Source organism: Acidobacteriota bacterium, assembly GCA_033549365.1.
Lineage (GTDB): Bacteria > Acidobacteriota > Aminicenantia > Aminicenantales > Saccharicenantaceae > JAWSUF01.
In genome coordinates this window covers 400,744-458,414 of the sequence record JAWSUF010000002.1, presented here as the reverse complement: position 1 = coordinate 458,414, position 57,671 = coordinate 400,744, and the positions used below count along the sequence as shown (strand labels likewise).

The window sequence follows — 57,671 nt, the reverse complement described above, 5'->3', positions numbered from 1 at the left end:
CCGGCCGATCAGTACTCCAAGGAACTTTTCGTCAGGACCGGCATCCCGCAATCCGTCGACAACACCTGGTTTATCTACATCTATCCCGGGAAAACCTATACCTACCGCCTGACCCGCGAGGGCCGGGAATTCCGGGTCGATTTCGATCTGACCAAACCGGTTCCCCCGCCGCCTCTGCCCTGGGGATGGCAGGAAGACTGAAAAGCCTTCAGAAATCGAGCAGACTCATTTCCCGAAGAGCCAGGTAAGCGGCGCCGATCACCCCGGCCGAGTCGCCGAGAACGGCCTTGAGGAGCGGGGGCCGGCGGCCCGGAATCCCGAAGATCCGGGCTTCCATGAGCTCCGGAACACGGTCATACCAGAGGGAAATGTTGGAGACCCCCCCTCCGAGGACGATGGCCTCGAGATCCAGGACATTGACACAGTCGGCGAAAACCTCCGCCATGATCCGGCAGCTTTCCTCGAAAAGCGCCTCGGCTTTCTCATCCCCTTCTTCCCATCGCCGGACGATGTCCCGGGGATCCAAAGCATCTCCGGAGAGTTCACGGAACCGGCGGCTGTGACTCGGGCCCGAAAGATAGGCTTCGGCGCAGCCGGTCCGGCCGCAGCCGCAGGCCCGGCCGCGATAATCGACGGACATATGGCCGATCTCCCCGGCATTACCGCAAGGGCCGCGGTACAATCTGCCGTCGAGAATGAGACCCGACCCCATGCCCGTTCCCAGGATGACGGCCATGATCGATCGATACCGGTCCCGGCATTGGGCATAATATTCGGCCAGGGCCAGGCAGTTGGCGTCGTTCTCGACGACAAGCGGAACACCCATCCGGCTTTTCAACAGGCTGATCAGGCCGGGATTTTCATAAAGCGGCGTATGGGGCGCTCCATACATGATGTCGTCGCCGGGATGATAGGTGCCCGGGGTTCCGATCCCCACCGCTTCATAGGCTTTGCCCTCGGCGACGGCATCGACCATCTTCAGAATATTTGTCACCACCCGGTCTTTTCCGAAATGGGGCTCCGAGGGGATTCTGCGCCGGTCCAAGACCTTCCGGGTCTCATCGACGAGGCAGGCTTCGACCTTGGTTCCTCCGAGGTCGATTCCGACGGCATATCGTGTCATGGATCCCTCCGGGCTATTTGATTCGCTGATCGCACTTGATCGTTTCCACTCTTCGGGTTCGGGGGGATGTTATTTTAGAACAATCTTCAACCCGTCGCAATCCGTTCGGCGGGGCCTTCGTTCGCTGTTGATTCTTTCGCCGATTGCGTAGACAATAGCCCTGCGACATTTACTCAGGGAAAGGATGTCCCATGTCCGGAAATTTTCGCTTCGCAACCTGCGTCCTTCTCGCCCTCCTGGCGGCCAATACCGCCGCGACGGCCGGCCAAACGGGAGAAATCCAGGGCCGCGTCGTCGAAGACGCCGGGCACCCGCTGCCCGGCGTCGAGGTCACCGCTTCAAGTCCGAACCTCCAGGGATCCCGTTCGGTCGTATCCGGCCGGTCCGGCGATTTCCGGCTGCCTCTTCTTCCCGTCGGCGCCTACACGCTGACGTACCGGCTCGAAGGATTCGACACGCTCATCCAAAAGGACGTCATCGTCCGGCTGGGCGCCGTGACCAGCCTGAAAGCCGTTCTGGCTTACTCCGAAACCCGCAAGGACATCGTCGTCACGGCGGCCCCGCCCCTGATCGATAAAACGTCCTCGGACACCAGCTATTCCATCACCCGGCGGGATATCGAACGGCTCCCGGCGCAAAACAGAACGGTCATCGACGCCATCAAGCATGCCCCCGGGGCCATGGGCATCCGCTACAACACGCGGCGCGGCCGGGCGATCGAAGGGCAGCCGAGTTTCCGGGGCGAAGGCGAGGAAGGCAACACCTGGATCATCGACGGGCTGGCCATAAGCGGCGTCCGGCTCCGCAATTCGGGCGTTCCCCTCAACATGGACGCCGTCGAGGAAATCCAGGTCATCTCCGATCCCTTCAGCCCGGAATACGCCTCGGCCTTCGGCGGCATCATCAACATGGTCACCAAAAGCGGCGGCAACGACTGGCGGGGCGACCTGGCCCTCGTCTTCACGGACAAATCCCTCCAGGCCGGACGGCGGGAGCAGTTGTCCGTTTTCAGCGAGCCGGACCGCTTCTCGAACGCCAACATGTACGCCAATGCAGGCGGACCGATCGTTCGGGACAAGCTGTGGCTTTTTCTCTCGAACAACTCCTACACCAACATCGAGGAAACGCGCGACGGAATCTACGACTATCTCTTCATTCCCGAGGGGCGTCTTTCGACAACAACGAACAACCTGTTCTCCAAGCTGACCTTTTCCCCGGCGAGCGGCCACACCGTTTCCCTGACCTCGGCTTTCAACACCACCCTCAGGCATAAAGGCGGAACAGGCGTTCCGGAACTTTTCGACGTCAAAACTTTTTCCGATCTCGTCCTCCGCCTGAACACCAAGAGCATTCTGTCTCCGACGACGTTCGTCGAGGCCGGCCTGGGCCGTGTCCGCCGCAACACCAAGACCGAACCCGAAGACAGAGATCTCGGGCCGGCCCAATACTTTGTCGAAGACCTGGCCCGGAATCTCAACAACTCCTACGGCCGCGTCATCGACAACGAGCGCCGCACCGACGCGAACGTCCGCCTGACACACCATGCGGAGACTGAGACATTCGGCCGCCATGAGCTGAGCCTGGGCCTGGAATATTACGATTTTTCCTCGCGCTTCGCCGTGGATTTCACGGGGCAGGCCCAGGATCTCTTTCCGGGAAACGGCTTCGACGCCGGTACGAAATACTATTTTCTCTCCCGGCGGGAAGGGTTCGTCGTTCCCAGTTTTTTCTATGAGTACGGCCCGGTCGATCTCGTGAACTCAGCCCGCGGATTGGGATTTTTCTTCAAGGACAAGGTTACGGCGGGACGCTTCACGGTGATGGCCGGCGTCCGTTCCCAGACCCAGCTCTGCCGGGATCATAACGGCGAAAAACTCTGGTCATGGGGTTTCAGCGATTTCCTTTCGCCGCGGTTCACCCTGGCCGCCGATCTGACGGGAGACGGCGTCAATGTTCTGAAAATCGGTTGGGGCCGTTTTTCCGACCTTATCACCACGATGCCGCTGGGCATTCTGAATTCGGGCGCCGGGCTGAGTTTCCGCACCTACCGCTGGAAAGGCGGAATGAACCCGACCGACGCCGAACTTCATCATCCGGACAACTGGGTTTTCGAACATGAACAGAGAAGCCAGCCCTTCGAAATCGCCTCCGGCATCCGCCCCAACGTTCTGTCCCGAATTCTCGTGGAGTTCGCCCGCCGTCTCGGCCGGGATTGGGCGGTCAAAGCCCGCTATGTCCGGGCCAAGGCGGACAATCTTCTCGAGGTTCTGGCCGTCTTCGACATTTCCACCGGCTACAAATTCCTCTTCGACAACTTCGAACACAAGAGGCGCGATTACCGGGGCCTTGAACTTGAAGTCACGGGCCGCATCCGCGACCGGTTCTTTCTGAGCGCCTCCTACACGCATGCTCTGGCCCGGGGGACAAATCCCGGACAGATGGAGACGGGCGCCTGGGACCAGGAGGAAGGCAACACCAATTACCTCGGCTTTTTCGGCAACCATCTCTTCGTTCCGCCTCTGCCGGGACTCGAGGAGTTCAGGGACTATGTCGCACGCAACCTCGGCGGACTCGGCGGCCGGGGCATCGGAGACGAGGGCTGGTACGGACGGCTTCCCTATTCCGTCGACCACAACGTCAAGGTCCATGCGGCCTGGGCCGCACCGTTCGGGATCCGGACCTCGGCCGCCTTTGAATTTCTGTCGGGCTATCCCTGGGAAAAACTCGGCTATGTGCCCTTTTTCGGGATCTATATGTCCTTTCCCGAGGGACGGGGAACCCGGACCACACCCGCCCACGCCTATCTGGACCTCGGACTCGAAAAAGCCTTCCGGATCGCCCGGTCGCGGGACGAGGCCGGCCCGGATTTTCACGTCCGGCTCGATCTCCTCAACGTTCTTGACAGCCAGAGACCCCTTTCATTTATCAAACAGGACATCCCGATTTTCGGACAGATCTGGAGCCGCCAGCAACCCCGCCAGGCCCGGTTGACTCTCCGTATGAACTGGTGATTATACCGGGTTCCTGCAGATAGATCCGTCTGGGCCGATGATGTATAATGTTTCACGAGGTGGAGATTATGAGATATTTCGGATATGCGCTTTTGGCCCTGGCCGTTGTTTTTCCGTCCGCCGTGGGCATGTCGGGTCAAAGCCACTCGGCTGTGGAAACCGACCCGGTCTTCATCCGGGTCACGGTCTATCCCACCGCAAGCCTTTCCCGATATGACTACAACAATGACATCGATCTTTATGAAATCCGTCCCTACATCGAGGTCCGGGCGGGATCCGCAAACGGAATCGTGATCAGCGACGCCCAAGTGACCTTCTCCGGAACGGAGCTGGAATTCAAGGACGGCCAATATCTCGCCCGCATTCCCGTGAAACGGGAAGCGCTTCCGAAAAACTTTTCCATCCGGATCGCAGCGCCCGAGCGCCGAATCATAGAAAAAACACTTCCCCTCCCCGGCTGGCTGATTCTCGAATCCCCGCGGCCGGACATCATCGAATCCGGATGGGATCTCGAGGTGCGTTGGATGTCGACCGGGACATGCGGACCGGTCAATCTCCGCGCCTACGATTTCAAAAGCGATCGGTTTCAGTTCAACCTCGACGATGTCGAGGCCGAAATCGTGGTCATTCCCGTGGACACCATCCCGCCATCGACAATCGTCCGCCTCTTTGTCATCACATCATGGATCTCCAAGCGTTTCGTTGACGATCCGGGCGCGGCCCGGGGTTCCGAGATCAACGTCATCCCCTGGTCTCAAGTGTTTTTCCGGACAAAATGACCATAAAACGCGTCTCCTCACGAACGGCGGCGATTGTTGTCCTCTCGGTGTTCTCCGCACTCGCCTCGGCCCATCCCACAGCCGCCGCTCAAACGGCTCTCGAAGGCCCCGACACCCTGCGAAGCATCGCTCCCAATGTCTATCTCGATTGTCCTCCCCGCGTCTGTGACCGCGATTACATCCGGACCGAAATCATGTTCGTCAACTATGTCCGGGACCGCGAGAACGCCGACGTCCATATTCTCATCACGACCCAACAGACGGGAAGCGGCGGCACGGAGTACACGCTGGCCTTCATCGGTCTCAAAAAATACAGGGGGCGGGACGCCACCCTGAAAAGCTTCTCCGGACCGGACGATTCTCCGGATCAAGTGAGGAAAGGGCTCGTCAACACCCTCAAAAAAGGTCTGGTCCCCTATCTCTACGACACGCCGCTCTCGGAGTTCATCTCCGTGTCCTATGCCCGGACGGAAACCGCAAAAACCGACCAGGTCATCGACCCCTGGAATTACTGGACCTTCAGCACCGGGTTGCGCGGCAACTACGATAAAGAGGACCTCTATCGCCGATACTCCTACAACATCTCACTTTCGGCCAACCGGACGACCGAAGCCTCCAAATTCAGTCTGTGGGCCAACGGCAACTTCAACGACCGCCGCTACATCGTGGAGGACGACGAAGAAATCATCAGCCGGACCGCCCGCAAGACCCTGTTTTCACGATATGTCAAAAGCCTCGGGCCGCATTGGTCGGCGGGCCTGTCTTCTCATTTCTATTCATCGACGTTCGACAACGCCGATCTCTACAGCAGCCTGGGCCCGGCGATCGAGTTCAATGTTTTTCCCTACGACCAATCCACCCGGCGGGAACTCCGCATTCAATACCGGATCAGTCTGGCCCATCGAAAGTACATCGAAGAAACCGTTTTCGAAAAGTTGCAGGAAACCCTTCTCAGCCAGAGCTTGAGCGTGATCTTCGAGCTCAAGGAACCGTGGGGCGGTATCGGCCTCCAGCTGGAGGGCTCGAACTTCTTTCACGACTTCGGTAAGAACAACCTTAAGATTGAAACCGGGATTTCGGCCCGCGTCTTCAAAGGCTTTTCCTTTTCGGTCGATGCCGAGTATTCGCGGGTCCGCGACCAGCTGTCCCTGCCGAGAGCGGGAGCCTCGCGCGAAGATATTCTCCTGGAATTGAAGCGTCTGGCGACAAACTACCAGCTGCAGTTGCGGATGGGGCTGAATTTCCGTTTCGGGTCCATCTTCAGCAACGTCGTCAATCCCCGCTTCGGCAACATGTAGGATTCCGGCCGGGGCCGGCGTCCGGCTCACGGCCCGTTCTTTTCCTCCCGAACCCGGGTCACGGTTTCTTTGACGGTGGCGATCAAGGCTTCGGGCTCGATCGGTTTCGACACATAGGCGTCCATGCCCGATCCGAGAAAACGCTCCTTATCGCCTTTCATGGCATGTGCGGTGAGCGCGATGATGGGAATATGGCGCCCGGTCTGCTGTTCCTTGAGCCTGATGGTTTCGGCGGCCGTGAGCCCGTCCATGTGGGGCATCTGAATATCCATCAGGACGACGTCAAAGAGTCCTTTTTCCAGGGCGTCTAAAACCTGCTCGCCGTTCTCGACTTCGCGGATCTCGTGCCCTTCCCGTTCCAGGATATATCGAGCGACTTTGCGATTGATGAGGTTGTCTTCAGCAATCAGGACGCGGTAGGAATCCCGGAGATCCGACGCCAAGGGGGATGCGGCGGCCTGAGCGGCTTCATCGCGCAATTTTCTCAACGATTGGAAGAGATGATCCGGACGGACGGGCTTGATGACGAAGGACGGAACCCCAAGCCGTTTCCAGGGCACGGCATCCCCCAGGCTGTCTTCGGAGCCGAGCATCATGATGGACCTCGCGGCGGCGTCCGGGTTCTGCTTCAGCCAGTTCTGGAGATAAACCGCGCTCATATCGGGCAGATAGGCGTCGATCAGGACGACATGGGGAGGCGTCCCGCTCCGGGAGGCTTCGTCCAAGAGGGACACGGCCGCATCCCCGCCGGATGCCTCGATGGGAAGCCCTCCCCAGGTCCGGACAAGGCTGCTCAAAACGGCCCGTGATTTTGCGTTGTCGTCGACGATGAGAACCCGCGCCGCCGACAGTGAGGGAATCACCGGTTTTTCCACGGCGGCCGGATCGGAGGACCGTCCCGCCCGGATCGTGAAGCGGAACGTGCTGCCGCGGCCTTCCTCGCTTTCCGCGCGGATGTCCCCGCCCATGGCCCGGACGAGGCGCGAGGAAATCGAAAGGCCGAGACCGGTTCCCCCGTAAAGCCGCGTCATGGAGCCGTCGCTCTGGATGAAGGCATCGAAAATCGTTTCCAGTTTGTCCTTGGGAATCCCGATCCCCGTATCCCGAACGGCGAACTCCAGAAGGGTTTCGGATTCGGTTTCTTCGACGTTTCGAACGGAAACGGCGATTTCACCGCGGCTTGTGAATTTGATGGCGTTGCCGATCAGATTGACGAGAACCTGCCGCAGCCGGACGGGATCCCCAATGACCTCAACAGCCGATTCAGGGGGGATCTCGCAAATGAGCTCGATTTTCTTGCGATGGGCCTGAGAGGCGAGGATGGCCGCGGCGTCGAACACGACGTCCGAAAGAGAGAAGGGGATGCGCTCGATCTCCAGCTTGTTGGCCTCGATTTTGGAAATGTCGAGAAGGTCGTTGATGAGGCTCATCAGGGATTGTGCGGAATTCCGGATGGCCTTGAGGTATTCCTTCTGGTCGGGCGTCAAGGACGTCCCGAGGATGAGTTCGGTCATGCCCAGGATTCCGTTCATGGGCGTCCGGATTTCATGGCTGATATTGGCCAGAAATTCGCTTTTCACCTTGTCGGCTTCCTGGGCCTTTGTTTTGGCCTCGACAAGCTCCGTCACATCGATAAAGTTCAGAATCATCCCGGCATACCGGTCCTGATAATAGATGGGCTGCAGCCTCAGAATCAAAACGGCGCCCCGGAGGGTGATCTGCATTTCGACAGCCGCTGATCCGGGCTCGGCTTTGAATCGAGCCAAGTGGGCATCGAGAGAGGGCGCTTCGACGGAGTCGAGAAATTTCCGGACGGGCGAGTCGAGAACGGCGTCCTTGTCCAATCGGAATAAGTCAAGCAGATAGGCGTTGGCCTCGAGGATGCGGTCGTCCTCCCCGGCATAGGCGATCCCTTCGCGCATGCCGGAGATCATGGTCGAAAACTTGGTCATTTCCCGCTTGAGACCCTCAAGGGCGGCCCGGTTCAATGTGATATCCCGATCAACGCCACGGTAACCCAGAAGCCGTCCCTGGGCATCCATGACCGGAACACCGTTCATTTGCATCAGCACCAGGCTGCCGTCCGTCGCGATTTTCCAGCCTTCCAGATTCCGGAGAGGCTGCCGAAGAGCGAACAACTCTTTGAAAACAGACCGCATGCGGGCGGCGTCTTCGCCGTGCATCAGATCAAAGGGGGTTTTTCCCAGGACCTCCTCGGGGCTGAATCCCAGGATCTGTTCAACGCGGCCGGAGGAGAAGGTGTAGGCCGCATCGGCGTCTATTTCCCAGATCCAATCGGCCGAACTCAAGGCGATGTCTCTGAAGCGCTCCCGGGAAGCCGTCAAATCGGCGACAATCTTCTTATGATGCGAGATGTCGTGGTAGATGCAGAGAGAGGCGATGTATTTCGAATCGATCATGACCGGAGAGGCCAGAAGGGAGACCTCGATAAGGGATCCGTCTTTTCTTCGCCGGACGGTCTCGATGGTCGCTTTCTTTCCCCCGCTCGTTTCCCGGGTGATGTTCCGGGCACCCTCCTCATACCCCGTAGGAACGATCAACTCGTCGACTTCCCGGCCGATGATTTCTTTCTCGTTATAGCCGAAAAGATTGATAAATTCCCTGTTGACGCGGAGAACGCGGCCGGAGGCGTCCGCAACCAGGATCGCTTCCATGGCGTTTTCAAAAAGGCGGTCGAAAAACAGGTTCGCCTGCAGATTCGCAGGTTGTTCCATTTCGTCTCTCATCTATCTTCCGCAGTGCCGGGTCGAACGAAACATCCCTTCTCCGTCAGCTCTTCAGGTCATTATAAGCGCAATCCGCCGATGGATTCAATCGGACAGCGTGCGGGTGGCGATGACATCGGCACCCGTGCCCGAGACATCCCGGAGAAGAATGTCGCCGCGGCGGACCGGCGGCCTGGGACGGAGGCGGCCGATTTCCTCCAGGATGGGATGGATCATGGCTCTCGGCACGGGAGCGCTCAGGCGCACCGAAACCATCCGATCGACCGTTCCCGCCAGGGGAACCGATGTCGCCAGGTTGCGCTTCGGATGAAGAATTTCCTCCCGGGCGAAATCGATGCCCTTGTCGCATTGGTGTCCCTGAATGTCCAGATCCCGGCCGTCTCTCCGCACCTCAAGTTCACAGCCTACCGGACAGAGAACACACGTCAGTCTGTCAATCACCACACCAAACCTCTACGTCCTCTTCAACGGACCCGGGAAGGCCGATTTTGGCCATTTCCGACGGGAGAAGTCTCGGATAAGTTTTCCGCCGGTAGATCCGTCCCGTCGTCCGGCCGCGAAGGCCGACTCGCTCATTCCTCCGCGGCCGATCGGGCCGAAAATTCAACTCAACATCCGCGGCACCGAATCTCAGGATCTGGGGAACGACATACCGAATGCCGGGACCCGGATGCACCCGGAACTCTCCGTCGCCGGCCGAGCGGGAATCGGCTTGCCGGTTCGCGGCGAAGCCGGCCGCCGCGGCGCCCGCCTTCAGGCCTTCGAAAGAGGCCCAGTCGGCGACATCATGAATATGAAGAACGTTCCCGCAGGAGAAAATGCCGGGAATCGAAGTCATGAACCGTTCATCGACTTCGGCGCCGCCGGTCAACGGAGAGAGGGCGACGCCGGCCCGTTTGGCCAGTTCGTTTTCCGGAATGAGCCCGACGGAAAGAAGAAGCGTGTCGCAGGCGACCGTTCGCTCGGATCCGGCGATGGGGCGAAGATCGGGATCGACACGGGCGACGACGACGGATTCCAGACGGTTTTTTCCCCGGATTTCAACGATTGTGGACGAAAGCTCAAGCGGAATTCCGAAATCGCCGAGGCATTGGCGGACATTTCGTTCAAGGCCGTTCGGCCAGGGCAGGATTTCGAAAACGCCCTTGACCGCCATACCCTCGAAGGTCAGACGCCGGGCCATGATGAGCCCGATATCGCCCGAACCGAGAATCACGGCTTCCCGTCCGATTCGGATGTTTTGAAGATTGACGAGGTTCTGGGCGCATCCGGCGGTGAAGATTCCGGCCGGACGCATTCCCGGAATTTCGATCATCTCCCTCGTTCGTTCCCGGCAGCCCATGGCCAGGACGACCGCTCCGGCCCGGAGAATTCGGTATCCGGAGCGGGCGTTGACCTTTAAGATCCGGTCTCCCGTAAGATCCAGAACCATAGCCCCCGTCTCAAACCGGACACCGGCTTGGACGGCCTCTTCGGCCAGGCGTTCGGCATATTCGGGGCCCGAAATCGTCTCCTCGTAGAGAAAAAGGCCGAAGCCGTCGTGAATGCACTGGTTGAGGATTCCGCCCGGGTTTCTGTCCCTTTCGATGACGCAGACGTCGTCCGCACCGGCCCGGCGGGCTCCGATGGCCGCCGCCAATCCGGCCGGGCCCGCTCCAATGACGACGACGCCGCGCTCCTCGACGGGAACGCTCCGGCCGTCCGTTCCGGTCATGGCTTGATCCTCCCCGGAAAAAGTTCGGAACCCGGACCGCGTTTGGAAATTATTTCCAGCGGAACATTCCGTCGTTGAAGGATCTCCACCAGGCGAGGCGTGCAGAACCCTCCCTGGCAGCGTCCCATTCCGCAACGGGTCCTTCTCTTGATGCCGTCCAGGGTTCGAACGCCGAAAGGATTGTCGAGAGCGGCCTCGACTTCGGCCCGGGTGACATGCTCGCAGCGGCAGACCATCTCGCCCCAATCGCCGTCGGCGGCGACAAGATCCCGGCGCTCCGGGTCGGCCCGTTCGGCGAACCGGAGCGGCGCGGGGACGACCGGGTCGAAATCCTCCCTTCGGGGCCGCGCTTCACGCCCGCTGATGATCTCGCCCACCCAGGCCGCAATGGCCGGAGCCGCCGTCAGACCGGGGGATTCGATGCCGATGAGATTGATCCAGCCCGGCCGCACCTCGCTTTCTTCAAAAACGAAATCGGCGAATTTCGGCCGACCGTCGGGCGTGGCGATCCGCGGCCGAAGCCCCGAATAACTGCGGATGAAAGAATGCTCCGCGAGCGCCGGAACAAGCTTGAAGGCTTCGGCCTTGAGCCGGTCCATGACGGCCCGCGTGGTGGCCGTATCGCCGCAATCTTCGACCGGTTCGGAACTCGGGCCGAGAAGGATGTTGCCGTCCAGAGTCGGCGTGATGTGGACGCCGAGAAACGAATCGTCCCGGGGCGGAACCGGGTAGACGGGCCGGGACAGAACCGCGGCGGCGGCTTTGTCGGATACGAGGTACTCGCCGCGATAGGGTTTCAGGACGAAATCCGTGATTCCGGCCAGAGCCGCGACCTCGGCGGAAAACAGGCCGGCACTGTTGACGACCCAGCGTGTCCGGATCTTGCCTCGGGGCGTGGTCAGCTCAAAGCCCTCCGCGAGGACATCCACGCCCGTGACGGCGGTTTCAAGAAGAACATCCGCTCCGTTGCGCAAGGCGCATTCGGCCAGCGCCGTCGTGAAGGCATAAGGGGAAATGATCCCGGTCCAGGGCGATAGAAGAGCCCATTTTCCCCGAACATGGGGTTCGATGCGTCCGATGTCGCGTTCACCGATGATTTCAAGTCCGGGCGTCCCGTTCCCGCGGCCCTGAGCCAGAAGCTCTTCAAGGCGGAGAAGATCGGCGTCGTCGAAGGCCACAACCAGCTTTCCGGTTTTCCGGTGCGGCACGCCGAGTTCGGCGGCCAGTTCGTAGATCCGTCCGAGCCCGGCGGCGTTGGCCGCGGCCTTGAGCGTCCCGGGGGGAAGGTTGAACCCGGCGTGGATGACGCCGCTGTTGGCTTTGCTCATCCCTTCGGCCAGATCGGACTCCTTTTCAAGAAGGAGAACCCGGAGCTCGAAGCGGGAAAGCTCCCGGAGAACGGCGCAGCCGACGACGCCGCCTCCGATCACGGCGATATCGAAAGTCCGGCCCGAAAGAGCGGAGAAGTCAGGGGAAATCGATGGCATCGTCGAATCCGAAATTCAAGGATGCCATCATACCAGAGGGGCGGACGGAATGCCAGGCGGAGAGTCAATACCGGCCGGTGCTGCCGAAACCGTCTTCGCCGCGTGAGGTCACATCGAGTTCGTCCATTTCAACGACCTCGGGGGCGGCCACGGCCTGAACGAGCATTTGGGCGATTTTCATGCCTTTTCGGATCTCGAAGGACTCCCGGCCCAGGTTGGCAAGAACGACACGGACCTCGCCGCGATATCCGGCGTCGACGACTCCGGCCAGACGGTGAACCCCCTGGAGGGATATCCCGCTTTTGTCCCAGATCAGTCCGACATGTCCGGCGGGAACGGCGACTTGGATTCCGGTCGATATGGGCCGGATCTCGCCGGGCGCCAACAGTCCGTCCTCGACGGCGAAAAGGTCCAGGCCGGCATCGCCGGGGTGTCCGCGAACCGGCAATTTGGCGTCGGGGTGAATGCGTTTCACGGCCAGCTTCATGATTCCACTCCTTCAATGCGAACTTCCGGGAAAAACGAGCGGAGCATCTCCGCGGCGAAAAGCATTTCTTCCCGCGGAAACGGGCGGACATCCAGAAAGGCGGGATCGAGGGTGTTGCGGGGAACGAAGGCCTGGAGCTGAAAGACCCCGGGTCCGCCCAGCCACTCTCCGATCCGAAGCATGTCTTCGCGTCCGAGCAGGCCCGGAACATAGGTCGTCCGAAAAACGAACGGAAGACCGGATGACCGGAGGACGGCGGCACTGCGGGCCATGTCGCCGGGATCGGCGGCCGCCCGCACCGTCCGGGCATATTTCTCCGGCGGAGCTTTGACGTCGAGCGCCGCCTGATCGACAAGCCCGGCTTCGACGATGTTTTCCAGCCGGGCGGGAAAAGAGCCGTTCGTGTCGATCTTGACAAGAAGGTTGCGGTCCTTGATGACCCGGATCAGGGTTTCGATATCCTCATGAAGCAGGGGCTCTCCGCCCGAAAGACAGATGCCCTCAAGCCAGTCCCGTCTCCCGTCGAGATAGGACAGGAAAAAATCCATGGGCATCGTTTCGAGAGTCTCGGGTTTGAGCACGAGATCGGCGTTATGGCAGAACGGGCAGCGGAAATTGCAGCCGCCGACAAAAACGGTCGATGAGATATGGCCGGGAAAGTCCTTGGAGGAAAACTTTTCTAAGCCCTTGATTTCAGCCACGCGTCGTACTCCTCGGGATTGGTGACCACGGCCGGCGGCCGTCCCTCCTCCAAGGCGACAAGCGTGGGCAGGATCACGGCGCCCGACGCATCCCGCCGGATCTCGCGGATGAATTCGCGGATCCGGGTTTTCCCCTCGGGGCGGGTCAGGTCGTACTCCGCGTAGGATGCGCCGTTCTCTTTGAGATGGCTCTTCAACGCCTCGCATTTCTCGCAATTCGGATAGGTAAACATCAGAAGTTCCACGGCATCCTCCTCAAACGATTTCCGCAAACGGCGTCCGGTCCTTGAACTCCTGCTGTTTGCCGTCGTTCCAGGTCTTGACGGGCCTCATATAGCCGACGATGCGGGAGTAGACTTCGGTCGAGGCCCCGCAATCGGGACAGGCCTCATGCCGGCCGCGGATATAACCGTGGTCGAGGCAAACGCTGAAGGTCGGCGTGATGGAAAAATAGGGCAGGCGGGTTTCGGAGATCTTCCGGACGAGCTTGCGGCAGGTGTCCGCATCGATGGCTTCCGGCAGAAAGGCGTGGAAGATCGTTCCGCCCGTATAGAGAGGCTGGATGTCGGTCTGATGGCGGATGGCGTCGAAGACATCCCGGGTGGCGTCGACGTTGAGCTGGGTCGAGTTGGTGAGATACGGGTATTTATCCGTCCCCGAGGTGATGATCCGCGGGTATTTTTCCCGGTCGAGCCGGGCCAGCCTGTATGCGGTCGATTCCGCCGGCGTCGCTTCAAGATTGTAGAGATGCCCGGTGTGTTCCTGGAATTCGGTGAGAACGCCGCGCATGAAATTCAGGGTGTCGACGGCCAGCTCCTTGCCCTCGGGCGTTGAGATCCCCCGCCCGATGAGGTTGAGACAGGCCTCGTGCATGCCGCAGACGCCGATCGTCGAAAAATGGTTGTCGAAGTGCCCGAGATAAGCCCGCGTGTAGGGCATGATGCCGCGCGCCAGCATGCCGTTCACGATGTCGCGCTTGGTTTCCAGGGCTTCCCGGCCCAGGAGCATGAGTTCCCGGATGCGGGCCTGGAAGGTCTCGCGGCTGTCGGCTTCGTAGGCGGCCCGGTTGAGATTGATGGTGACGACGCCGATCGATCCCGTGGAATCACCGGGACCCCAGATACTGCCGGGACGGCGCATGAGCTCTCTCTGATCGAGGTTGAGGCGGCAGCACATGGCCCGGATGTCGCCGGGATTCATGTCGGTCCCGATGTAATTCTGGAAATAGGGAATCCCGTACTTGGCCGTGGCTTCGAAGAGAAGCCGGGCGTTCGGAGAATCCCAATCGAAATCCTTGGTCAGGTTGTAGGTCGGGATCGGAAAGGTGAAGACGCGGCCTTTCTGGTCGCCCTCGATCATGAGCTCCAGGAAGGCCCGGTTGATCCAGTCCGCCTCCTCCTGGCAATCGCCGTAGAGGAAATCGAGCGTCCGGCCGCCGACGATAACCTTTTTGTTCTTCATGTCCTCGGGAATCGTCCAGTCGAAGGTCAGGTTGGAGAAGGGCGTCTGCCATCCCCAGCGCGAGGGCACGTTGAGACCGAAGATAAGCTTCTGGATGTCCTGTTTGACCTGTTCGCAGGTCAGGCCGTCGTTCCGGACGAAAGGCGCAAGAAGAGTGTCGACGCTCGAGAAGGCCTGGGCGCCGGCGAATTCCCCCTGCATGGTGCCGATGAAATTGACCATGTGGAGGGTCGCCGTCTCGAGATGCCGGGCGGGAGACGAATGGACCTGGTTGGGGACGTGACCGAAACCTTTCTTGAGCAGCGTTTCCAGCGACCAGCCGGCGCAGTAGCCGACGATCGGATAGGAGAGGTCGTGGAGATGGAAATCGCCTTCGGTGTGGGCTTTGCGGACCTGCTCGGTGTAGAGGTGATTGAGGGCGAAATTCGAAAGCACCTCGCCGGAAACACGGGCGTTGAGCCCTGAAAAGCTCATCGTCCCTTCGTTGCTGTTTTCCCGGATTTTCCAGTCGGCGTCGTTGATGTAGTCCTTGATCAGGCGCTCGAGGTTGATTCCGGTCTTGCGGGCTTCACGAATCCCTTTGTGCTTTTCCCGATAGAGGATATAGGACTTGGCCACCTCAAGATAGCCCTGTTTCATCAGGACCATTTCCACGATGTCCTGGATCTGCTCGACGGAGGGCACCGTGTAGCCGCCGAATTTTTCGTCCAGGACGAAACCGACGATATCGGAAACCGTCCGGGCCTCCGCGGGGTCGGTGATGCCGTTGGACTCCATGGCCTTCCGAATGGCGTGGGTGATCTTATCCTGAGCGAAATCGACGATCGCCCCGTCTCTTTTCTTAATGCGTGCAATCGAACAGACCATGGTGATTTCTCCTTCTTCCGTCAGGTTTCCCACATCTTGTGCCTTAAAGTATCATAAAGCACAAAATATTGTAGATTGAATGATAGATATATATACCCCGAATTCGGGTTTGTCAACAGTTTTTCAGGATATTTTTATGATTTGTTGATTTTTCTTAATCTCGCCGGTTTTTGCCGGTCCCTAAACATCCAGGCCGAGAGTGCGGAGTTCTGCGGCCAAGTCGGTTTGCGGGGTATAGAGAACCCCTTTGAGGCCGGCCTCGACGGCGCCTCGAACGTTGGCCTCCATGTCGTCGATAAAGAGGCATGAGGACGGGGCGCACCCGGCACGGCGCACGGCTTCCCGATAGATTTCGGCCTCGGGCTTCAAATGACCCAGTTCATAGGACAGAACATAATCGTCGAAGATCCGGATCTCCGGAAATGTCCTCCGGATGTATCCGAAGCGTTCGATGTCGGTATTGGACAGGAGAACGAGCCCGGTTCCGACCCGCTTCAGCCCGATGAGAACATCGAGGACGGGCCGGTTCAGGGAGAATATGGCGTTATAATCTTCGAAAAACGTTTCGCAGTCGATCTCGATCCCCAAGTTGCCCCGGTAGCGGCGATGAAATTCCTCCGGGGTTAGAATCCCCCGATCAAAAGCCTCGTAAAGATTTCCGCCCAGATAGGCGGCTTCACGAACCTGATCCGGAGCAATTCCACAGCGGCGGGCCAGATTTTCATAAAAAATACCGCTGTCGAACCAGAGGATGACGCGGCCCAGGTCGCAGATGACGGCCCGGATGCCGTTCACTTTTTCGTTCGTTTTCCGGACAAGGAGGCCGAGAGGCCGATATCGGCATTGGAAATCGAGCCTTCGGCGACATCTTCGCCGATTTTAAGGCTGATCCACCAGGACAGGACCATTCCCTCGGGCGGCGAAGGGACGGAGGCCAGGCAGGAGAGAAATTCGCCGTCAAAGGTCACCTCGGAAAGCGGGCTGTCGGTAAAGAATCCCGACTGCTCGCTGACCGTGCCGGTCAACACGCCCTCGCTCTCCTGAAGATTCATGGTGAGGTAGAAATACTGGCCTTCAGCATAGATCTCAAGATCCCAGGTTCCGATGACCTTGGCGTTGCCGGCTTCGTGGGAAACCGCCGACAACCCTGAAACCAAAACCAAAAAAGACAGTCCGAGAATGGACGCGATTTTCATGATTTATCCCTCCCTATGAATTCGCCGGAGACCCGGCCCTGCCGGACTCCGTCGTCCGAATTTCCGTCGCTCCGGATGAGAACAGGTGTCCGGCCGGATCAGAAAAGACCGGTGAACAGGACATCGGCCGTGAACATTTCCCGGGTTCTCGTCCGCGCGGCTCTGTCCACCGTATCCTTGATTCTGAGATAGAACCAGAATTTATCGTAGAGGCGCAGTTTGTTCACATAGTATTCGGCGTAGTCGGCCATGTCGTCGACGATGATGCGTCCGATCTCCCTGTCCCGGTCGTTGTAGACAACGATATGGACGTTCCCGTTATCGGACTTCTCCAGCTTGCCGAGAACCTTGCCGAGTTCACGTCCTTCCCATTCCTGGGTGTTCGCGGGAGAGGTGATCTTCAGAGCCTCGAAGTCCTGGCGGGTTTCAAATTTGAACGTGTCCTCGAGATCGATCTCTTCCGTCCGCGTGAAGATATTTTCAAAAGCTCCGGTTTCCGTTTTGACTTCGATGGTGTCGGCCCGGAAGATGTACGGACGGTTTTCAACGAGCTCGCCCTTGAAACGAAGCTCCTTGCCGATCAGGGAGGCCGTGTCCAGCTCCCCGGCCACGGCAATGTCATAGCCGGAGGCTTCAGCGACATAGATATACATGCCTAAGGCGGTCAGAACGACGCCCGTGAGCTCGGTCACGGACTCTTTGACTTCCTCCACCTCATGACTCTCTTGCTGACAGCCGGTATTTCCCGCAGCCAGGAGAGCCAGGCAGCAAGCCAGTCCAACGAATCGGATCATATTTTTCTCGGAACGCATCAGATAACCTCCATACAGAACTCCAAGTCAGGCATCAGAGGACATTTATAGCATTGAGAAATCAAAAAGTAAAGAAGAAAATGGCCTATTTTTTCTTAGGACCCCCTGAAGACCGGGACGAACCTGAAGAGGAAGAACGGGACGCCGAGCCCGATCTAATGGACGAAGCCGGCGGCGAGGACGAACGAGCGGAGGAGCCCGATCTCACCGACGAGGCCGGAGGCGAATAGGAGCGGCTCGTCGATCCGGATCGCACAGACGAGGACCGGGGCGGTGAGGACGAACGACCGGCGGAGCCGGATCTCGTGACTGAGGCCGGAGGCGAATAAGAGCGGCCGGCGGATGACGGGGCCGCAACACGGCTCGAGGTTGCCCGCTCAGGAATGCGGAGACGGGACACGGATCCGGAGCTTGGCGATGTCGCCGGTCGACGGGTGGACGATGCGGGCGCCGCAACCCGGCTCGAACTTGTCCGCTCGGGAATTCGCAGACGGGATGTCGACCCCGAGTTTCGCGGCGATGCCGCCGAGCGGGTGGACGACGGCGCCGCAACACGGCTCGAGCTGGGTCGCTCAGGAATGCGGAGTCGGGATGCCGATTCGGATCTTGACGAAGGCGCCGAGTTGCGGGTCGACATCACCGTTTTGTCCGGGTCTTTTTTGACTTGAGCCGGAGGCTCGCCTTTGCGCTCCGGCACGGAGCCCTTCTTCTCCTCGCCTGAGACGGGCCTGGCCGGCTGCCCGAAGGACGGCAGCTTGGAGCGGGGCGGATAGCTTTTTATGGTCTCCCCGGGCTCTGGGAGACGCCTGAGAGATTCGGGCTTCGGGCTTTCGGATGAACCGATTCGCCCGGGAGCGGATCCCGATCCCTCTCTCCGGACGGGATCGCCGGCCCGGGAAAGGCCCTGAGGTGAGGCGGCCGGGGCGCGTTCCCGGATGGAACGGGGGGCTTCACCGGAAGACGACAGCCTGCGAACCGGCATCGGCGAAGATCGGCTGAAGACCGAGGATGGCCGTTCCACCGGGCGGACGGAGCTCTTGGACAGCACGTTCCTGGCGACTCCCGAGACCGCGCTCGAGCGGTCGATCGAAGGACGGATATCAGGCTGACGGGCCCGGAGATTGACGGCGCTCAGCGAGGACACCCGGTCGGCTCTCAAGGCGTTTCTATGAACGGCGCGCGACTGGAGCTGGGCCCTGTGGACGACGGTCAAAGCTCGGGAATGGACGGGGTAGTGCCTGTCGCTGTATCTGTCGTAGAAGCGGTTGTTGATGATGACGACGGGGTAATTGTAGTAGCTGAGCGGCGACCAGGCCACATAGTGGGCATCCCAGTGCCAGTGCACCCAGGCCGGTCCCCAATGCCGGGTGGGAATCCAGTACCAGCCGAGTCCCAGCCTCCAGTGCCAGCGGCCGTAGCGGTACACGCTCCAGCCCCAGGGTTCCGAAGACACCCAGGTCCAGCCGATGACGGGATACCAGACCCACCGGCCGTAGTGGTAGGGTCTCCAGTCGACCTGGACATGAAGAGGAATCCAGACATATCCGTAGGGCCGCTCGTAAACCCAGCGCCCACTGCGGTTCAACTCATCCTCATATTCGTAAATTTCAGAGGGGAGATAGCGGCTGCCTGACCTGGCCGACAGGAGGTCGTCCCGCGAAACGTTCCATCTCTCGAAATCGCCCGATCCGGCCCGGAAAAACTCGGGATTGGACATGAAACGGCCGTTCGACGCGTGAAGTCTCTCATAGGCATTGAGGATGACCGAGCCTTCCTCGCCGGCGATCTCCAGGGATCCCTCGTAGGCGTAAAATTCGCTTCCGCCCGAGACGCCGGCCTCGATGCGATACAGTCCTTCCTCGATGACATAGACGGAAGCGTCAAGGGTGTGCGCTTCGATGCCCTTTTCGACCGGGAGTTCGCTGACTCTCAGAAACACGCCGCCTTCGATGACATGTATGTTGATGCGGTCATCGCCTCTTCGGGGAAGACGAACGACATCCACAACGGTGTTGGGCCCCAGGCGGAGATAGTTGTTCCTCCCGAGATGAATTTCCACGCGGCCGTCCCGGGTTCCGATCTTGTCGCCCTCGACAACGGGCAGATTGACCTCGCCGTTTTCGTAGCCGAGATCCGATGTTCTCTGGACATAGACATCGCCCTGGACATAGTTCATCCGGGCGTAACTGTTCCCGTAATATTCCTCGGAGGCGCCGCCGAAAGCCAGGGGGACGGCGGCCAGGATGCCGATGAAAACCAGGCTTGCTTTTCTCATCGTCTTCTCCTTTCAGCCTCATAGAATGCAAGATCCATACCAAGCTTGCTTCAGGGGGGATTCGCCCCTTCAGGGTTCGGACTTTGTCCTGTCTGAAGGACATGTGAAAAAAAAAGGGGACGGAAACCGTCCCCTTTGGAGTAAAGAAAACTTTTTACCAGCGACGCCACATGCCCCGGGCGGGTCGACGGCCCCGATCGGGCATACCCCGGCCAAAAGACCGGTCCATGAAACCGTGGCCACGATAACCGTCCCAACCATCCAGACCTAGAAGACAGTATCCGCCCCCCATTCCTCTCATTCCCGGCATCAGCCCCATGCCGACGCCGCCCCGGCCCGGCATCATACCCCGGCCCGCGAACCGGCCGCGGAAAGTTTGAAGCTTCTCCAACTGTTCCGGAGTCAGCACGCTTTCGACACTCCGGCGGTGGCGGAGCGCTTCTTTCTGGTGCTCGGCGCGAAGCGCGGACATCCGATCAATCAGCCCCTCGATTTTCTTCGCATCGGCCTTGGGGTCGCGCATGAGTGTGTCCATTTCGAGCTGGAGCTTCATCATTTCATCCTGAAAGGCCGTCATTTTATCCATGCGGGCTTTCCAGAGGTCCTCGATTTTTTCCTCCTGCTCGGGAGTCAGATTCAGCGGATCCGCGGTCATCATGGCCCTTCCCGCCCATCGGGCCGGCTGGGCCTCCGCCGTCGCGGGAATCAGCGCCAGGGTCAGGAACATCGCCAGAGCCGCCGCGGCAACACCGAATTTTTTCATTGTCAACCTCCTTGATTATTTTCGACATCCTATTAGACACGGCGGAGGCGGTTTCCTTTGCAAAGCCGGAGACGGGAAACGTCAGGCGACGTCCCAGGCTTCGAGACCGGTTTCGGAAATCCGCACCGGGAGAAAGCGCATCCCTCCGCCCCGGGCCTCAACCTCCACGATCATCCGCCGCCTGGCGGAATCGTCCCGGCAGGCCAGGATGGTCATGGATCCTCCCCGTCCGCCGGCGCCGTTGACCTTCCAGCCCGATGCCCCGCAGGCCCGGGCGATCCCGGCGGCGGCATCGGCCTCGGGAGATATCAGGTCTTCGGAGAGTCTCCTCTGGCATTCGTTGTTTTCGATCATGGCCCGGCCGTAGGCCTCCAGGTCGCCGTGCTCGAGATCCCCGGCCGCCCGGAGGGCCAGTTCCTTCATGGTATCGAGCGCCTCGACGCGCGCCGATTCCCGGCCGGATTCGAGCCGGGCGATGACCTGTTCATGAACCGAGGAGGAATCGTGAGGTTTTCCGAGATAAAGAAGGGAAAGCCGGCGTTCCAGTTCCCGCAGCGTATTTTGGCGAAGGCGGAGCTTCCGGACCCGGGCCTGCGGATATCCGGCCATGGCGATGTCGCAGATTCCGCCGTAAACGGCGCAGATCTGATCCTGGACACCGCTCTGGAGACCGAGTTTCACGGTCTCCACCTCATGGGCCAATCGCACGAAATCCTCCGGGCCGTATCCGGTGCCGGACAGCCTGTCGAAAGCTCCCAGAATCGCCGCGCAGACCGAGGCCGACGTTCCCGCGGAGATGCCCGCCGGAACCGGCGAATAGACGGCGACCTCGATATCCAGACCCTGCGGCGCCGGAATCGCCGTCGCGGCGTGGCGCAACAGCGGATGGGGGCCTTCGCCCGGGTTTTCCGGATCAACGTCCACAACCCGGCCGAAATTTTCGGCATGAATCCGGATGCGGGGCTTCTCGCCTTTTCGGACCGGCCGGGCTCGGAGCTGGACTTCGACGGCCGGCCCGACGGCGATATTGAGAACATGGCCATCCCGGGCGAACCAGGTGTCGGTCCAGCCGCCGATGTCGTTGATGCGCAGGGGAGCGCGGGCATGGATCCAGCGGGAAGACATCATGTCGAATCTCCGTGACGCAGGCGATCCATACTGACGGCGGCCACAATGACGGCTCCGATGATGATTTCCTGGATATAGTTCGGCCAGCCCATCATGGTGCATCCGTTCCGGAGAAAGGCCATGATAAAGACGCCGATCATCGTCCCCAGGACGCTCCCCTCTCCGCCCCGGAGGCTTCCTCCGCCGATGACGACGGCGGCGATGATGTCCAGTTCCAAACCTACGGCCACCGTGGGATCGCCGACGGTCAGCCGGGAAAATTCCATGATCCCGGCCAACCCGCAGAACAGGCCTGACAGAGTGTAGACCCAGACTTTCGTCCTGTCCGTCCGGATGCCGCACAACCGGGCGGCCGCCTCGTTCGACCCCACGGCAAAGACATGGCGGCCGAAAACCGTAAATTTCAGAACGACGGCCAGAACCGCGGCCAGAATGATCATGATCCATATGCCCGGCGCCATAAGCAGCCATTCCGGCTGGGGAAACCGGGCCATGAGTTCGTTGACCCAGGTCAGAGGGGCATCGATTTTCTGGTTTCCGGCGATCCATTTGGCCGTCCCCCGGGCGATGCCCAGCATCCCCAGTGTCACGATGAAAGGCACCTGCCTCAAGCGGGTGATCAAGCCGCCGTTGATGAAACCGACCAGACCGCCCGTCAAAACACCCAGCATGACGGCCGCAAGCGGAGGAAGCCCCCGATCGACGGCGTAGGCGGCGATCACGCCCGAAAGGGCGATATTTGAGGCGGCCGAAAGATCGATGCCGCCGCTGATGATGACCAGGGTCATGCCCAGAGCGCCCAGGGCCACAATGACGGATTGGGCGGCCACGCTCTTGATGTTGCCCATCATCAGGAACCTCTCCCGGATCTCGGGCATCGCGGCGAACAGCCCGATAACGAAAGCCAGTCCGAGAAAAGGACCGAGGATGTTGAGCGCCGACTGGAAACGGCGCCGGTTTTCCGGATTCATGGCCCCTCCTCCCTATGCTTGGACCGGATTTCTGCCCCCTCCGAAACCCGCAACGGCGCGGGCCGTCAAGGCTTCCATATCCCAGCCGGAAACATCCCTCTCTTCAACCAGGAGACCGCGGTGAAAAACGGCGATCCGGTCGCAGACGCCCAGAAGTTCCGGGAAATGGGAACTGACGAAGATCACCGATTTGCCCTCGGCGGCCAGCGCCGCGATCCACTCGTAAATCTGGGTTTTGCTGACGACATCGATTCCCCGCGTGGGTTCGTCGAGAAGCAGGATCCGGGATTCCTGGTGAAGAAGCCGGGCCAGGGCGACTTTCTGCTGGTTTCCGCCGGAAAGCGCCGAGACTTTCTGGGCGGGCCCCCGGGCCTTGACGGTCATCTTCCGCATCCAGTCAACAACCGCTTTTTTCTGCCGTCCGGGACGAAGCAGCCCGGCGCGGACAAACGGCGCAAAATGCCCCAGGGTCAGGTTGTCGGCCACCGAGAGAGACAGCGCCAGGCCTTCACCCTGGCGATCTTCGCTCAAGAAGCCCAGGCCGCGGCGGATGCCTTCGCCTGGGGTGAGCGGCGGCAACTCTCCGCCGCGGATTTCCATGACCCCGCCGGTTCGGTCGTCCAATCCGAAAAGGGCGCGAAGAAACTCCGTGCGGCCCGAGCCGATCAGTCCGGCGATCCCCAGAATCTCGCCCGAACGCAGTTCCAGATTGACCTCGGAACTCATGTTCCGGCTTTTCAGCCTGCGGGAACGAAGAACCACCTCGCCGGTCCGGCGCTCTCGCCGGGGGAACATTTCGCCGATTTTCCGACCCACCATGAGCCTGATGATGTCGTCCATGGAAAAATCCGCGATCGGCCCGGAGCCGGCCTTGCGGCCGTCCCGAAGAACGGTCAGGACATCACAGATGTCCCGGACTTCTTCCAGAAAATGGCTGATGTAGACGACGCCGACACCCCGGGCCCGGAGTGTCCGGATGACGGCGAAGAGCCGTTGGGCATCCTCCTTGTTCAGGGAGCTCGTCGGCTCGTCCATGACCAGAATCCCGGCCCGGCCCGCAAGAACCCGGGCGATTTCGACGATTTGCCGGGCGCCGGCGCCGAGCTTCCGGACCGGAACGTCGAGATCGATCTCCGGGTGATGGACGAGGTCCAGCGAGTCCCGGGCCGCCCGGCGCATGGCCCGGCGGTCGAGCAAGCCCGAACGGCCGATTTCACGGCCCAGCATGATGTTTTCGAGCACGGTCAAGTGGGGGGCCAGGTTCAGTTCCTGGTAGATCACGGCGATGCCGGCCCTCCGGCCGTCGAGGGGGGATGCGGGCGCATAATCCCGGCCGCGGATGCGCATCCGTCCCGAGTCGGGATTCAGGGCACCGCTCAGAATCTTGATCAGGGTGCTCTTTCCGGCCCCGTTTTCACCGACGAGCGCGTGAACCTCTTCCGGTCGCAAAACAAAATCCACGCCGTCCAGAGCCTGGGTCGCTCCGAAATGTTTGCTGATGCCGAGCATCTCCAGGAGAGGAGGGCTGTCGGCTGAGGGATTCATTAATCGAGGCCGGAAAGACCGGGATTGAGCAGCTTGACGATTTCCGGATCGTCCATGTTGTTCGGTGTGGCCAGGAAAACGCCCGTATCGATGAGAGGATCCACAGGTTCCCCCCGCAAATGGGCGACCAGAGTCATGACGCCGAGATATCCCATTTTCATCGGGTTCTGAAGAACAAGGCCGTGAAGATGGCCGTCGCGAAGTCCTTGAACGAGCTTGGCCGAGCTGTCGAAGCCGACGAACAGGACCTGTCCGGCCCGCCCGGAATCCTGGAGAGCGCGGAGCGTTCCGAACGTGCTGGATTCGTTGGGGGCGAAAATCCCCTGGACGCCGGGAAACCGGTTGAGAAGGTTTTCAGCCAGCTGATAGGCCGATTCCGTGGTTGCGCCGGCATACTGATCTTGGACAAGAAGGCGGAGATCGGGAAATTCCTTCCGGACCGTTTCCAGAAATCCCCGTTCCCGTTCGGTCGTGCTGGCCGACCCCACCTGGTAGCGGAGAAGAAAAATATCGCCGCGGCCGCCGAGAAGACCGCCCAGCCGGCGCGCCGCCAAGACACCTCCCTTGAAGTTGTCCGTGGCCACGAAGCTCACATGATGTTCGCCCTGCAGGCCGGAGTCGATGACCACAACCGGAATCCCCTGCCGGGCGGCGTCCCGGACGGGACGGACGAGGGCCCGGTCGTCGAGGGGGGCCAGGACGATGCCGTCCACACCGCGGTTCGCGAAGTCCTCGACCACCATCACCTGTTGGGACCTGTCGTCTTCTTTCTGAGGTCCTTTCCAGATGATGTCGACATCGAGTTCCCGGGCCGCCTCCAGCGCGCCGGCATGGATGGCTTTCCAGAATTCGTGCGTCATTCCCTTGGGGATGACGGCGATTCTCATCCGGCCGGGTTCGGTGATTCCGGCATCTTCCCCGGATTTTCCGCCGCAGGACAAAAGCAGCGCCAGGGAAAAGAGGAGAACGATCGGAAGGACGGATTTTCGTCCGGACATGATCTCAGTATACCTCGGCCTCACATTCCCGGTCAAAAACAAAGCCGCCTCGAACGGAGGCGGCTGAATGTCGCCGGCGGGAAATGATGCGTCTTCGGGCCGGACCGCGGCCCGACCCCGTTACTTTTTCTTGAGGATGGGCATGCCCGTCTTGGCCGTCTCGACGACCTGATAGCCGGCGGGCACTTCGTTCAGAGCTTCGGGCCGGATGTCGCGAGCGAAGTAATAGATCGTCTGAATACGTCCGCCCTTGAGACTGACGGCCTTGGAGTGGAGATAGTAACTCACACCCTTGGAATTTTTGTACTCATAAGCCATTTCTGATCCTCCCAGGTGGATTTGATTGCCTCGATGCTGAATTGTTAATCGAAAACAGGGTCCGTGTCAAGCCGGATTTCTCAATTCCTCACTGAACGAATCCGCCGACGGGCGGCGTATCGGCCGGAACGATGGGGCCGTGCTCGGATTCGTAGCGTCGGATATTGGCCTCGAGCGCCTGCAGAAACCTCTTGGCATGGGCCGGACTGAGGATGATCCGTCCGACCAGCTTTCCCATGGGTCCGTCCGGAAAGAGAAAGGCGAAGTCGAAAATGAATTCCTCGCGGGCGTGGCGGATCGCGGCCAAGTTCGAATACTGGCCCAGCGCAACGTGCTCGTCAACCTTGATGTCGATCTTTTTTTCTTCCATGGGGCTCCTTTCCCTCCCGGGACGCGATCAGGATTCGATCTGATTTCATCCCGATACCAGATATTTATCGAAAAAAAAGCAAATATTGATCGCAAACAATAGATAATACATCAGATAAAAAATTCTAAAAAAATGAAAATATTTCTTTACATTTGAAAAAACGGTGTTATAATGATGATGGCTTTCTTGTGCGGGCTGGAGAAAGCCCCCACCTTTTTGGTTCCCATCATCAACCCCCCTTTTGCTGACAACAGCCCGCCCTTCACAGGGCGTTACGCTCGCATTCATGTCCTGAAGATCCCGTCCTCATTGCCGGCAAACGTTTTTGCATCAAGAACCCGCGCCGGAACTCGGCTTTCCGGGGATTCTATTCCCGGCCGGCGAGGCGTCGACGGCGCACTTATCGAAGAATCTCCCCTTCGGGATAAGCCTCGATGACTTCGGCAGGAACTTCAAAAACCCTTTTCCAGCCGCCCAGCCTCTCCACGACCTGGGGATTGGCGACACCGCGTTTTTTGCCGTTCTCGATGCGATAGACCGGACGATTGCTCCGCTTGCTCTGCTCGATGATCATCGCCCCTTCGAACGTCCGGGCGATCATGGAATCCTCCTCCATTTTCCTCAACGTGCTTTCTTCGACGGAGACCAGATATTTCCAGGGATCGGCGCCTCTGTTGGCGTCATAGTTGTATTTGTAGATGCTTTCGAGGTTCTTGAAGGCCCGGCGGACGTAACGGCCGGTCCCCCGGCGTTCGATCAGGTAGACGGAGTCATCGGCGGCCTTGACGTATTTCTGGTGAAGGTAGGCCAGGTTGTCGGCGGCCGGCCAGCGGCTGAATTCCCCGTCCATCCGGTCGAGGATCTTCCGGCAATCGGACAGCGCATAGGGCATCAGGCTGATGCGCCTCATTTCGGATTCCAGCTCCCGGAAGGACTGGACGATATAGAGAAAGGCGTTGTAGAGGTTCGTCCTGAGGAATCCTGTCCCGAAATACCCCGCCCGCTCTTCGGTCAGACGGAGAAACAGACGGACCGTCGAGGCAAAGGCTTCGGACTTGAAGAGCACGGCCTGTTCCTGGTCCGTGATCTCGTCGCTCCGGCCGCGGAAATTCTGGAAACTCGACTCGGCCAGTCCGGCCGCCAATTGTTCGAGCTCCAGGGCCAGCTCGTAGATCACCCCTCTTCTGTCCTGGGCGAAAGCCGGCGGCGCCGGCAGAAAAATCGCGGACATGGCTCCCAGGACAAAGACGGCGGTTGCCGTTCTCTTTAAATCGTACTTCATCATTTCGACTCCTCCATGCGTCATGACGCGTCAAGACATTTATGAATTAAGGCCGGACGATTCTCCCGGCGATTTCCTTGATGATTTTGAAGGCCGCGGCAGCCGTGATGCCGGAGGGATCCCGGTCCGGGTTCAGTTCGACTACATCGCAGCCGACGATCCGCCCTTTCAGGCTCTGGATGATGCGAAGGGCCTGCCGGGTCGAGAGACCCCCCGGCTCGTGGTGAGAGACACCGGGAGCGAAGGCCGGGTCCAGGGCATCGAGATCGAAGGAAATGTAAAGCGGATTGGCGAAGGAAAGCGCCGGGGCGGCATCGATATCCTTCATTTCGATCATGCGGACGTTGTGCTTGCGGGCCGTCTCGCGATGCTCCGTAAGGATCACCCGAACACCGACCTGGACAAGATTCTCCGCCAGGCCGTCCTCGAGAATCCGGGCGAAAGGGCAGGCATGGGACAGCCGGTCGCCGTAGAGGGCGTCGTAGAGATCGGGATGGGCGTCAAAATGGAGGATATCGAGCCGGCCGTATTTCTCCGCGACGGCCTTGACGACGGGGTAGGTGATGGAGTGGTCCCCTCCCAGAACAATGGGGGCGGCGCCACGGCCGACGATGCCGGCCACGGCCTTCTCCGTCAGGGCGAAAGTCTTGTCGGGATCGCCCGACACATCGACATCGCCCAGGTCGACAAGGACGGTGTCCGCCTCGAGGTCGACGCCAAGTTCAGTATAGGCGCAATAGCACTTGCCCGTGGAGACGGCCCGGATGGCGCGCGGCCCTCCCCATGCGCCCCGAAGATAGCTGGACTTTTCGTCGAAGGGCACGCCGAGGACGGCGATCGCATAATCGGGGTGTTCCTCGATCGGCTTTTTGGCGCCGCCGAAATCCGTCATCTCGAACCTCCGGTCTCCTTCATGGATCTTGGCCTGAATTATACACTGTTCTCGGTCTTTTCGTGAAACGCGACGGCGGCGAAACTCACGGCCGACCGGGTTTCCTCCTCCCTCCAAACATCGCGGCCCAGCAGGCGGCCCTCGACCGGCGGGAGAATATCGAGGAGCGAGGCCAGGGAGGAAAAACCGCAGATATTGAAGCGGTCGCGGACACGGCGATTCTCCGACCAGAAGCCGGCGACATCGCCGGCGAGGAGGCTCCCCAGGAGCGCCGCATCGTGGGCTTCGGCCTCAAAAAGATAGCGTTCGGCGGAGCCGTCATGGCCGAATTTCGGACCGATGTGGAAAAAATCCACCGCGGCGACGCAGAAGACATCCCGGCCGCCCTCCGAAACGATCGTTCTCAATTCATCCAGAAAAGCGGCCGCCCGGGCGATTTCCCTTGGTCGGGAGACGCGGTCGAGGTCGCCTTGAAAAGAGCCGCACAAGATAGGGATCGCCGTGAAATCTTCGCCGAAGAGCCGCTTGAGAAAGATCGCCTGAAGTTCCAGGGAATGCTCGCGGCGATGGGCCAGATCACCGGCGGCGACGGCGGAAACGCCGGCGCGGCGCAGCCTGCGGACAGAGTCGCGGTCGGTCCGGACAGGGCCCAGAGGAGTTTGAAAATCCTTCTCCGTCAGCGAATAATACCCGCCCTCCAGACTGTGTCCCGTTCCCAGAAGAACGACCGTTTTCGGAGAGATCCCGCCAAGGGCGCCGTAGGCCGATCCGTAGACCTTTTTCCCCACGCGGATATCGATGTGCGGAGCGGCCAGGGCCAGAGGCGGGGCGTGCGGGCCGGGTTCCGAGAGGCGGCCTTCGCTGAGGATCTCATCGAGGAACGCAGTCAGTTCGTCCGGGTCTTCGGGATAGGATTGCCCGGCCAGGCAGGCTTCACGGATCTCCAGGCCTTCGTATTCCTCGATCAGCCTGTTTTTGGCCCGGCGATAGGCGGGGCTGTCAAGGATCATGGCGGCATCGAGTTCGTCGATCATGCCCTGGATCGCTTCGCGTTGGACGAAAACTCCGCCGGAATTCCGGGTGAAGACGAACTGGATGTCTTCCGCCGTCCGCCTGCCGTCGAGGAGGCCCAGAAGGGCCAGAGCCTGACCCTCGACCAGAACGGGCCGGGCGAAAAGCCCCAGGGGATCGCGGAGGACGACGGCGCGCTTGCCGCCGCGGTTCATCGGAAAAAGCTCCAGGTCCTGCCTCATGCGGGGCGCCGGGCCGGGTTTTGGGTCGGTCATCGGAATCGAAGCCTCTCTCGATCCGGCATTATACATCAGATCAAGGAATCGGGTTGCCCTGATCCATTCACGAATCGATATTGACAAGCCGGCCACCTTGGCTAAGATAGGGGTGAGGATTGATCATGGGCAAAGCGATCGACATCCAAAATCTCCACAAATCGTTCAGTCTCGGCTTCATCCCGAAAAAAAAGGACATCCTCAAAGGCATTTCCCTATCCGTCGATGAGGGCGAAATCTTCGGCTATCTCGGCCCGAACGGCGCCGGGAAGACGACGACCATCAAGTGTCTCCTCGGGCTGATCTTTCCCGATGCGGGATCGATCTCGGTCCTGGGGACGCCCCATCTCTCTCCCAAAGCCAGGGAGCGGGTCGGCTTCCTGCCCGAAAACCCCTATTTCTACGACTACCTGACGGCCGTTGAATTTCTCTCCTTCTATGCCGACCTTTTCGGATTGCGGGCCAGGGAGAAAGAGGACCGGATCCGCGGCCTTCTCGCCCTCGTGGGCATGGAACTCGCGGCCGATCTCCAGCTCCGCAAATTTTCGCGCGGCATGCTCCAGCGAATCGGGCTGGCCCAGGCGCTCATCAACGAGCCGTCCCTCGTCATCCTGGATGAGCCGCTCGGCGGGCTTGATCCGCTGGGCCGCAAGGAAATCCGGGATATCATCGTCCGTTTCAAGAAGGAAGGGAAAACCGTATTCCTCTCTTCCCACATCCTCCAGGACATCGAGATGATCTGCGACCGGGTTGCGATCATCGTCGGCGGCCGGATCGTCAGCCAGGGCCGCCTTCACGACCTCGTTTCGGAGAAAGTCCTCTTCACCGAAGCGACGGTTTCCGGTTTCGATCCCGGCGACCTGGCCGGTCTCGGCGAGAACGTGTCCATCCACGGCGACAAGGCCCTGCTCAAGCTTTTCGACGAGGCCATGGTGGAGCGCCTGCTGGACATGGCCCGGGGGGGAAAGGGCCGGATCGTCTCTCTCCTGCCGCGGACCGCAACGCTCGAAGACATCTTCGTCGATATGGTGAAAAAGCAATGACCGTCGCCGTGATCGCCCTCAACACCTTCCGAGAAGCCAAACGGGACCGCATCCTCTATCTTCTGTTCTTCTTCGCCGCGCTGTCCATTGCGGCGTCGAGGGTGCTGGCCATCCTGACTGTCGGCGACCGAGTCAAGGTCGTCATGGACGTCGGTCTGGCCTCCATCTCGATCTTCGGCGTTCTCATGGCCATCCTCATGGGCACGGGCCTCGTCTACAAGGAAATCGACAAGAAGACGATCTTCACGCTTCTCTCCAAACCCATCCACCGGGTCGAATTCATCCTGGGTAAATTCCTCGGCCTCGTCCTGACCCTGGCCGTCATGACCGGCCTCATGACGCTCATTTTTCTCGTCCTGCTCTTCCTCCACACCTTCCGGGTCGAATGGGCGATGTTCGTCGCCGTGGCCTATATCTTTCTCGAACTCATTCTGCTGACCGCCGTGGCCATCCTGTTTTCGACATTTTCGACTCCAATCCTGAGTTCGATCTTCTCCCTCTCCTTCTACGTCATCGGGCACATGTCCTGGGGCCTTGAAGCTCTGATCCGGAAGATCAAGCCCGGACTCGGCCGCACCCTGGTTCAATTCCTCTACATGGTCCTTCCCGACCTCGAAAACTTCAACTTCAAGACCGAGGTCGTCCACGGCCTGGCCATCCCGGCGGGCATTCATGCCTGGGCCGTTCTCTACGGCCTCCTCTATACAGCGTTCATCCTGGGCCTGGCCGTCCTCATTTTCAGGCGCCGGGACTTCATTTGATGGAGGAGGCGGGGAGAAACATGACGGCCGAGGCCCGAAAGAGAAAACGCTCCGGCTTCCTGCTGGCCGCTTTTCTCCTGGCGACGGGGGCCGGCTTCACGGCGGTCAAGGTCCGGACCGACGACATCGTCCGGCAGAAGATCCCCGGGTCCTCGATCATCTACGTGCCGTCCGGAAAATTCCTGAAATACGCCACCCTGGGCTACAATTCGCTTGCGGCCGATCTCGTCTATATCTGGTCCATTCAGTTTTACGGCGACACGCGGATCGCCGACCGTTTCGACTATCTCGATCACATCTACGGCATCATCGCCGAACTCGATCCCCGATATATCGATCCCTACGAGATCGGCGCCCTGATCGCCGTCCATGAGGCCCGGGACGTCCCGCTGGCCTACCGCATCCTGGACCGCGGCATGGAAAAAATGCCAGAAAACTGGATCATCCCGCTCCTGGCCGGGCACATCTCCCAGATGACGGTCAAGGACTTTGAGACGGCCCGCCGCTATTTCGCGGCGGCCATGGATCTTCCGGGCGCACCCGATTTCGTCCGACGCCTGCACGCCAACGCCATCTTCCGGGTCTCCGACTACCGCACGGCCTGGGAGACCTGGCTCGACATCTACCGGACGGCCGAAGAAGACCGGGTCCGCAGGATCGCAACCAACCATCTCTATCAGGTCAAGGCGGCCATCGACACCGAGGCCCTGAAAAAGGTTATCTCCGCCTATCGCGAAAGCCGGGGACGGAATCCCGCCTCACTGGAGGCTCTCGTCACGGCCGGGATGCTGCGAGAAGTGCCCATGGATTTCGACGGGAATCCCTATCTCTACGACCCGGAAACCGGGACTGTGAAGGCGGCGGCCAGCCCATGGAAACGGTAAACGCAGTCCTGGTGGGGATCTTCGGCCTGGCCTGGGGGAGCTTTCTCAACGTCGTCATCCACCGGTTGCCCCGCGACATGAGCCTGCTCAAGCCGCCGTCGTCCTGTCCCGGCTGCGGCAAGAGAATCCGGCCCTGGGACAACATCCCGGTTCTGTCCTACATTTTTCTGGGCGGCCGGTGCCGGGCCTGCCGGAAGAAGATTTCTCCTGTTTATCCCTTCGTCGAACTCCTGACGGCCTCGGGATTGGTTCTGGTGTTTCTGCGCGGAGGAGGGGTTTTCTCACTGGATTTCTTCGCGGCAGCCCTATTCACTAGCGCTATGATCGTCCTTGGGGTTATCGACTATTTTCACCAGATCCTGCCGGACGTCATCACGCTTCCGGGGTTTGCGCTGGCTCTCATCTATGCCGCCCTTCGGGATGATTTGACATTCAAACAGGCCCTCATCGGCGCGGTCGTCGGGGCCGGGTTTCTGCTTTTCGTCTACGGCGCCTATTTCCTGCTGCGGCGCAAGGAGGGCCTGGGCATGGGCGACGTGACCATGATGCTTCTGGTCGGCGCCTTTCTGGGCTGGAAATCGACATTGCTCACCCTGATTCTGGCTTCCTTCTCCGGAGCGCTGGTCGGCGCGGCCGTCATCAAGTTCGGCAGGAAAAACCTGCAGTTCGCCCTGCCCTTCGGCACCTTCCTCGCCCCGGCCGCCTTCGTCGCCATGGTCTGGGGCGACGCCATCATCACCGCCTACCTCTCCCTTTATCCCTGACGTTGCTTGGGTTGGGAGAGGAAGCTCGGTTGTATTTCCGCCTGAAAATGTGGTATTCGATAGAGGCCATGCTCAAAGAAAAACAGAAGGCCCTCCTGGCTCTGATCGCCGTCTTCACCGTCTTCCTGGGCTTCGCGCTGTTCGTCAACCATCCGTCCAAAGTCAACGGATTCCTTTTCGCCGACCAGGCCGTCTATTTTGCCATGACCGAAAGCATCGCCTTCGACGGCGATCTCGAATACACGAAGAAAGACCTGGCCCGTTACTATCAGTCCTACGCAGCCGGGCCTATGGGCATTTTCCTGAAAAAAGCCGAAGACGGCCGGATCTTTTACGCCAAATCCTTCGCTTATCCCCTGTTCGCCGCGCCTTTCGTCCGTCTGTTCGGCGTCAACGGGTTTTTCGTTTTTCACGCGCTCGGCCTTCTCCTCGTCCTCCTCATGGGATTGACCTGGTTTTCCAGGTCCAGCCGGCCGGGGCTGTCCCTTCTCGCCGTTTCGAGTTTCGTTTTCGCCACGGCGGGATACGTCTATTATTTCTGGATCGCACCGGATTTCTTCAATTTCTTCCTCGTTTTTTCCGTCCTGTTTCTGTGGGGATACAAGAAAAAAGCCGGAGATCCGGCCGAGGGGGACGATATGCGGCCGGGCCGTCTCAAGGCGTTCCTCCTGTCCGACTCCTCCGACTATCTGGCGGCTTTCCTGGCCGGAATCGCCGTTTTCTCCAAGCCGCCCAACATCGTCCTCATGATCCCCATCGGTCTGGGACTGCTTCTGCAGAAAAAGATCGGCAAGGCCTTCCTGGCCGGAGTGTTCTTTCTGGCCAGCGCGGCGGTTCTATTCGGGGCCAACTATCTTCTGACCTCGGACTGGAATTTCATGGGCGGAGAGAGAAAGTCCTTCTACTTCGTCTATCCCCTCGAAAAAAGCGACGTGACCTTCGATTCCACGGGACACGCCATGACCTCGGAGGACTATTTCGACAGGGCCCTCGTCTCCCCCAAGTTCCTCATTTACAACGTGTTTTACTATGTCTTTGGGCGTTTCACCGGCCTCGCCTGGTACTTCTTTCCCGCCGTCCTGTTCCTGATCCTGTTTTTCGCGGCGCCGAAAAAACCTTATCAATGGCTCATCCTGGCCGCCCTCACCCTTCATATCCTGATCTATCTCATTCTCATGCCGACAAATTTCGGCGGTGGAGGCGGATCGGTCGCCAACCGCTATTTCCTCAACATCTATCCCCTGTTTTTCTTCCTGCCCGCGATGACCGTGCGGCCGAGGCACATCGTCGCCATCTGGGCCATGGCCGCCGTTTTCATCGCCCCGCTCATTCTCTCTCCGCTCCAGTCCTCGATGAGCCCGGCCGCCCACGCCAAGAAATTCCCCGTCAAAGCTCTGCCGCTCGAGATGACCCTGGTCAACGAATTCCCGACCAACACCAACCCTCACGGATTCCGCGTTCCCTGCGGAACACCGCCTCATGACGGGATCCTTCACTTTCTTGACGACAATTTCAACCGTAAGGAAGAGCCCGAAGGCCTCTGGACGCTGGGCGCCAAAACAACCGAGATGGTTCTCAAGACCTATTTCCCCGTCAGGGAGATCACCGTCCGGCTGACCAACAACGTGCGGCGGGACAACACCGTCCGCGTCCGAGTCGGACGGAAAACCCAAAAGGTCGTCCTTCAGCCCCGGGAGAGGCGTGAACTCGTCTTTCCCGTCGGCACGGGCTTCCGCATTGGATACAATCACCATCACCGGATCAAGATCGGGGCCTCCAAAGCCTCCATCCCCTATTTCGAAGACGAAAAGAGCGAGGAACGGCGCAATCTCGGCGTCTTTTTCGAGCTTGTGCTCACCCCCAGAGACTGATGTGCGGCATCTGCGGCATCGCCCGATCCCCCCAGGGTGAATCCGTTTCCCGCGAAATTCTTGAGGCCATGTGCGGGACGCTGGTTCACAGGGGACCCGACGACGGCGGTGTTCACGTCGAAGCCGGCGCCGGACTCGGATCGAGGCGGCTGGCCATTATCGACGTCGACGGCGGCCGGATGCCCATGGCCAACGAGGACGGCCGCATCTGGATCACCCACAATGGGGAAGTCTACAATTTCCTTGAATTGCGTGAAGAGCTCGAGGGCCGGGGCCACATCTTCAAAACGCGGACGGACACCGAAGCCGTTCTCCACGGCTACGAGGAATGGGGCCGGGACGTCGTCCGCCGCATGCGCGGCATGTTCGCAACCGCCGTCTGGGACGGCCGGGACAAGTCGCTGACGCTCTTCCGCGACAGGATCGGGATCAAGCCGCTTTACTACACGCAAATTCCGGACGGATCGCTCGTCTTCGGCTCAGAGCTCAAGGCGGTCGTCGCCCATCCCGGTGTGCGGCGGGAGCTCGAACCCGAAGCTCTGGATATCTATCTCACGGTCGAATATGTCCCCGCCCCGCTGTCGATGTTCAAGAACATCTACAAGCTCCCGGCCGGGCACATGTTGATTTATGAGAAGGGCCGGATCAGGGTGGAGCGCTACTGGGATATTCCTGAGGCGGATGCCGCGGCGGAAAAGCCAATGCGGCGACTCGAAGACATCCAGGATGAACTCTACGCCCTCCTCAAGGAAGCCGTCCGGATGCGGCTCGTGAGCGACGTTCCCCTGGGCGCCTTCCTCAGCGGCGGCATCGATTCCTCGGCCGTCGTCGGGATGATGCGTGAACTCGGCGCCTCGCCCCTCAAGACGTTTTCCATCGGATTCAAGGATCAATCCTACAACGAGCTCGAGCATGCCCGGCGGATCGCCCAAAAGTTCGAAACCGAGCATGAGGAGTTCATCTGCGAGCCCCAGGCTCTTGAACTTACCGAAAAGCTCATCCGTCACCTCGACGAGCCGCTCGGCGATTTTTCCATCTTCCCGACATATCTCGTTTCCAAAATGGCCCGTGAGCAAGTGACCGTGGCCCTCTCCGGGGACGGCGGCGACGAGGTCTTCGGGGGCTACGAGCACTACCTGGCGCAGAAGATCGCCCGGCGCTTCGGTGTCGGGCTTGCGGCCCGGGCGGCTTGGCCGCTGCTCCGGCGCATCCCGCCCGCGTCCAAGAAAAAGGGCGCCTGGAACAAAATGCGCCGCTTCGCCCAGGGCTTCGACCATCCGGCTGCAATGCGGCACATGCGCTGGATGATGTTTCTTTCGCTGAGCGACAAAACGGCCCTATATACGCCGGATTTCGCCGGGAGGGCCGGCGGTCCGCCGGATCTGTCCGATCGCGAATCGTTCCGAACCGTTCTCGACAAAGCCGGCCGCCTCGACACCCTGAACGGCGAGCTCTACATCGATCTCATGACCTATCTTTCCGACAATATCCTGGTCAAGGTCGACCGGATGAGCATGGCGCCTTCACTCGAGGCACGCGTGCCGCTCCTCGACCACAAAGTCGTCGAATTCGCTTTTTCACTTCCCGGCGACATGAAGCTCCGGGGGATGACGACGAAGTGGATCTTCAAGAAAACCCTCGAACGTCTTCTGCCGCACGAAACCCTCTATCGCGCCAAGGAAGGCTTCAGTATTCCCATCAAGCACTGGCTGCGAGAGGATTTGCGCGGGCTCGTCACCCATTACCTCGATTTCGGCCGGATCCGCGCCGGAGGTCTCTTCCGGCCCGAGGCCGTTCAGACGATGGTCGAAGCCCACCGCGAAGGCCGCGAGAACTTCAGCCACCAGCTCTGGGCGCTTCTTGTTTTCGAAATGTGGCGGGAAGCTTATCTCAAATAGTCGGCTAAGGCCGATAAAGCCTTTGCTCCCGCTTGGGTTATTCTCAAACCAAGCTTCTATCGGATCCCCGCCGGATGAATCTGGTCATCAAAATCTTTTTCGGCAAACATATCCAATTCATTCAGGGTTTCAATGCCAAGGCCTTAAAAAGCCTTTTTCTGAAGCAATACTGATCTTCATGTCTCTACCCAAACGTAAGAAATTTATTAAGCAGCACCATCTGACTTGAGTAAAGAGAAAATTCGCTGCACAGATCCAGTCGACATGAGGCTTAAACAATCATTTTTGATGGGAAAAATTGATGTTCTAACGAATTTTCCAAACTGATGAATTTTAGTAATTATAGCTATTTCAATAAGTTTCCAGAGCCAAGCAACGTCGGGTCAGCCAAGCAAGAAAACGGAGCGGGTGGATGGACGGAGGCGGAAGGCTTCGGCGACGGGAAGGCCGGGGACCCAGACGATCGAGCCTCCGGAAAGAAAGACCGGCAGGATGTCCCGGTCTTCGACTTCGACGCCCTTGGCCCGAAGGATTTCCTTGAGCTTCTTCGATCCGGGCGCGCCCAGGGGGCGGTAGCGGTCACCGGGACGGCGGTTGCGCACAAGCAAAGGAAACTCGATCCGATCGGCGTCCACAAAAGCCCGGCTCCGGTCGTCGAACGGCACGGCATCCGCGGCCTTGCGGCTCATCCGTTTTCCCCGAAAGCGCAGCCCATTCGGCAGAACGAGTTCTCCGGCGCCGTCCCATTCGATCTCGAAATCCCCAGGTTCCGCTCCGGTTTCCTGCGAATAGATCTTCCCTTTTCTGCGGCGGATTTCAAAACCGCCGGGAAGAACGCTGGCCCCGCATTCGGTCAATTTCAGGACGGATGTGATATGGCCCGAATCCAATCCCCGGAGGTCACCCCGGATATCTCGCAAAAACTCCCGGACCACTCTGGCGGCCAGGGCCGGCTCAAGCTCTTCAAGGGCTTTAGCATCGATCGCCTTCCGCCGGTTCGCCGGGCGCGACGTAACACACGCCAGCATTTCCCGGGACAACTCCGTCATCACTCTGTCCTCTTCCTGGAGGATAATGGCCAGGCGGCCGATGCGGGAGACAAGGCCGGGGCCGTATCGTTTTTCCAGGTAAGGCAAAAGCTCCAGCCGGATCCGGTTTCTCAAAATTCTCTTGTCGCGGTTCGATTCGTCCTCGCGGAAGGGAATGCGGCGTTTTTTCAGATATTCCAGGACATGACGCCTTTCCGCCTCGATGAGTGGCCTGACGATCCCTTCCTCTGTCGAAACGGCGATTCCCCCGAGGCCGGACATCCCGCTTCCCCGGAGAAGCCTCATAAGGTATGTCTCCGCCTGATCGTTCAGGGTGTGGCCGGTCGCGATCCGGTTCGCTCCCATTTTCAGCGCCGTCTCCCGAAGGAAAGCATACCGGAGATCGCGGGCGGCCTCCTCGAGGTTCATCTTGCGGGCCGCGGCGAAAGCCCGGACGTTTCCCTTTTCGGAGATAAACGGTAAATCGAGCCGGGCGCAGGTCTCGTCCACAAAGCATTCGTCCTCCCCGGCTGAAACCCTAAGGCCGTGGTTGAAATGGCCGACCTCAAGACGAATCCCGAATTCCTTCCGCATCTCCCAAAGCATGTGGAGGAGAGCCATGGAATCCGCGCCCCCGGAACAGGCGACAAGCACCTTGTCCCTCGGCCGGAACAACTTCCGCCGGGTTAACGTGTCACGAGCGATATCGGTCAATATCATTGTCACGGACTCTCATCCATCATCATCCTGATTTTTTCTTTCTTGCTTATAGATTATGCCCGATGCCTCTCTTTTTCAACTCCATCAACAAGGTTATCAACACAATACGAAAATGTCCGACTCTATTTTGCATGTTGTGTCCCCAGGATTATCCGCCTCAATGTGTGTTTAAAACGCAGGATGGGCTTCTACTCAGCTTTAAAGAACTGAGAAAGGAATGCATTGAAAAATAAGAAAAGAAAAAACCTATTCGAGGCCGCAACACACTTCCGTTGCCGGAGGCAGGGAGTATGGCGGAGGAGGGATTTGAACCCCCGACTCTGCGGATATGAGCCGCATGCTCTGACCGACTGAGCTACTCCGCCACGATCGGGCGCGTCAGATTGTAGCGGAACCTCCCCCTGAAGTCAACGCATCTCGGGCCGCGCATCAACTTGACAATTTCGATAAAAGTGTATATATTTAATAATACATAAATTTAGTCGTTCTGTAGAGTAGCAAGTTGAAATTAAATGGGCATTTTTATAGCAAGGCAAAAGAGGATTATAAATGAAAAACGAAAAAAAACAATGGGTTCGACCCCAGCTTATTGTGCTTGCCAGGGGCAATCCCGAGGAAAGTGTTCTCACCCATTGCAAAACGATGAATCCAAACCAAGCTTTCGAAGGACCGGGTGATTTGATTCAGCAAGACACATGTGCAAGTGGAGTAGCGGGAAATTGCCAACCCTGTCAAGCTCGAGCGGTTAGCGGATCTTAGTTGTCATTCATTAGAATTTAGTTTCCGCAAAGATAGTTATACATATTATTGGAGTCTTGTTCTTCTTCTTTCTTGATGTCGGGTTATCTAATCAATCCCCAGAGAAATCGATGAGGTTGGTTTTGCAGAACAAAATTCCACGGTTGCCCTTGGATGGCAGTCTTGATCTCACATATCGCTGCAACAATTCCTGCCGTCATTGTTGGTTGCGGCTTCCCCCCGACGCACCGGAAGGTCGGGAAGAGCTTGCTCTTGACGAAATCCTCCGCATCGTCGATGAGGCCCGCCGGATGGGCTGTCAGGCTTGGTTTATATCGGGCGGCGAACCGCTGTTGCGGCCTGATTTCCCGGAGATTTTCGACTCCATCACACGAAAATCCCTTTCCTACAGTCTCAACACCAACGGCACGCTGATCACCCCCGAGATCGCCCGCCTCTTGACCCGGAACGGAAGAAAAATGATTGCGCTCTACGGCGCAACGGCCGATGTTCATGACCACGTGACCCGCAATCCCGGCTCTTTTGAGGCAACCCTGCGCGGTATGGCTTACCTCAAGGAAGCGGACGCGGACTTCATTGTCCAGATCGTCCCCATGCGCGCCAATCACCATCAAACGGCCGGAATGGTAAACCTGGCCCATTCCTTGAGCCCGCAGTACCGGGTGGGAGCCAGCTGGCTCTGGATGTCGGCCTGCCGATCGGCCTCCCACAGCCATGAAATCGTAGGCCAAAGGCTGGATGCGGCCGACGTGATAAAGATCGACGTGCCGAATCCTGCCGCCGAATGGCGTCCTGATCCGGACGGCGACAAGAACGCGCCGGAGCCCTGTTCATGCAGCACTGTGGGGAAAGACGACCGCTTGTTCGCGGCGTGTATCGACTCACGGCGCAAATTCCACATCGATCCCTACGGGAAGATGTCTTTCTGCTGCTTCATCAAGGATCCGGACATGCGCGCCGACCTGCGCCGGGACTCTTTCGCCCGGATTTGGGACAAGTTCATCCCCTCGATGGCCGAAAAGGTGCGCGGCGGCCGGGAGTACCTGGAGAATTGCGGCTCCTGCGACTTGCGAAGAGATTGCCGCTGGTGCGCGGCTTATGCTTATCTCGAGCATGGTCGCTTCTCGGCCAAAATCGACTATCTCTGCGAGATCGCCGCGGAGGCCCGGCGATTTAAAGAGGAGTGGAAACAGACACACCTTCAATATTACCGGATCGCCGGCATCACGATCCGGATATCGGCGGATTTTCCCCTTGGAGACAAAACGTTCGCTCCCATTTTTCACAAATTCCAGGTTGAAGGTCCCGGGCCGGACACAATCTCGATCAGGTTGGCCTCATCGGTTCCCAAGTTGTCGGATCTCCGGTTAGGCAAGGAAGTCTATCGCCAACCCCCTTGGGCCATCTTCAGGCAGCCCGGCTCATGGGTCTACCTGGGGATAACGTCCGTCGGAGACGGCCGTGAACCCTATTGCGCGGCGATCTGGAACGATGATCACAGCCGGGGAACTATCTGCCGCAGAGCCGACATCTACGAAAAAAGACTGCATTCCCTGACGACATTCACCTCTGATCAGATTCTCATCGCCAGGGTTCTGGCGGACCGCCGGGGCTGTTATTTGCATGCCTCCGGCATCATCATCGACGGGCGGGGCTTTCTCTTTGTCGGTCACTCGGATGCCGGAAAATCCACGATGATGAAAATGCTTCGGGGCAAGGGAGAGATTCTCTGCGATGACCGCATCATTGTCCGCCGCTGGCCGGAGGGATTCCGCATCCACGGCACCTGGAGCCACGGCGAATTGCCGGACGTTTCTCCGTCCGAGGCCCCATTGCAGGCAATCATGTTCCTGGAAAAGGCGGACAACAATGAACTTATCCCGATCAGAGACAATGTGGAGAAGATCCATCGGCTGCTCTCCCATGTCATCAAGCCGTTGGTTACGGCCGAATGGTGGGAAAAAACCATGGATCTCGCTGAATCGATCGCCGCTGAGATCCCTGTCTACCGATTGCGTTTCGACAAAAGCGGCCGGGTAGCGGATCTCATGAAGGCTCTTTGAGCGACGGCCCCATGGGAGATCAAAGCTATACAGTGAAGCGCAGCTTGGCGCATCACCCCTTGTTCCGGAACAAGGCGCCGCTGCTCGGGCATCTGGATATCGAGCTGACCGAGCGCTGCAACAATGCCTGCATTCATTGTTTCATCAACCTTCCCGCCGATGATACCCGGGCCTGCCGCCGCGAGCTAAAGACCGATCAGTGGAAAGACATCCTCCGCGAGGCCGCGGAGCTCGGAGCGCTCTCGGTCCGCTTCACCGGGGGGGAGCCGCTGCTGCGGGAAGATTTCGCGGAATTGTACGTTTTCGCCCGAAAGCTGGGCTTAAAAGTCGTGCTGTTCACAAACGGCCGCCTGATCACACCGGCTCTGGCGGATCTCCTGGCAAGGATCCCACCCTTGATGAAGGTCGAAATTTCCGTCTACGGCATGCATCCGGAATCCTACGATGCCATAGCTTGCACTCCGGGCGCCTTTGCTGAGTTTAGACGAGGTCTGGATCTTTTGTCGGAACAGCGGATTCCCTTTGTGGTCAAGTCGACACGCCTTCCCGCCAATCTTGCGGAAATTGAAGAGTTCGAGACCTGGGCGGCAACGGTCCCGAGCATGGACCATGCTCCACCCTACTCCGTGTTCCTTGATCTGCGTGCCCGCAGGGATTCTCCCGCCAAAAATCGGCACATCGCCGGGCTTCGCATCTCTCCTGAAGAGGCGGTGGCTCTTATGGATCGGCAAGCGGACACCTATTGCAGAGAGATGGCCCGATTCAGCGCCCGATTCATGCGCCCTCAGGGCGACGAGCTGTTTTCCTGCGGCGCAGGTCAAGCGGGCTGTGTCGATGCGTATGGTGTTTTCCAGATGTGCCTGCCGCTCCGGCATCCCGATGTGGTCTATGGCTTGAATGGGGGTTCCCTTCGCCAAGCCCTGACGGAGACCTTCCCAATATTCAGAAAAACGCGGGCGACAAATCCCGAGTACCTCCGCCGCTGCGCCCGTTGCTTCCTGAAGGGATTATGCCTCCAATGCCCGGCGAAATCCTGGACGGAACACGGCACTTTGGATACCCCTGTCGAGTATCTCTGCCGGGTGGCTCATGCCCAGGCCCGTTACCTGGGACTGCTGAAAGGGAAGGAAAAGGCATGGGATATCGCGGACTGGCGGCAACGCATCAAATCCCTTGTCGAGAGAACGTCAGGCACCCGCCCAAGTGCTTACCAAGGGCCGGGCTCAAATCCTTGTCAAGGTGATCCATGGGAATAAGAATCCGTGTAGCAAGAATGATGCTCCAATTGGGGGCATTTCTTCAATCCCTTCCCGTCTTGATCATGAAGCCCGATGATCTTGTGGAATTCAGCCGCCAAAGCTATGCCAAACCTGAAAGCATCGAGAGCTGGGTGGAAGACTCCCTCGTGGATTCCGGCCTGACCACCGAAGAACGGGAGATTCTGGAGACGTTTCTTCCTTCCAGGTCCGGGAATCTTTTGCTTCTGGGCGTGGGAGGGGGCCGGGAAGCAATCCCGCTTGCGCAGATGGGTTTTCAGGTGACGGGCGTCGACTATGTTGCCGCGATGGTCGACCGGGCCAGGGAGAACGCCGCCCGCCGCGGGGTCCGCATGGAAGGCCTGGTGCAGGAGGTCTCCCGGCTGGACGTCCGGGAAAGCGCTTATGACATCGTCTGGCTGTCCCGGGCCATGTACTCCTGTGTGCCGACGCGCACACGGCGCGTGGCCATGGTCCGGCGGATCGCCCGCGCATTGAAGCCGGGCGGGCTGTTGATCTGTCAATTCTCCTTCCGCCCGGGCCCGCCTCAGCCAAGCCGAGGCGGGTCGGGGCGGCGCATCATCGCCGCCTCCGGCCTGGGAAATCCGGCGTATGAGAGCGGAGATACGCTGTGGTTGAATGTCGAATTTCTTCACGAATTCGGCTCGGAGAACGCCGTCAGGTCGGAACTCGAGCAAGGCGGGCTCTTCGTGGAACAACTCCGGACAGGCCAACCCGGCAACAGGGGCAGCGCCGTTTGCAGAAAGAGGCCGGAAACCGGCCAAACCTCAATTATGAAGAAGGAGTCGGAAAGATGACCATTCGGCTGGACGCGGTATATATTCCATCCGAGGATGTGGTTGCGAGAGAAATCGAGGGAGAATTGATCATCATTCCTCTCGCGGCCGGCATCGGAGACATGGAAGACGAACTTTTTACGCTTAACGAAACAGGAAAGGCCATCTGGCGGCGGCTGGACGGCAAGCAGGACCTGAGCGGAGTCGTCGCTGCCCTGACTCAAGACTACGAGTCGCTGTCTTCCGAAATCGAACGCGACGTTCTCGGCTTGGTGGAAGAACTGGTCAGGCGGAGAATGCTGGTTGAACTCCCGGCGATTCGATAAACCGCGGGTTTTCGTCGTCTATGGCGACGAATTGTCGCTCTCCGGCCAGGCCCTTCTGAAACTGATGAGAGATGTGCTGGCCAAGGGGCTGCCATTCCGGTTCCGCGCCCGGGGGCTGAGCATGGCGCCCTTCGTTCGGGACGGCGATGTTATCACCATATCTCCTACCCGCCGCTCCCTGCCTGGAGTCGGCAGAGTGGTTGCCTTTGTCAGTACGGAAACCGGGAAGCTTGTGGTCCACAGAGTTGTGGCTAGACGCGGCACAGCCGTGTTCATCCGGGGGGATTGTGTGCCGGAACACGCGGATGGGATCATCCCGCCGGAGAACCTGCTGGGACAGGTGACACGGATTGAAAGAAACGGGCGCAAGATCCGGCTGGGCGTGGGACCGGAGCGATACGTGATCGCCGGGCTTTCCCGCACAAGGCTGCTTATTCCCTTAGGTTCCCATTTCGCGTCTTTGCTGAAACCCGTGCTTCGGAAGCGGAAATGAACGCGAAATCTTTTGTTTCGGGGGGACGTCTGAGCCGATTGTCCTTGTGGAAGAAAACGGCCGTGCAGCGGAAGCCGTGGTCCTTTGACCTGGAGATCACGGCACGCTGCAACAACAATTGCCGCCACTGTTATATCAACCTTCCCGCCAACGATCCGGACGCAGCGCGGAATGAGCTCTCGGCTACGGAAATCGCCGAACTTGCCGATCAAGCCGTCGCCTTGGATGCCTTGTGGTGTTTGATCACAGGCGGGGAGCCTCTCCTGCGCGAGGATTTCCCTGAAATCTACATATCGCTAAAAAAAAAGGGGTTGCTGATATCCGTCTTCACCAACGCCGCCCTGATCACCCCTGATCATGTGGCCCTGTTCAAAAAGTTTCCTCCCCGGGATATTGAAGTCACGGTTTACGGCACAACGCAGGAAACCTATGAAAGGGTGACAGGGAAACCCGGGTCATTCGCCGCGTTCCGGCAGGGTCTGGATTTGCTTCTCGTTAACGACATTCCCGTGCACCTCAAGGCCATGGCCGTGAGATCCAATGTTCATGAGCTTCCGGAAATCGCCGCTTTTTGCCGCCGGCACACCCGGGATTTTTTTCGTTTTGATCCCGTCCTCCATTTGCGTTACGATGGAAACACCGAGCGCAATTCGGAAATCATCAGCGAAAGATTGACCCCGGAGGAAATCGCCGGGATCGAGACATCCGACGAGGAACGATCCGAGACTCTGAAAAAACACTGCGACAAATTCATTTTTTCCGAACCATCAAACAGCGATTGCCGGCATCTTTTCCGCTGCGGCGTCGGGAACAAGAGCTTCACAATCAGCCCCAATGGATTTTTTCACCTCTGCCCGTCGCTCCGGCATCCCGAGTGCATTCGGGATTTGAAGACGACGAGCCTGGTCGACGCCTGGGAGAATTTCGTGCCCGAGATTCGCGCAAAAACCTCCTCGGACCCGGTTTTCCTGGAAAAATGTCGATCCTGCCCCATTATTAATCTCTGTCTTTGGTGTCCGGCCCACGCCCATCTGGAAACAGGACAGCTGGACGGCTGGAGCGAGTATTTTTGCCAAGTCGCCCATGCCCGCAGGGACGCCATCGAAGAGTCCAAGTGACATCGCTTTCAAGTCTGAAAAAATATCCGCCGGACGTTGAAACCCGCCAAGAAGAACATCCTGACGTTCTTCAGGCACTGGATTACCAATACCGTCAGTGAGTCGTTGAACTCGACAATTCAGGCAATCAAGAAAACGGTCATGGGCTTCCGCAATCGAGGGCATTTCAAGATCGCAGTCTATTTTCATTGCGTTGGCCGGAATTTTGCCTTAATGTGATTTTTCCTTCAGGGCCGTGTCACAACGGCTCCTCCGGCACGTCAATTGAGATTGGCGCTCAGGTTTCTCCGGCCTGTCGGTCTAGCGCTTCGTCGAGGATCTCGGCCGTATGGCGGACCTCGATATCGGCGCCGGCCGAGCGACAGGCGCCCCGGATCTGGAGCAGGCAGCCGGGGCAGTCAAGGGCCACAAGACCGGCGCCCGTCGCCCGGATGGCTTCCAGTTTGTCGGCGGCCAGGGCCTGAGAGATTTCGGGATGGGAGGCGGAGAAAAGCCCGGCAAATCCGCAGCAGGCGTCGGGTTCGGATATCTCGACAAGCGGCTTCCCGAGAGCCCACTCCACGATCTCACGCGATTCCCCGGATGCTCCGAGGACATGCTTGTGGTGGCAGGAGTCGTGATAAGTCGCGGTTTTTTGTCCGATGCCGCCGCCCCGGCTTTGGATGGACGCCAAAGCCTCCGCTTCGAAGCGGGCCAGAAACCGGCTGAAAGGCATCACGCGGCCCGCAAGAGCCTCGGCCTTTTCGGACGGCGCGGCTGACGGGCCGATCTCGGCCAGCATCGTCGTGCAGGTCGGGCAGAGCGTGACAACAGTCCCCTCCTCAGGCATATCTTTCAGCGCTTTTCTGAATGTCTTCGCCGCCGCCGTCGTGTGGCCGGCGTTGGTCTGGGGAAAGCCACAGCAGGAAACCGGCCCCAACCGGACGTCGTATCCCAGCTTTTCAAGCACACGGGCCGCGGCCAGGCCGACTTCGGGATAAGCCTGTTCGATCAGGCATCCGGGAAAAATAACGACCGTGCCTTTGGTTGATTTCGACTCCCGCGACACCTCAAAAATCGCAGACAGCGGCTTTCGGGCCGGGGCGGGCAAGGCGCGTCCGCGGTCAAAGCGGCCCAGCCCGAGGGGAAAATTTCGGGCAAAGCCTTTTTTCGAAACAACCGGCCGCGCAACCCGGGCCAGCCCGAAGGCCGCCCGCGAAACTCCCGGACGGCCCATGACGCCGTCGAGGGCCACGCGCTTCCAGAACGCCTGGCCGGTCTCATCCACAAGCCTCTCCTTGAGCGCCCGAACCAGCGCCGCAATCGGAATCTTCGTCGAGCAGACGGCGTCACAGCGGTGACATCCAAGACACATATCGGTCATCTTTTTCGAGGCCTCGAGGCCGTGGATCCAGGCCGTGAGCAGACTGCCGATGCCTCCCATGTAGATATGGGCGAATTCCTTCCCTCCAGCCTGGAGATAGACGGGGCAGACATTGAGGCAGGCCGAACACTTGATGCAGCGGAGGACGTCGCGGAAAACGGGATCTTCGCGGAGGGCGCTCCGATTGTTGTCGAGAAGAATGACGTAGGCATGCTCCCGCTGTGGGCCGGCGAGAAAAGACACGTAGCTCGTCATGATCTGTCCGGTCGCACTCCGGGTCAGGATGCGGAGGAGGAGCAGCGCGTCTTCGACCGTGGGAACGATCTTTTCGATGCTGGCCAGGACGATATGCACGGGCGGAACGTTCGAACACAGCCGGCCGTTTCCCTCGTTGGTGACGAGCATCGTCGCGCCGCTTTCGGCGATGAGGGCGTTGGCCCCGGTCAGTCCGGCCCCGGCCTCGAAAATCTCCCGCCGCAACTCCTCGCGGGCTGTGCGGACGAGGGCGGGGATGTCCTCGGACATCTCACGGCCGAGACGACGCTCGAAGATCCCGGCGACATCGCCCCGGGTCATGTGAATGGCCGGCATGACCATGTGGCTGGGACATTCTCCGGCCAACTGGACGATCCACTCGCCGAGATCGGTCTCCCGGGGCCGGTATCCCCATTCCTCGAGAGCCGCGTTGAGCCGAGTCTCCTCGCTGACCATGGACTTGCTCTTGACGACGGTTCTCGCCTTGTGTTCCTTCAGGATATCCCGGATGAGGGCGTTGGCGTCGTCGCCGCTTGCGGCCCGCAACACTCGGGCGCCCCGGGCCGTTGCACGCCGCTCGAAGGCGTCAAGGAGGACCGGCATATCCCTGACGGCGGCATCCTTCACGGCGGCCAGCCGGTCGCGGAGCGCCTCGAAGTCCAGCCCGGCGAAAGCGGCCTCGCGCTTGGCTTTGTAGCCCTCGGCAAACGAGCGCAGGACCGCCCTGAGGCGAGGGTCGGGGAACTCTTTCTTTCTGCGGTTCATTCCTTTCCATCCAAGAGATAAATCTCGACGCGGGAGGGGCCATGGACGCCCAGTGTCAGCAGGCATTCGATATCGGCCGTCCGGCTCGGGCCGGTGACGAAGAAGGCACCCCGGGGTTCGTTTCCGTCCTCCTCAAAACAAGCTTTCAAAGCGGGCGCGAGATCTTCGGGGACAACCACGATCGCTCTGGCATCGACAAAGCAGAAACAATGTGGCGGCAGCATCCAGGCGTTGTTTTCAAAGGCATCGCTCCCGAATCGGACGAGGGTCCCCGTCTCCGCGATCCCGTAATCGGCTCTCACGACGGAGGCCGCGGCTCGAAGCCACTCCTCCGGTGTTTCCGGCCGCACGGCCGCAATTCCGGCGCCTCGCGCCGCATCGAAGAGATCCCCGGCACAGACGACAGGGCCTTCGATCTTCTCCGTATCCAGGATCCGGCGCACATCTTGAAGAGCGGCCGCTTCATCCGCCGCAGCCCGCACCTCCGCTCCCGCCACAACGGCCTTCTCGACAAACAAGGCGTCCGGCCGCCGCCCGTCCTTCACCATTTTTTCGCCTTGGCCGGCTCCATTTTCCGGAGATCCAGCCCGCGCTCGAAGGCGCCGATCCGGATCAGGCAGATCTCGCGAAGCGACGATGGATGGTGGAGGACTTCGGAGAGCGACTGCCCGCCGACCGCCCAGACTCCCCCGCCGCGGACAACGACCATCTTGTAATCATGAAGAAGCCGCACGAGATCCTCGACGTCGAACCGGGGCGGCAGAATGGGGATCACAAGGTAGAGAAAGGCCCCTTCGGCATCGAGCGGAATGATGCGATCGGACGGCTCGCTCTCTCCGGGATAGATAAAATGCGCCGCCGCCTCGGCCTCGGGGACGTAACAGTGAAGAACGGTCTGGAAATCGCTCCGGGCGTAGATGGCCTTGTGCATGGCGATCTCGGCCGTGTCACCGTCGCGGGCGTCGATGGGGAGGCGGAGAAGCGGGCCGCCGATATCCCTCGGCATGGAGGCCTTGGGGGCATAGAGCATGTCGGCGACACCGCGGACCGAGGCGCTTCCCGTGTGAAAGGGAGAAAGCCGCGACTCGAAGATCCGGGCGCCCGTTTTCCGGAACTCCCTGATGAGCTCCTCTTCGCCGGGAAAATCGCAGCAATCGTCGCCCTCGACCTCATAGCCGGAAGGAAGGTCCGCGAAGCAGGCCGCCGGATCCGCGCCGATCCGCCGTCGCAGCTCCTCGACATCGGCCCCGATCTTCCAGAGGAGCTGGACGATAGTGCCGGAGTTGTTGGCGACGCAGAGGCGGAAAAAGGCCTCGGCCAGAGTCCGGCCGCGGGCCACGGCGCCGTGGGCGTAAATGACCGTGAGCGGCCGCGACAACAGTCTTTCCGGAACGACGCGCGTCATCTCGACCGATCCGCTGGGGACGGCGAACCAGTCGACCGGAATCTCCCGGCCCAGGTGGGCGTAGCCGAGGGGATCGACCGGCCGGAAAGGCGGCGGCTCGGACGGCTTGGGGACGTCGTCGAGCGTAGCCAGAACCAGGTCCTTGACGTGGGCGTGCATGGAGGCCCGCACGCCCGGCGCGGACAGGATCCGGACGTGGATGTCGGTTTCGGACGAGGCCTTGTAGTAGCCGTAGTCGGTCGTGTCGGGAGACAGGATGCAGATTCCGCTTTCATCGAGATCGCCCTTCTGCGACCCCGTGGCCGTGATGGCGATCCGGTCCCGGCCGGAGGCGTCCGTCCAGCGCACGGCCATGTTTCCGCTGTGGCTGTTCTGGATGTCGTGGTTGAGCGAGGCGCGGCCGATCTTCTGAAAAACGGGCAGGAGGTCGGCTGCGGCCTTCCAGCGCGGGTCGCGGGTCATCTTTTCCTCCCCATGATGCGAAGAGCGGCAAGCGTTTTGGGAGTCGGCCGGCCTTCGGCGTCCCAGCCCCGCGCCTTGTAATAATCGGCCTTCATCGCTTCCATGTCTTCGCGGCTGACGCGGCGTTCCTTTCCCGCAACGAGGATGGGCTCGTCGGCAAACCGAGGCGGGAGGTCATCGTCAGCCGAAGTCGCCCCCGCCTCGCAGTTGAAGAGCCTTTCCAGCGAAGCGATGCGGTTTGCAGCCTCTTCGAGTTCGGACACGGAGACGCGACGGCCAAGGACGCCGCCGAGCATGCGGGCCCAGGGGTCGACGGAGAAGGCATAGCCCGTGAAACGGCAGATCCCCAGGCTGTCCTGGATGATGCCGATATTCTGCATGTTGCGGATTGCGATCGGCGACTGAAGCCGGCTGAACCGGGGGATCTCCCGCGCGCCGCCGAAAAAGGCCAGCGACACGGCATAACCGCCGCGGAGATGGCAGGCGCCGGAGGGCGACGTGGCATAGCCGAGGGCCTGGGTGTAGGATGCCCGCGGATCGTAGGCCGGGATTTCGAGCCGCTTGACGGTCATGGAGAGATCGGGTCGACCGCAGGATTCGGCCAGGCGGTGGGAGCCCTCGGCGAGCTTCGCGCCGAGGCCTTGGCGAAGCGCCGTCATTCGGACAAGGTTTTCCAGGGCTTCGGCGGACCCGAAACGAAGGGCTTGGTTTGGGTCGGGGACGGAATCAAGAAGGCCGTTCTCGCTGAGCTCCATGGCGCAGGCCAGCGTGCCGCCGTAACTGATCGTGTCCAGGCCGAGCTCGTTGCAGCGATAATTGGCCCGGGTTATCGCTTCGAGGTCGTAGATATCGCAGACCGGCCCCATGAGAACGACGGTTTCGTACTCGGGACCCTCGCCTTTTTGTTCGCATCCGTTCCGCCCGGGAACTCGGGTGTGGCGCTGGCAGCCGATGGGGCAGAGCCTGCATCCCCCGGCCCGCTCGAGAATCGTCCGGGCCAGGGTCTCCCCGGAGATCCTGGCGACGTCCTCTTCCCTATGGACACAGTCCTGGAAATTCCGGCGGGGCAGCATGTCGATGAGGTTGATGAGCTCGACGAGACCGGCCGTGCCGAGTTCGCGCAGGATACGCTTGGTGACCGGGGCCTGCTTCAGGAGATCGCGGGCCTGGTTGTAGCCGGATGCGTAGGCTTCGGCGTCGCGGAGGGTGGTTTTTTCCGCGCCCGCGACCCGAATCGCCTTGAGATTCTTCGCGCCGAATACGGCCCCTGCACCGCCGCGGCCGTAGACGCGGTTCCGGTCGTTGACCACGGCGGCGAAGCGGACCCGGTTTTCACCGGCCGGCCCGATGCAGAGGGTTTTGAGCGGCTTGCCGGGCTCGGCCTCGCTTTCCAGGAGCGCCGTCGTTTCGTGGACGTCTTTTCCCCAGATGTGGGAGGCCGGGCGAAGTCCGGCCTTCCCCGGCCGGATGTCCAGCATGACGGGGGCGGGCGATGCGCCGCGGATGACAAGGGCGTCGTATCCCGAGGCCTTGAAGGCGGCGCCCCAGGTTCCGCCGGAATTCGACGTCCCCATGACGCCGGTGAGAGGCGACTTGAAGACCATGTGGCCCCGGCCGGCCGTGGGGGCGTTCGTGCCGATGAGAGGGGATGCGGCGATGACCAGGACATTGTCCGGACTGAGGGGATCGCAGGCCGGGTCGACCGCGTCATAGAAGATGCGCGCGGCCATGCCGCGTCCGCCCAAGTAATCGGCGGCGAAATCGGGATCGAGGGCCTTTTCGACGACATCCCCCTTCGTGAGGTCTACGTCCAGAATTTTCCCGTGGAAGCCGGGGACGGAGGAAAAGGACATGTCGATCAATCTCTCCTCAACCCCGTGTCGCGAATCCATGCCCGCTTGCCGACGCGACAGCTTGCTCCGGAATACTCCCTGTGCCCGGCGGAAGTCTCCAAGCTAAAGAAAAAGCAACCGGGAAACGACATTCCCGTACTGCATGATTTAAACATGGCATCAGCTTTCTTCCGAACGGCTCAAGCTCACAATATCAAGAAATTACAATAGCAAAAGACCCAGGACGGCACAAGCGCGCCGAAGTCGAGAGGAGGTCAATCTCACACAATCACAACACGAGATAAAAGCCGCTAAAAAGAATGTTTAGATCGATTTCTTTAAAAAACGGGCGCGAAAAAATATTGAAAAAATTCTTGATAAACCAACGCATTCCCTGTATAGTGAAGCCTGCATCAGGAGAGGTTCGACCCCTCGGGGTCGGGCCCGGCAACCTGGGACGGACAACCGAGGTGCTTTCCCGTCGCAAGACGGGGATGTGGTCGCGAAAGCGCACGCGGCAACCAATTGTCCAGCGCGGAAACCCGCTCTCCTGATCGAGGAAGCGGGTTTTTTTGTTGCCCTAAGCGCGCCCCGGTCTCCCGCCTTGCGGGACCTCCCAGGAAGATATCGAGTTACGAGGAGGTCTTTTTATGAGCAAGGAATTTCTTTTCACATCGGAATCCGTATCCGAGGGCCATCCCGACAAAATGGCCGACCAGGTTTCGGATGCCGTCCTGGACGCCATTTTCGCCGAGGATCCCTACGCGAAAGTCGCCTGCGAAACCCTGCTGACGGAAAATCTGGCCGTCGTGGCCGGCGAGCTGCGGACGGATGCGACCATCCCCTACGAGGACGTCGTCCGCGGCTGCATCCAAGATATCGGCTACACCGATCCGGCTTACGGCCTGGACGGCGGAAGCTGCCGGGTTCTTCTTCGGCTCGGCCGTCAATCCGATAACATCGCCATGGGCGTCGACCGGGAAGAGGGCGAAATCGGCGCCGGAGACCAGGGCCTGATGTTCGGATATGCGACGACGGAAACACCCGAGCTCATGCCCCTGCCGATCGCGATGTCCCACAGGCTCGTCGAGCGCCAGGCCGCGGTCAGAAAGTCCGGAAGGCTTCCCTGGCTCCGTCCCGACGCGAAATCCCAGGTCACCGTCCGCTACTCCGGAGGCCGTCCCGTCGAGATCGCCAAGGTCGTTCTTTCCACGCAGCACGGCCCTGAAGTCTCCAACGCCGAGATTCGTGACGCCGTGATCGCCGAGATCATTGAACCGGTCATTTCCCCGCGATGGCGGGCGGCCGATATCCAATATCTCATCAACCCGACCGGCCGTTTCGAAATCGGCGGTCCTAAGGGAGACACCGGCCTGACCGGCCGGAAGATCATCGTCGACACCTACGGCGGCTCATGCCCCCACGGGGGCGGCGCCTTCTCAGGCAAAGACCCGACCAAGGTCGACCGGTCGGCGACCTACATGGCTCGCTACATCGCCAAGAACGTCGTGGCCGCCGGACTGTCCGACCAGTGCACGGTTCAGCTTGCCTATGCCATCGGGGTCGTCGAGCCGGTGTCGCTGATGATCAATATGAATGGGAGAGGCCGCTTTTCGGAAAAGGCCGTTGAGGAGGCCGTCCGCAGGATCTTCAAGGTTACGCCGCGCGGCATCATCGACATGCTCGACCTGAGGCGGCCGATCTACCGCAAAACGGCGGCTTACGGCCACTTCGGCCGCGAACTCCCGGAATTCACTTGGGAGAACCGCGACCGGGTTGATGCGCTTCGGGACTGGTTCGGCATCAAGGCCGACGCCGAGGCGGTGATCCCGCAGGCGATCTAACGAAATCGACAGGGAGATTTCAGCGGCGGATCTTCATCTTCAGATCTTCGCTCAGGGTATCGATCACCAGGCGTTCCGCCCGGGCACGGATATTCTGGATCCATAGGGCCACCGCAGGTTCGCGGACAGCCGGGATTTCATACCCAAGCTCAAAAGACTCCTGAAGACCAGCGATCCTGACCCGGCGGCGCCCCCAAGTCTTTGTGACCTGGAGATTCCGGTCATGGATGACCTACAGCCAGGCCTGGGTCGAACGGATATTCATGATCCCTGAAAAACGGGCGGCGATCTTGCTGTGGGGCAGGCAGCCGGCAATGGAGCGGAGCGGCCGATCCGGCCGAATCCGCTCGATCAGCGATATGAAGGGGGCAGCATTTTCCCGCATCCCCAGGTTGAACCTTGTTAAGATGACATGGGTATAGGGAAGCACAGGAGATGAGCCCCTCCCTAAAACTGCAACCCCAGCCCCAAGCCCGCCTTAAGGCCGCCCAGGTCCGCCTCGATGTCGCCGGGTATGACCCGGCACACGCTGTAGCTCGCCTGGACGTCCAGGAAAAGCGGGCCGGCAATCATAACCTGAACGCCGGCCTTCCCGATGAATCCGAGGCCGCCATCCTCGACCTTTCCGATGGGGTTTTCCTCCTTGTAGAGGACATACCCGACGCCGGCGCCGACATAAGGACTGATGCGGGACAAGTTCATCTTGTACTGAAGCCCGCCAAAGATGGGAATGAGCTGAAGGGTCGTAGACTCTTCGGTAAACGTCAGCACGCCGGATTTGTTGAAATAGCTCCCTCCGGCCCAGAGGCTCAAGCCTCCCGAAATTTTCAGGGAGATTTCTCCGCCATAAACAACGCCACCGTCGTAGATGTCCTTGAAAACAGCCTCCGAAGGAATGAAATAGGCGCCCCGGGCCTGGATCGAAAAAGTATCTGACGCCGCCGGCGCCGAGACCACAAGCAGAAGACATACGCAGAAAGCGAACTTGAGAATCGCAGTTTTTGCGAGCATTTTAATTGTCGTCGTCATTGGGTATATCCTTTCATTCGCTCATCGGAATATGCCCGAAGCCTCCCCAGCATCCCGATCACCTGAGCCGGTGGCGGTGACTCGTCACAGGCATTTCTGATCCTGCCTGCGTTTCGCCGCCGGAAACCGAAAACATCCGGCCGGATGCAGCCTGGAGACTGCGGCCGCCGTCCCAGGGTTTTCAAAGCCGGGACATCACCAAAGACACTATCGGTCTTGCTGTGTCATGTCAAGAGCGAGTCACATTATCATAGCTTTTTAAACTTCAAAATATCGTGCGATTTTGTTCAACCTCGATTTTTTTACTATAATAAGTGTATATATCCAGGAATCAGCTTCGGGATTGCGCATGACAATGTCGGACAGCAAAAAGATCGCAACAGTGAGCGGCGACCGCATCACCCTCCCTCCCCGCCTTGTCGTCCGCGATATTTCGGCGCTCTACACTGAACTCAGCGAAATCCTCGGCGGCAAGCGCTCCAGGCGCCCCTCCAGCCCCACCTCCGGCCCCGGCCCCCACCCCGCCTCCCAACCCACCTCCATCGATTTCAGCCGGGTCGAGGAATTCGACACCTCGGCCCTCGCTTTCATGCGCCTTTTCCGGGCAAAGCATCCGGAAATCGCCTTCGAAAACGTCAGCTCCGAACTTGATTCGGCCTTCGCCGCCTACGCGTCCCACGCATCCGCCGACTTCGACTCATCCGCAGCCAAGCCCACCCATCTCGGCCTTCTGGAAAAGACCGGCCTCTCCACCCTCCGCGCCTTCGAAAGCGCCCGCAAATTCCTGTCGCTCATGGCCGACGTCCTCCATCACACCATCGGCTATCTCACATCCCGCCGCGGCGTCTACCCCGGCGAAACCTGGAACCAGCTCTATTTCATGGCCTACCGCTCCTACCCCATCGTCTGTTCGATGATCTTCCTCGTCGGGGTCACCATCTCCCTGACGGCGGCCGTTCAGCTCAAGATGTTCGGCGCCGACATCTTCCTGGCCGATCTTGTCGGCATCGCCATGATCCGGGAACTCGTCCCGATGATGGCCGGCATCATCCTGGCCGGTAAGGTGGGCGCGGCCATCACGGCCGAAATCGCGACCATGAACGTCCTCGAAGAAGTCGACGCCCTGAAAACGATGGGCATCTCCCCGGAGAGATTTCTCATGGTTCCGCGGATTCTGGCTATCACCCTGGCCGTGCCGTTTCTCGTGGCCCTGGCCAACATCTTCGGCATCCTCGGAGGCATGCTCGTCGGCCATTTCCAGCTCGGCATCCCGCCCGAGACGTTCTACCGCCAGATGATGATGGCCGTCTTCCTGCGGGACGTCGTGATCGCCCTCGTGAAAACGATCGTCTTCGGCTGGACGATCGTCCTGGCCAGCGGCTTCAAGGGATTCTTCGTCGGCCGGAGCGCGGGCGAGGTCGGCCGGGCCACGACGGAATCCGTCGTCTTGTCCATCACGCTCATCATTCTCATCGACTGCCTCTTCGCCGTCATTTTTTACATGTGACCGCCATGGAGATCATCACCGCACAAAACCTCGACATCGGGTTCAACGGCGTCCCCGTCGTCCGGGGCATCGACTTCGCCGCCGCCGAGGGCGAAATCACCGTTATCCTCGGAACAAGCGGCAGCGGCAAGTCCACGCTTCTCAAAACCCTTGTCGGGCTGATCCCGCCTCTCGCCGGGGACATCTTTTACCGCGGCAACCGCGTCGACACGGCCTCTGAAGCCAGCTCCCGCGCCCTCTACGAAAGAATCGGCGTTCTCTTCCAGGACGGCGCCCTCCTGAATTCCATGTCCCTCTATGAAAACGTCGCCCTGCCGCTCCGGATGAGCGGGCGGCGCTTCCCCGAAGACATCACCCGGGACATGGTTCTGACGCGCCTCGACCAGGTCGGGCTGGCCCAAAGCGCGGCCAAAAGCCCGGCCGAACTCTCCGGCGGGATGCGGAAAAGGGGCGCCCTGGCCCGGGCCCTCATTCTCGATCCGGACGTCGTCTTCTGCGACGAACCCTCGGCCGGCCTCGATCCGGTGACATCGACCGATCTCGACGCCCTGCTCATCGACCTCAAGACGAAGCTCGGCAAGACCCTCGTCGTCGTGACTCACGAACTTCGCTCCATCGACCGGATCGCCGACCGGGCCGTCGTGCTGAACGAAGGGCGCCTCCATTTCCAGGGATCCCTGGCCGACATTCAGGAATCGCCGGATCCCTTCATCCGGACATTTTTTCTCAGAAAGGACGACCGCCATGACTAAAGAACAAAACGTCCGCCTGGGCGTCTTCATTCTCGTTGCGACCGCCGCGATTCTGGTTGTCCTGGCGGTCTTTCTCGTTCCAAAAATCAGGGAGGAGGGCGAGGCCTACTTCGTCAATTTCAAGGACATGTCGGTGGGCGGCCTCTTCCCGGGCTCGCCGGTCAAATACCAGGGCGTGGATATCGGCAAGGTGACGCGGATCCACGTCAACCCCGAGGACCTGAATTCCATTCTCGTCGATGTTCGCATCCGCAGGGACTTCTCCGTCAAGCAGGACATGCGGGCCGCCCTCGTCTATATCGGCATCACCGGGATGCGCAGCGTCGAGCTTTCGGGCGGAAGCGCCGCCTCTCCCGAACTCAAGCCCCGGGGCGAGATCGAAATGGCCCGCGGCCTGGGCGAAAAGGCCGAGGACATCGTGGCCAACATCGACTCCGCCGTCCGGAGCATCAACGCCCTGCTGAACGAGGACAACCAGGAAAAAATCGCTCTCTTTCTGAAAAACGTCGAGCTGAGCTCCGGCGTCCTGTCCTCCGTCCTCACCGACCGGAAGGACAACCTCGAGGCGTCGATCGCCGATATCGCCGCGGCCTCGGCCGAGTTCACCCGCGTCGCCGCAAACCTCGGCAAAATAACCGACGACATGGGAAAGGTGACCGGAGTTCTCGAATCCGGAACCGAGGAAGTTCTGGCCAACCTGACCCGGAGGCTTTCGGACGAGGAAATGGGCCAAGTGTTGTCAAATCTGGAAACGTTCGTCGCCACGGGGAACTCCAGCCTCAAGAAAATCGAATCCGTCCTCCTGTATCAGCAGGAGGAGCTCAACCGGATGTTTGCAAGCCTCGGCGAATCGCTGGAAAACCTGTCCCGGTTTTCCCGCGAACTGACCCAGGACCCGACGATCTTCCTCAGGCTGAGAAAGGAAAAGAAGAAATGAGAAAACTTGCCGTCTGTATCGCCGCCGTCGCCGTTCTTTGGGGTTGCATGTCGTCGCCCGTCCGCAGGTTTTACCAGATCCAGCTCACCGGAAACCGGGCCGAGGGGCTGCAGCCGATTCAACGGACACTCCGCGTGGATCCCGTCTCCGTCGACGACCTTTACGACGACTTCCGGATCCTCTACCGCGTCTCCCCCTTCGAAGTCAACTTCTATTCCTACGGCTTCT

General features: G+C 59.9%; 52 protein-coding genes, 1 tRNA gene and 1 riboswitch (2 of these 54 only partly in view). Of the genes, 22 read left to right on the top strand and 31 right to left on the bottom strand.

From position 1 onward, the window contains the following. A protein-coding gene (locus SCM96_04825) for a hypothetical protein (protein MDW7759946.1) crosses the window boundary here: on the top strand, positions 1 to 201 show its end. The gene continues 405 nt to the left of window position 1, outside the view; the window shows 201 of its 606 coding nt (coding positions 406-606); its start codon lies beyond the left edge, outside the window; its stop codon occupies positions 199 to 201. A gap of 7 nt (positions 202 to 208) precedes the next feature. Here the strand turns inward: SCM96_04825 and SCM96_04820 are convergent, their stop codons facing one another. Beyond that, a complete protein-coding gene (locus SCM96_04820) occupies positions 209 to 1,123 on the bottom strand; it encodes an ROK family protein (protein ID MDW7759945.1) in 915 nt (304 codons plus the stop codon). Between the two features lie 191 nt (positions 1,124 to 1,314). Between SCM96_04820 and SCM96_04815 the strand changes: the two genes are divergently transcribed. The 3 genes from SCM96_04815 to SCM96_04805 all read left to right on the top strand — a co-directional run bounded on the left by SCM96_04815 (position 1,315) and on the right by SCM96_04805 (position 6,211). Then, a complete protein-coding gene (locus SCM96_04815) occupies positions 1,315 to 4,134 on the top strand; it encodes a carboxypeptidase regulatory-like domain-containing protein (GenBank protein MDW7759944.1) in 2,820 nt (939 codons plus the stop codon). A 68-nt stretch (positions 4,135 to 4,202) separates the two neighbouring features. Next, positions 4,203 to 4,913 (top strand): hypothetical protein, encoded by a 711-nt coding sequence (locus tag SCM96_04810; GenBank protein MDW7759943.1) that lies wholly within the window; start codon positions 4,203 to 4,205, stop codon positions 4,911 to 4,913. Next, positions 4,910 to 6,211 (top strand): hypothetical protein, encoded by a 1,302-nt coding sequence (locus SCM96_04805; GenBank protein MDW7759942.1) that lies wholly within the window; start codon positions 4,910 to 4,912, stop codon positions 6,209 to 6,211. The genes SCM96_04810 and SCM96_04805 overlap by 4 nt, the downstream gene beginning before the upstream one ends. Positions 6,212 to 6,237: 26 nt before the next feature. Here SCM96_04805 and SCM96_04800 read toward each other — a convergent pair whose 3' ends face one another. The 22 genes from SCM96_04800 to amrB all read right to left on the bottom strand — a co-directional run bounded on the left by SCM96_04800 (position 6,238) and on the right by amrB (position 29,511). After that, positions 6,238 to 8,946 (bottom strand): PAS domain S-box protein, encoded by a 2,709-nt coding sequence (locus SCM96_04800; GenBank protein ID MDW7759941.1) that lies wholly within the window; start codon positions 8,944 to 8,946, stop codon positions 6,238 to 6,240. 96 nt (positions 8,947 to 9,042) lie between these two features. Then, positions 9,043 to 9,402, bottom strand: a complete 360-nt coding sequence (locus tag SCM96_04795) for a DUF1667 domain-containing protein (GenBank protein ID MDW7759940.1) — start codon at positions 9,400 to 9,402, stop codon at positions 9,043 to 9,045. Continuing rightward, the gene (locus SCM96_04790; protein MDW7759939.1) at positions 9,392 to 10,672 is read right to left on the bottom strand and encodes an FAD-dependent oxidoreductase; all 1,281 of its coding nucleotides are present in this window, start codon (positions 10,670 to 10,672) and stop codon (positions 9,392 to 9,394) included. The genes SCM96_04795 and SCM96_04790 overlap by 11 nt, the downstream gene beginning before the upstream one ends. Further along, entirely contained in the window at positions 10,669 to 12,159 is a 1,491-nt protein-coding gene (locus SCM96_04785; protein MDW7759938.1) for an NAD(P)/FAD-dependent oxidoreductase, read from the bottom strand. The genes SCM96_04790 and SCM96_04785 overlap by 4 nt, the downstream gene beginning before the upstream one ends. A gap of 64 nt (positions 12,160 to 12,223) precedes the next feature. After that, positions 12,224 to 12,646: a dUTP diphosphatase gene (dut, locus tag SCM96_04780; GenBank protein ID MDW7759937.1), complete on the bottom strand. Its 423-nt coding sequence runs from the start codon at positions 12,644 to 12,646 to the stop codon at positions 12,224 to 12,226. Continuing rightward, positions 12,643 to 13,347 carry an anaerobic ribonucleoside-triphosphate reductase activating protein gene (locus SCM96_04775; GenBank protein MDW7759936.1) on the bottom strand — a complete coding sequence of 235 codons (705 nt, stop codon included), beginning with the start codon at positions 13,345 to 13,347 and terminating at the stop codon, positions 12,643 to 12,645. Before SCM96_04775 ends, dut begins: the two co-directional genes overlap by 4 nt. Continuing rightward, positions 13,326 to 13,592 (bottom strand): glutaredoxin domain-containing protein, encoded by a 267-nt coding sequence (locus SCM96_04770; GenBank protein MDW7759935.1) that lies wholly within the window; start codon positions 13,590 to 13,592, stop codon positions 13,326 to 13,328. Before SCM96_04770 ends, SCM96_04775 begins: the two co-directional genes overlap by 22 nt. A gap of 10 nt (positions 13,593 to 13,602) precedes the next feature. After that, the gene (locus SCM96_04765; protein MDW7759934.1) at positions 13,603 to 15,675 is read right to left on the bottom strand and encodes a ribonucleoside triphosphate reductase; all 2,073 of its coding nucleotides are present in this window, start codon (positions 15,673 to 15,675) and stop codon (positions 13,603 to 13,605) included. Positions 15,676 to 15,855: 180 nt separating this feature from the next. After that, the gene (locus tag SCM96_04760) at positions 15,856 to 16,470 is read right to left on the bottom strand and encodes an HAD family phosphatase (GenBank protein MDW7759933.1); all 615 of its coding nucleotides are present in this window, start codon (positions 16,468 to 16,470) and stop codon (positions 15,856 to 15,858) included. Continuing rightward, the gene (locus tag SCM96_04755; protein ID MDW7759932.1) at positions 16,467 to 16,871 is read right to left on the bottom strand and encodes a hypothetical protein; all 405 of its coding nucleotides are present in this window, start codon (positions 16,869 to 16,871) and stop codon (positions 16,467 to 16,469) included. The genes SCM96_04760 and SCM96_04755 overlap by 4 nt, the downstream gene beginning before the upstream one ends. 98 nt (positions 16,872 to 16,969) lie before the next feature. Then, positions 16,970 to 17,665 (bottom strand): hypothetical protein, encoded by a 696-nt coding sequence (locus SCM96_04750; protein MDW7759931.1) that lies wholly within the window; start codon positions 17,663 to 17,665, stop codon positions 16,970 to 16,972. A gap of 103 nt (positions 17,666 to 17,768) precedes the next feature. After that, on the bottom strand, positions 17,769 to 19,958 hold the full coding sequence (locus SCM96_04745; GenBank protein MDW7759930.1) for a DUF6600 domain-containing protein: 2,190 nt from the start codon (positions 19,956 to 19,958) through the stop codon (positions 17,769 to 17,771). A 154-nt stretch (positions 19,959 to 20,112) separates the two neighbouring features. Next, positions 20,113 to 20,721: a Spy/CpxP family protein refolding chaperone gene (locus SCM96_04740; protein ID MDW7759929.1), complete on the bottom strand. Its 609-nt coding sequence runs from the start codon at positions 20,719 to 20,721 to the stop codon at positions 20,113 to 20,115. Positions 20,722 to 20,802: 81 nt separating this feature from the next. Then, on the bottom strand, positions 20,803 to 21,849 hold the full coding sequence (locus SCM96_04735) for a GHMP kinase (protein ID MDW7759928.1): 1,047 nt from the start codon (positions 21,847 to 21,849) through the stop codon (positions 20,803 to 20,805). Then, complete coding sequence (locus SCM96_04730) at positions 21,846 to 22,820, bottom strand: ABC transporter permease (GenBank protein MDW7759927.1); 975 nt, start codon at positions 22,818 to 22,820, stop codon at positions 21,846 to 21,848. Before SCM96_04730 ends, SCM96_04735 begins: the two co-directional genes overlap by 4 nt. A gap of 12 nt (positions 22,821 to 22,832) precedes the next feature. Beyond that, positions 22,833 to 24,365: a sugar ABC transporter ATP-binding protein gene (locus SCM96_04725; protein ID MDW7759926.1), complete on the bottom strand. Its 1,533-nt coding sequence runs from the start codon at positions 24,363 to 24,365 to the stop codon at positions 22,833 to 22,835. Beyond that, entirely contained in the window at positions 24,365 to 25,363 is a 999-nt protein-coding gene (locus SCM96_04720) for a substrate-binding domain-containing protein (GenBank protein ID MDW7759925.1), read from the bottom strand. Before SCM96_04720 ends, SCM96_04725 begins: the two co-directional genes overlap by 1 nt. Before the next feature lie 120 nt (positions 25,364 to 25,483). Continuing rightward, positions 25,484 to 25,681 carry a hypothetical protein gene (locus tag SCM96_04715; protein MDW7759924.1) on the bottom strand — a complete coding sequence of 66 codons (198 nt, stop codon included), beginning with the start codon at positions 25,679 to 25,681 and terminating at the stop codon, positions 25,484 to 25,486. Between the two features lie 88 nt (positions 25,682 to 25,769). Next, positions 25,770 to 26,051 carry a DUF3467 domain-containing protein gene (locus SCM96_04710; GenBank protein MDW7759923.1) on the bottom strand — a complete coding sequence of 94 codons (282 nt, stop codon included), beginning with the start codon at positions 26,049 to 26,051 and terminating at the stop codon, positions 25,770 to 25,772. A gap of 400 nt (positions 26,052 to 26,451) precedes the next feature. After that, on the bottom strand, positions 26,452 to 27,336 hold the full coding sequence (locus SCM96_04705; GenBank protein MDW7759922.1) for a hypothetical protein: 885 nt from the start codon (positions 27,334 to 27,336) through the stop codon (positions 26,452 to 26,454). 43 nt (positions 27,337 to 27,379) lie between these two features. Then, on the bottom strand, positions 27,380 to 28,225 hold the full coding sequence (gene speB / locus SCM96_04700; GenBank protein MDW7759921.1) for an agmatinase: 846 nt from the start codon (positions 28,223 to 28,225) through the stop codon (positions 27,380 to 27,382). A gap of 38 nt (positions 28,226 to 28,263) precedes the next feature. Next, positions 28,264 to 29,511, bottom strand: coding sequence for an AmmeMemoRadiSam system protein B (gene amrB, locus SCM96_04695; GenBank protein ID MDW7759920.1), 1,248 nt, complete (start codon positions 29,509 to 29,511; stop codon positions 28,264 to 28,266). Positions 29,512 to 29,636: 125 nt separating this feature from the next. On the opposite strand from amrB, the gene SCM96_04690 reads away from it, so the two are divergent. The 6 genes from SCM96_04690 (at position 29,637) to asnB (ending at position 36,732) form a co-directional block, all read left to right on the top strand. Continuing rightward, positions 29,637 to 30,554: an ABC transporter ATP-binding protein gene (locus SCM96_04690; GenBank protein ID MDW7759919.1), complete on the top strand. Its 918-nt coding sequence runs from the start codon at positions 29,637 to 29,639 to the stop codon at positions 30,552 to 30,554. Then, positions 30,551 to 31,315: an ABC transporter permease gene (locus SCM96_04685; protein ID MDW7759918.1), complete on the top strand. Its 765-nt coding sequence runs from the start codon at positions 30,551 to 30,553 to the stop codon at positions 31,313 to 31,315. Before SCM96_04690 ends, SCM96_04685 begins: the two co-directional genes overlap by 4 nt. Positions 31,316 to 31,335: 20 nt before the next feature. Next, on the top strand, positions 31,336 to 32,199 hold the full coding sequence (locus SCM96_04680; GenBank protein ID MDW7759917.1) for a hypothetical protein: 864 nt from the start codon (positions 31,336 to 31,338) through the stop codon (positions 32,197 to 32,199). Beyond that, a complete protein-coding gene (locus SCM96_04675; protein ID MDW7759916.1) occupies positions 32,187 to 32,963 on the top strand; it encodes a prepilin peptidase in 777 nt (258 codons plus the stop codon). Before SCM96_04680 ends, SCM96_04675 begins: the two co-directional genes overlap by 13 nt. Before the next feature lie 68 nt (positions 32,964 to 33,031). Next, a complete protein-coding gene (locus tag SCM96_04670) occupies positions 33,032 to 34,834 on the top strand; it encodes a hypothetical protein (GenBank protein ID MDW7759915.1) in 1,803 nt (600 codons plus the stop codon). Then, complete coding sequence (gene asnB / locus SCM96_04665) at positions 34,834 to 36,732, top strand: asparagine synthase (glutamine-hydrolyzing) (GenBank protein MDW7759914.1); 1,899 nt, start codon at positions 34,834 to 34,836, stop codon at positions 36,730 to 36,732. The genes SCM96_04670 and asnB overlap by 1 nt, the downstream gene beginning before the upstream one ends. Before the next feature lie 383 nt (positions 36,733 to 37,115). Here the strand turns inward: asnB and tilS are convergent, their stop codons facing one another. Beyond that, positions 37,116 to 38,480, bottom strand: coding sequence for a tRNA lysidine(34) synthetase TilS (gene tilS, locus SCM96_04660; protein ID MDW7759913.1), 1,365 nt, complete (start codon positions 38,478 to 38,480; stop codon positions 37,116 to 37,118). Between the two features lie 291 nt (positions 38,481 to 38,771). Then, positions 38,772 to 38,845: transfer RNA gene (locus SCM96_04655), tRNA-Met, on the bottom strand. A 504-nt stretch (positions 38,846 to 39,349) separates the two neighbouring features. Here SCM96_04655 and SCM96_04650 point away from each other — a divergent pair. The 7 genes from SCM96_04650 to SCM96_04620 are packed head-to-tail and all read left to right on the top strand — an operon-like array spanning position 39,350 to position 45,511. Next, on the top strand, positions 39,350 to 41,302 hold the full coding sequence (locus tag SCM96_04650; protein ID MDW7759912.1) for a radical SAM protein: 1,953 nt from the start codon (positions 39,350 to 39,352) through the stop codon (positions 41,300 to 41,302). A gap of 32 nt (positions 41,303 to 41,334) precedes the next feature. Beyond that, complete coding sequence (locus tag SCM96_04645) at positions 41,335 to 42,558, top strand: radical SAM protein (protein ID MDW7759911.1); 1,224 nt, start codon at positions 41,335 to 41,337, stop codon at positions 42,556 to 42,558. A 29-nt stretch (positions 42,559 to 42,587) separates the two neighbouring features. Beyond that, positions 42,588 to 43,376, top strand: coding sequence for a class I SAM-dependent methyltransferase (locus tag SCM96_04640; protein ID MDW7759910.1), 789 nt, complete (start codon positions 42,588 to 42,590; stop codon positions 43,374 to 43,376). Continuing rightward, positions 43,373 to 43,681: a PqqD family protein gene (locus SCM96_04635; GenBank protein ID MDW7759909.1), complete on the top strand. Its 309-nt coding sequence runs from the start codon at positions 43,373 to 43,375 to the stop codon at positions 43,679 to 43,681. Before SCM96_04640 ends, SCM96_04635 begins: the two co-directional genes overlap by 4 nt. Beyond that, entirely contained in the window at positions 43,659 to 44,174 is a 516-nt protein-coding gene (locus SCM96_04630; protein ID MDW7759908.1) for a S24/S26 family peptidase, read from the top strand. Before SCM96_04635 ends, SCM96_04630 begins: the two co-directional genes overlap by 23 nt. Further along, positions 44,171 to 45,292 (top strand): radical SAM protein, encoded by a 1,122-nt coding sequence (locus tag SCM96_04625; GenBank protein MDW7759907.1) that lies wholly within the window; start codon positions 44,171 to 44,173, stop codon positions 45,290 to 45,292. The genes SCM96_04630 and SCM96_04625 overlap by 4 nt, the downstream gene beginning before the upstream one ends. A gap of 24 nt (positions 45,293 to 45,316) precedes the next feature. After that, positions 45,317 to 45,511, top strand: a complete 195-nt coding sequence (locus SCM96_04620) for a transposase (GenBank protein MDW7759906.1) — start codon at positions 45,317 to 45,319, stop codon at positions 45,509 to 45,511. 58 nt (positions 45,512 to 45,569) lie between these two features. Here the strand turns inward: SCM96_04620 and SCM96_04615 are convergent, their stop codons facing one another. Genes SCM96_04615 through SCM96_04600 form a run of 4 tightly spaced genes read right to left on the bottom strand, consistent with a single transcriptional unit; the run spans position 45,570 to position 51,434 of the window. Further along, entirely contained in the window at positions 45,570 to 47,675 is a 2,106-nt protein-coding gene (locus tag SCM96_04615) for an LUD domain-containing protein (protein ID MDW7759905.1), read from the bottom strand. Beyond that, the gene (locus tag SCM96_04610; GenBank protein MDW7759904.1) at positions 47,672 to 48,223 is read right to left on the bottom strand and encodes an LUD domain-containing protein; all 552 of its coding nucleotides are present in this window, start codon (positions 48,221 to 48,223) and stop codon (positions 47,672 to 47,674) included. The genes SCM96_04615 and SCM96_04610 overlap by 4 nt, the downstream gene beginning before the upstream one ends. Further along, entirely contained in the window at positions 48,217 to 49,542 is a 1,326-nt protein-coding gene (locus tag SCM96_04605; GenBank protein ID MDW7759903.1) for a class II aldolase/adducin family protein, read from the bottom strand. The genes SCM96_04610 and SCM96_04605 overlap by 7 nt, the downstream gene beginning before the upstream one ends. Further along, positions 49,539 to 51,434, bottom strand: a complete 1,896-nt coding sequence (locus tag SCM96_04600; GenBank protein ID MDW7759902.1) for an aldehyde ferredoxin oxidoreductase family protein — start codon at positions 51,432 to 51,434, stop codon at positions 49,539 to 49,541. Before SCM96_04600 ends, SCM96_04605 begins: the two co-directional genes overlap by 4 nt. A gap of 345 nt (positions 51,435 to 51,779) precedes the next feature. Further along, positions 51,780 to 51,909, top strand: a riboswitch (SAM-I-IV-variant riboswitch). Between the two features lie 115 nt (positions 51,910 to 52,024). Here SCM96_04600 and metK point away from each other — a divergent pair. Then, positions 52,025 to 53,218 (top strand): methionine adenosyltransferase, encoded by a 1,194-nt coding sequence (gene metK, locus SCM96_04595; GenBank protein ID MDW7759901.1) that lies wholly within the window; start codon positions 52,025 to 52,027, stop codon positions 53,216 to 53,218. A gap of 232 nt (positions 53,219 to 53,450) precedes the next feature. Here the strand turns inward: metK and SCM96_04590 are convergent, their stop codons facing one another. Next, the gene (locus SCM96_04590; GenBank protein ID MDW7759900.1) at positions 53,451 to 53,603 is read right to left on the bottom strand and encodes a hypothetical protein; all 153 of its coding nucleotides are present in this window, start codon (positions 53,601 to 53,603) and stop codon (positions 53,451 to 53,453) included. A gap of 62 nt (positions 53,604 to 53,665) precedes the next feature. After that, positions 53,666 to 54,247 carry an outer membrane beta-barrel protein gene (locus SCM96_04585; GenBank protein MDW7759899.1) on the bottom strand — a complete coding sequence of 194 codons (582 nt, stop codon included), beginning with the start codon at positions 54,245 to 54,247 and terminating at the stop codon, positions 53,666 to 53,668. 349 nt (positions 54,248 to 54,596) lie between these two features. Between SCM96_04585 and SCM96_04580 the strand changes: the two genes are divergently transcribed. The 4 genes in view from SCM96_04580 to SCM96_04565 are tightly spaced (at most 5 nt apart) and all read left to right on the top strand, a layout consistent with a single transcriptional unit that may run on beyond the window. Further along, positions 54,597 to 55,754 (top strand): ABC transporter permease, encoded by a 1,158-nt coding sequence (locus tag SCM96_04580; GenBank protein ID MDW7759898.1) that lies wholly within the window; start codon positions 54,597 to 54,599, stop codon positions 55,752 to 55,754. A gap of 5 nt (positions 55,755 to 55,759) precedes the next feature. Beyond that, positions 55,760 to 56,506 (top strand): ATP-binding cassette domain-containing protein, encoded by a 747-nt coding sequence (locus tag SCM96_04575; protein MDW7759897.1) that lies wholly within the window; start codon positions 55,760 to 55,762, stop codon positions 56,504 to 56,506. Further along, on the top strand, positions 56,499 to 57,443 hold the full coding sequence (locus SCM96_04570) for an MlaD family protein (protein ID MDW7759896.1): 945 nt from the start codon (positions 56,499 to 56,501) through the stop codon (positions 57,441 to 57,443). Before SCM96_04575 ends, SCM96_04570 begins: the two co-directional genes overlap by 8 nt. Then, positions 57,440 to 57,671 carry the 5' end (the start) of an ABC-type transport auxiliary lipoprotein family protein gene (locus tag SCM96_04565; GenBank protein MDW7759895.1) on the top strand. It continues 368 nt past the right edge of the window, so the window shows 232 of its 600 coding nt (coding positions 1-232); the start codon lies at positions 57,440 to 57,442; its stop codon lies beyond the right edge, outside the window. The genes SCM96_04570 and SCM96_04565 overlap by 4 nt, the downstream gene beginning before the upstream one ends.

Bases quoted from the DNA above. Each gene is read 5' to 3' on its own strand.
- SCM96_04715 (MDW7759924.1), bottom strand. From the start codon at position 25,681: ATGGCTTATGAGTACAAAAATTCCAAGGGTGTGAGTTACTATCTCCAC.
- SCM96_04820 (MDW7759945.1), bottom strand. From the start codon at position 1,123: ATGACACGATATGCCGTCGGAATCGACCTCGGAGGAACCAAGGTCGAA.
- dut (MDW7759937.1), bottom strand. From the start codon at position 12,646: ATGAAGCTGGCCGTGAAACGCATTCACCCCGACGCCAAATTGCCGGTT.
- SCM96_04685 (MDW7759918.1), top strand. From the start codon at position 30,551: ATGACCGTCGCCGTGATCGCCCTCAACACCTTCCGAGAAGCCAAACGG.
- SCM96_04635 (MDW7759909.1), top strand. From the start codon at position 43,373: ATGACCATTCGGCTGGACGCGGTATATATTCCATCCGAGGATGTGGTT.
- SCM96_04730 (MDW7759927.1), bottom strand. From the start codon at position 22,820: ATGAATCCGGAAAACCGGCGCCGTTTCCAGTCGGCGCTCAACATCCTC.
- SCM96_04670 (MDW7759915.1), top strand. From the start codon at position 33,032: ATGCTCAAAGAAAAACAGAAGGCCCTCCTGGCTCTGATCGCCGTCTTC.
- SCM96_04800 (MDW7759941.1), bottom strand. From the start codon at position 8,946: ATGGAACAACCTGCGAATCTGCAGGCGAACCTGTTTTTCGACCGCCTT.
- SCM96_04575 (MDW7759897.1), top strand. From the start codon at position 55,760: ATGGAGATCATCACCGCACAAAACCTCGACATCGGGTTCAACGGCGTC.
- SCM96_04580 (MDW7759898.1), top strand. From the start codon at position 54,597: ATGACAATGTCGGACAGCAAAAAGATCGCAACAGTGAGCGGCGACCGC.
- SCM96_04750 (MDW7759931.1), bottom strand. From the start codon at position 17,665: ATGATCCGATTCGTTGGACTGGCTTGCTGCCTGGCTCTCCTGGCTGCG.
- SCM96_04765 (MDW7759934.1), bottom strand. From the start codon at position 15,675: ATGGTCTGTTCGATTGCACGCATTAAGAAAAGAGACGGGGCGATCGTC.
- SCM96_04570 (MDW7759896.1), top strand. From the start codon at position 56,499: ATGACTAAAGAACAAAACGTCCGCCTGGGCGTCTTCATTCTCGTTGCG.
- SCM96_04785 (MDW7759938.1), bottom strand. From the start codon at position 12,159: ATGCCATCGATTTCCCCTGACTTCTCCGCTCTTTCGGGCCGGACTTTC.
- SCM96_04710 (MDW7759923.1), bottom strand. From the start codon at position 26,051: ATGGAAGAAAAAAAGATCGACATCAAGGTTGACGAGCACGTTGCGCTG.
- amrB (MDW7759920.1), bottom strand. From the start codon at position 29,511: ATGACCGACCCAAAACCCGGCCCGGCGCCCCGCATGAGGCAGGACCTG.
- SCM96_04810 (MDW7759943.1), top strand. From the start codon at position 4,203: ATGAGATATTTCGGATATGCGCTTTTGGCCCTGGCCGTTGTTTTTCCG.
- SCM96_04815 (MDW7759944.1), top strand. From the start codon at position 1,315: ATGTCCGGAAATTTTCGCTTCGCAACCTGCGTCCTTCTCGCCCTCCTG.
- SCM96_04725 (MDW7759926.1), bottom strand. From the start codon at position 24,365: ATGAATCCCTCAGCCGACAGCCCTCCTCTCCTGGAGATGCTCGGCATC.
- SCM96_04615 (MDW7759905.1), bottom strand. From the start codon at position 47,675: ATGAACCGCAGAAAGAAAGAGTTCCCCGACCCTCGCCTCAGGGCGGTC.
- asnB (MDW7759914.1), top strand. From the start codon at position 34,834: ATGTGCGGCATCTGCGGCATCGCCCGATCCCCCCAGGGTGAATCCGTT.
- speB (MDW7759921.1), bottom strand. From the start codon at position 28,225: ATGACGGATTTCGGCGGCGCCAAAAAGCCGATCGAGGAACACCCCGAT.
- SCM96_04675 (MDW7759916.1), top strand. From the start codon at position 32,187: ATGGAAACGGTAAACGCAGTCCTGGTGGGGATCTTCGGCCTGGCCTGG.
- SCM96_04610 (MDW7759904.1), bottom strand. From the start codon at position 48,223: ATGGTGAAGGACGGGCGGCGGCCGGACGCCTTGTTTGTCGAGAAGGCC.
- SCM96_04690 (MDW7759919.1), top strand. From the start codon at position 29,637: ATGGGCAAAGCGATCGACATCCAAAATCTCCACAAATCGTTCAGTCTC.
- SCM96_04745 (MDW7759930.1), bottom strand. From the start codon at position 19,958: ATGAGAAAAGCAAGCCTGGTTTTCATCGGCATCCTGGCCGCCGTCCCC.
- SCM96_04790 (MDW7759939.1), bottom strand. From the start codon at position 10,672: ATGACCGGAACGGACGGCCGGAGCGTTCCCGTCGAGGAGCGCGGCGTC.
- SCM96_04705 (MDW7759922.1), bottom strand. From the start codon at position 27,336: ATGATGAAGTACGATTTAAAGAGAACGGCAACCGCCGTCTTTGTCCTG.
- SCM96_04650 (MDW7759912.1), top strand. From the start codon at position 39,350: ATGAGGTTGGTTTTGCAGAACAAAATTCCACGGTTGCCCTTGGATGGC.
- tilS (MDW7759913.1), bottom strand. From the start codon at position 38,480: ATGATATTGACCGATATCGCTCGTGACACGTTAACCCGGCGGAAGTTG.
- SCM96_04805 (MDW7759942.1), top strand. From the start codon at position 4,910: ATGACCATAAAACGCGTCTCCTCACGAACGGCGGCGATTGTTGTCCTC.
- SCM96_04590 (MDW7759900.1), bottom strand. From the start codon at position 53,603: ATGCGGGAAAATGCTGCCCCCTTCATATCGCTGATCGAGCGGATTCGG.
- SCM96_04625 (MDW7759907.1), top strand. From the start codon at position 44,171: ATGAACGCGAAATCTTTTGTTTCGGGGGGACGTCTGAGCCGATTGTCC.
- SCM96_04600 (MDW7759902.1), bottom strand. From the start codon at position 51,434: ATGGATTCGCGACACGGGGTTGAGGAGAGATTGATCGACATGTCCTTT.
- metK (MDW7759901.1), top strand. From the start codon at position 52,025: ATGAGCAAGGAATTTCTTTTCACATCGGAATCCGTATCCGAGGGCCAT.
- SCM96_04735 (MDW7759928.1), bottom strand. From the start codon at position 21,849: ATGATGTCTTCCCGCTGGATCCATGCCCGCGCTCCCCTGCGCATCAAC.
- SCM96_04755 (MDW7759932.1), bottom strand. From the start codon at position 16,871: ATGAAAATCGCGTCCATTCTCGGACTGTCTTTTTTGGTTTTGGTTTCA.
- SCM96_04680 (MDW7759917.1), top strand. From the start codon at position 31,336: ATGACGGCCGAGGCCCGAAAGAGAAAACGCTCCGGCTTCCTGCTGGCC.
- SCM96_04740 (MDW7759929.1), bottom strand. From the start codon at position 20,721: ATGAAAAAATTCGGTGTTGCCGCGGCGGCTCTGGCGATGTTCCTGACC.
- SCM96_04720 (MDW7759925.1), bottom strand. From the start codon at position 25,363: ATGTCCGGACGAAAATCCGTCCTTCCGATCGTTCTCCTCTTTTCCCTG.
- SCM96_04585 (MDW7759899.1), bottom strand. From the start codon at position 54,247: ATGACGACGACAATTAAAATGCTCGCAAAAACTGCGATTCTCAAGTTC.
- SCM96_04605 (MDW7759903.1), bottom strand. From the start codon at position 49,542: ATGACCCGCGACCCGCGCTGGAAGGCCGCAGCCGACCTCCTGCCCGTT.